A 52,767-nucleotide genomic window follows, 5' to 3' on the forward strand; every position below is an offset into this window, starting at 1 on the left:
ATATAGAAAGTCAAGCAAACTTTGTAATGGTCGATTTAAAGGCTGATGATAAGGTGGTATTCAATGAACTCTTAAAAAGAGGCGTGATAGTAAGGCCAGGACATTTATTCGAGATGCCAGGGTGGATAAGAGTTTCAACTGGAAGGATGGAGCAAAATGAAAGATTTATATCAGCATTAAAAGAAGTTTTAAAAGGGATGCACTAAGCATCCTTTTTTCATGGTTTTGACATATATTGCTATGTTATGTATAATTAGCATATGATGTGAACTACCCCACTTATAGAAGTGGTGGCTTCGTGGTCAATACTCAAAGCGGAGTAAGTTATCCCACGCTCAAAGGGCTGTTCCTTCCCCATATATACCAATCACATGGCTAATTTTAGCAAATTCTTACTTGCATTTATATCTCTATCATGAACTGCACCACACTTTGGACATTTCCATTCTCTCAATGCTAAATTCTTTACATCAGGATTTTTATATCCACATTCACTACATGTTTGACTTGATGCATAATTTTGTGGTGCTATTATTATTTCTCTGCCATACCATCTTGCTTTATATTCTAACATCCTTCTAAATTCTGCCCATGATACTTCTGTTATTGCTTTGGCTAATTTATGATTTTGTTGCATATTCTTTACCTGTAAATCTTCTAAAACTATCACTTGGTTTTCGTGTATAATTTTAGAAGATAATTTGTGAAGAAAATCTTTTCTTTGATTTGATATTTTTTCGTGTAGTTTTGCAAGTTTTTGTCTTGTCCTTTCATAGTTTTTACTTTGCTTTTGCTTTCTTGATAATGATTTTTGTATAATTTTAATTCTTTTTTCTGTTTTTCTTAACCATTTTGGATTTTCTACCTTTGTTCCATCAGATAAAATAGCAAATTCTTTAATTCCTAAATCTATACCTACTTTTTTATCTATTTTAGGTAATTCTTTAATTTCTTCTTCTACAAGTATAGAAGCATAATATTTGCCTGTTGGCGTTTTTGATATAGTTACGGATTTAATTTTTCCTTCAAATTGTCTGTGTTGTTTTATTTTTATTTTTGTCTTTAACTTTGGAACTTTTAGATAACTACCTTCAAGTGTTACTGTCCCATTTTGATTATTTGTAGTATAAGACTGGTAACCTTTCTTTTTCTTGAACTTTGGAAAGGCTGTTTTTTTATCTCTAAAGAATTTTTTATATGCTTTTTCTAAATTAAGTTGTGCGTTGGAAAGTGCAAGACTATCTACTTCTTTTAGAAAAGAATATTCTTTTTTATATTGTGCAGGTGTATTGTTTAGCATTTCTCCTGTTTTTTTATAGTATTCTATTTTGTCATGTAGCATTTTGTTGTATATAAATCTTACACAACCAAATACTTTAGCAAAATATTCTTCTTGTTCTTTTGTTGGATATATCCTGTATTTATAAGCCTTTAGCAAAATTACACCTCCTTCCTGTAATACTGATTATATCATAAAAAAGAATTTATCAATCAACATTCATCACCCACTTATAGAAGTGGGCGACTTCTGTTACTCTTTAGTTAAATAAAAAACTTAGGGTAAAGCCCCTAAGTTTTCACCTTGCAAACTGGCTGTTATATAATTCAGCATAGAATCCACCCTTTGCTAGGAGTTCTTGGTGAGTTCCCTGCTCTATTATGGTTCCATGATTCATAACAAGTATAAGATCTGCATCCCTTATTGTTGATAATCTATGGGCTATTACAAAGCTTGTTCTACCCTTCATAAGATTTGCCATTGCCCTTTGAATTAAGACCTCCGTTCTTGTATCTACGTTGCTAGTAGCCTCATCAAGTATTAAAATTTCAGGATCAGCTAAAAACGCCCTTGCAATAGTTAAAAGTTGTTTTTGTCCTTGAGAGATATTTGACGCTTCTTCATTAATAACTGTATTGTAACCATCAGGCAACGTCCTTATAAAGTGGTCCGCATGGGCTGCCTTTGCTGCTCTAATTATTTCTTCATCCGTAGCTCCTTCCTTACCGTAGGCTATATTATCCTTTATTGTCCCACTAAACAGCCATGTATCCTGTAAAACCATGCCAAACATTTTCCTTAAATCTTCACGTTTCATGTCTCTTATATCTACTCCATCAACAGTTATCCTTCCGCCCTTTACATCATAAAATCTCATTAGAAGGTTTACAAGAGTAGTTTTCCCTGCACCAGTTGGTCCTACTATCGCAATCATTTGTCCTGGTTTTACATGAATATTAATATCTTCCATTAAAGGCTGGTCATCCTTGTAGCTGAACTTTACATGTTCAAATTTAACCTCTCCCTTTGGATTTTCAATAACCATTGGATTTTCCTTGTCTGGCACTTCTTCAGGCTCATCTAATACTTCAAAAACGCGTTCTGCAGATGCTACAGTTGATTGAATAATATTAGCTATGTTTGCAGTTTGAACTATCGGTTGAGTAAACTGTCTCATATATTGGATAAAAGCCTGAATATCTCCAATTTGAATCTTTCTTTTTGCAACAAAAACTCCACCTACAACACAGATTAAAACATAACCAACATTATTTACAAAGTTAAGGGCAGGCATTATAAAACCTGACATAAACTGCGCCTTCCAACCAACCTCATAAAGCCTTTCGTTTATTTCCTTAAATGTTTCTATGGAATCTTCTTCTCGTCCAAAGGCCTTAACAATCTTATGCCCTGTAAACATCTCCTCAACATGCCCATTAAGTTCACCTATTATCTTTTGCTGCTGTGCAAAATACTTTTGTGATTTCTTTGCGATTACAGCAGTCAATATCCCAGATGCTGGCAAAGTAAAGAGGGCAATTAAAGTCATTATAGGACTTATAGAAATCATCATTACTAATATTCCAATTATAGTTACAACTGAAGTTATAAGCTGGGTTAAACTCTGTTGAAGAGTTGTCGCTATATTATCCATATCATTTGTAACGCGGCTTAAAATCTCACCATGGGTTCGTGAGTCAAAATATTTTAAAGGCAACCGATCAAGTTTATCCTTAACCTCAGAGCGCATCTTAAAAACCATTTCCTGCGATACGCTTGACATTATATAGGCCATTAAAAAGTTAAAACTTGCACTTATTATATAAAGTCCTATCAAAAGAAGCAGAATTCTTCCAATATAATCATAATCTATACTTGGAATTGGTGAATTTTTGAGCTTTGCTATAACCTGTGGCGGCATCTTTTTTTGGATAGCCATCTGTATTTGAATTATTCGCATATATTTTGCAAGTATTCCCTCACCAAGCTTTGTCGTTGCCTTCCCCATTATCTTAGGTCCAACTATGTTAAAAACTGTGCTTAGGATAGCAAGGATAAATACAGCAATAAACTTAAACTTTTGGGGCTTCATATATTCAACAAGCCTTTTTACTGTTCCTTTGAAGTCCTTTGCCTTTTCAACCGGTCTTCCCATGGCCGGTCCCATAGGTCCCCTGGGGCCAGCAGGTCTATTGATACCTCTTCTCTCGCTCATGCTATCTCCTCCTCACTTAGCTGGGAAGACACAATTTCACGATATACTTCACAGGTTTTTAAAAGTTCCCTATGTTTTCCTATCCCAACTATCCTTCCTTCATCTAAAACTATAATCTTATCTGCGTCCATAATCGTTGCGACTCTTTGTGCTACAATAAGAACAGTTGAATTTGTAGTTTCCTTTTTAAGGGCTAATCTTAATTTAGCATCTGTTTTAAAGTCTAAAGCAGAAAAACTATCATCAAAAATATATATCTTAGGCTTTTTAACTATGGCCCTTGCTATTGAAAGACGCTGCTTTTGACCTCCTGATAAATTCGTTCCACCTTGTGAAACTAAAGAATTAAAGCCATCCTTCATGTCATTGATAAATTCTATAGCTTGGGCAATTTCTGCTGCATGTCTTATTTCTTCATCTGTAGCATCTTCCTTACCGTATCTTATATTATCAGCGATAGTTCCAGAAAATAAAACTGCATTTTGTGGGACGTAGCCTATAAATGATCTTAATTCTTTTTGCTCTAATTCCCTTATATCCACTCCGTCAATTAAAATGTTACCTCTATCTACATCATAAAAACGCATAATAAGATTCAATATTGTAGATTTACCTGATCCTGTTCCCCCTATTATTGCAGTAACCTCCCCTGGCTTTGCTTCAAAGGAGATATCTTCGATAGCCGGGGTTTCAGCTCCTGGATAACTGAAGGTAACATTTTTAAATTCTATATGCCCTTTAAATCCATCGACTTTTTTAGGATCCTTAGGATCAATTATTTCAGGTTCGATCTCAAAAATTTCATTAATTCTTTCTGCAGAAGCTTGAGCCCTTGGAATCATAACAAACATAATGGATACCATTATTATTGAAAATAAAATCTGCATTGCATATTGTAAAAAGGCCATCATATCGCCTATTTGAAGTCTATTTTCGCCTATCCTTTTGCTAGCAAACCAAATTATGGATATGCTTGTAAAGTTCATAAGAAGGATCATAATAGGCTGCATTACAGCCATTATTTTATTTACCTTTATTGCAGTATCAGTAAGGTCCCTATTTGCGTCATAAAATCTTTTTCTTTCTGTATCAATCCTATTAAATGCTCTTATTACTCTAATACCAATTAAATTTTCCCTTAGTATCTGATTTACTTTATCGAGTTTCTTTTGAAGGGATTTAAAAAGAGGAATAACTTTAGCTGCAATCAAGACGATTGTTGCAACAAATAGCGGCAAAATGCCTCCTAATACTAATGTCAAATACCTATCCTTTGAATAAGCCATTATTATTCCACCTATACACATTATAGGTGCATAAATAATAAATCTCATCATCATTACAAGAACCATTTGAACTTGATTTATATCATTGGTTGTCCTTGTTATCATGGAGGCTGTTCCTATTTTGTCAAATTCGTGAAGTGAAAACCTTTCTGCTCTGGTAAAAATATTGTTACGGAGAATCTTTCCAAATCCAACTGCAGCCCTTGCAGAAAGAAAGGCCCCAACTATTGAACTTAATGAACTTAATCCTGCAACTAAAAGCATGTAGCCTCCACGCCTCCATATATAGGCGGTATCACCCTTCATCATTCCATTATTAACAATGTCAGACATTAACGTTGGAAGATAAAGTTCAGCTATTGCCTGAACAAACATAAAGCCAATAACAGCAATAACAAGCCACCTAAATTTTTTAAGAAACCTAAAAAGTTTAATCATGTGCATCAACTCCAATTGAGTAAATTATTTTACGTTAACAACTGCATTGTCGAACAGGTTATTTACATTTGATATTGCCACCTTTTCATTTTCATTTAATCCTTCTATGATTTCAACTTCCTTGTCATTTAATAATCCAGTTTCAACATATCTCTTCTTGGCTGTGTTGTTTTCAATAACATATACATAGGATTTTCCATCATTTTTAACAACAGCTGAAGCAGGGATTACTACCGCATCCTTTGATGTAATCTTTATTCTTCCATAGGCAGATAGGCCAGGTTTTAAGTTATCTATATTCTTTATGCTAATTTCAATTGGGAAATACATTCCTGTTCCAATAGCCATTGGCCCTATGCTTGTTATTACTCCTTTATATACCTTGTTAGGATATATATCAACAACCACATCTATTGTCTGATTAATTTTTATATATGGCAAATACCTCTGTGAAATTGTTCCTTTTAACTTTAAAGTAGAAACATCAGCAATTGTAAAAAGCGGTGCAGTCGGAGCTGCTAGCTCACCAGGATTAATATTCCTATTTGTAACTACCCCATTTATTGGACTTGTAATCTTAGCATTTGATATTTGAAACTTTATATTTTTAATATTTGCCTGTGCAGCACTCACAGCTGCCTTTGCTTGATTTAATGTTCCATTCAAAGCTGTTTCATATTGCTTTTTTGCAATTTCATATTTTGTTTCAATTTCATTTAGCTGAGCCTTAGAAGCTATTCCTTTGTCATAAAGGTTCTTCGTTTCTTCGTAGACCCTTTGCATACTATCAAGATTAATCTTAGCCTGAGCAACTTGCCCTTTGGCTAGTTCTTCAGATGCCTTTGCTGAGTTTAGTGATGCTTGAAGTTGTTCAAGCTGAAGGTTTAAAGCATTTGTTTCTATAACTGCAAGTAAATCCTTTTCTTTTACTTCACTTCCAACTTCAACATTTACCTTTTCTACTTGACCAGATAATTTACTGTAAACATTTACAGTTTTTTGTGGAACTAAAGTTCCACTTATATTAAGTTCAGCATCTATGTTCTGTTTTTGGGCAGTTGCAACTTGAACATCAATAGCATTTGAAGTATTTGAACTTTTGACAGCACATCCTGTTATCGATATGAATAATATAAATGCACCTATTAAAACACCTAAAATTCTCTTTTTCATACTAAGCACTCCCTTCCTACTTAATGTAAATTTTTATTGTCGCATTCATTCCAGGCATTAAGCTTAAATTTTCATCATTTTGTATGCTTATTTTAACAGGGATATATTGGGTTTGTTTTGAAAAATTTCCGCTTGTATTTAATGTAGGAAAGGCTGAGAAGGCTGATTCTGTTGCTTGACCTATGCTTTTTACATAGCCTACAAACTTCTTACCTGGATATGCATCTATCGTTATATCAACTCTTTGTCCTTCCTTAATCTTCATTATATTTGTTTCTTCTATGTTTGCCTTTATATAAATATTTGTCGTATCCATAATCTGTGCTATCTCCATACCCGGTGATATAACTTGGCCCTCAACTACGTTTGATAATACGACTTTACCATCTATTGGTGATTTAATGTAAGATTTTGATGCTATAACATCAGCAGAAGTATTTAAGGATTGTGCATTAATCATGCTGCTTTGAACAATAGCACTTATATCCTGATGTCCAAGAATTTCTCCTTTTTTAACATAATCTCCTTCCTTTACATTCCATGTTTCAACCTTTCCTGTGAGTTCTGGTGTAATAGCTATCATATTTGCAGAAACTTGAGCATTTTCAGTTATTATATAGTGGCTGGAATTGTAAAAATAAATATAAAGTCCACCTCCCACACCAAGGACAATCAATAAGAGTAAAACTGTTAAAAATACCTTCATCTTTTTCATTAAAATTCCCCCTTTATTGTTCTAATTTTTTAAATATGTTTTTCATCTCTTCGAATATCTCATTTAATCTATCAACGTCTTTATCATCAAGGTTTTCTAATTTTTGAAAAATAGCTTTTTTAGTTTTTTCTCTACAATCATTTATAAAAAGCTTACCCTTATCGGTAATTTTAAGTAAAATTATTCTTCTATCCTTTGGATCATATGCCCTTTCAATAAGTCCATCTTCAATCAATTTATCAGCAATAGAAGTTAAATTAGACTTTGGAATCATCATTTTTTCACTATAAAAGCTCATCGGCTTTTCATCATGATTTTCTATTAAATATAATAGCCATAGTTGTTGCTTTGTTACTCCTGGCAAGGTAATGCCCTTCATAAGCTTTTTATAAAACATCGGCAAAAATGTTTGCAAATACTCAGCAAGCCTTTCCCTACTCACCATGCCACCTCCTTTGTAGGATTAATTCATCTTTAAATAGTTATATTTTATAACTATTATAAAGTGTAACATAACAAGTAAAAAAAGCAAGAAAAAAATATTCGGAAAAACGAATCAAAAAAGGCCTAAAGTTTAGGCCTTTTTTGAAAATCCATCAGGATGGTTTTTATGCCAATTATATGCCGTTTTTATTATTTCCTTTATATCAGTATATTTTGGTTTCCAGCCAAGTTCTTTTTTAATCTTTTCTGAGCTTGCAATAAGAACAGCAGGATCCCCAGGACGGCGACCTACTATTTCTCTTTTAATCGGATGCCCTACCACTTCTTCTGCTGCATCGATTATCTCTTTAACCGAAAAACCTACGCCATTTCCTAGGTTAAAAACATCTGATTCATGACCTTCATATAATGCCTTTAGGGCTAAGTAATGGGCATAGGCAAGATCATTAACATGGATATAGTCTCTGATGCAAGTTCCATCCTTTGTCGGATAATCATCGCCAAATACCTTTATGCTATCCCTCTTTCCTAATGCAGCCTGCAATACCAATGGGATTAGATGGCTCTCTGGATTATGGTCTTCTCCAATATCTCCTTCTTCATCTGCGCCACATGCGTTAAAATATCTTAAGGCGATATATTTAAGGCCATAACTTCTTGAATAATCCTCCATTGCCCCTTCCATAATAAGTTTTGTCCTTCCATAAACGTTGGTTGGATTTTTAGGAAGGTCCTCAGTTATCGGAACCCTTTCAGGCTCACCATAAACTGCTGCAGTTGAAGAAAATACAAGCCTTTTAACATTACAATCCAGCATAACTTCAAGAAGATTTAATGTCCCTTCAACATTGTTTTTGTAATACATCATGGGCTTTTCCATTGATTCACCTACAAGGCTATAAGCTGCAAAATGAATGACAGAGTCTATATTGTATCTTTTTATAGTATCCCTTAAAAGTTCGCTATCAAAGATGTCTCCCTTTACAAAAATATCACATTTTACAGCTTCTTCATGCCCTTTTACAAGATTATCATAGGCAACAACATTAATCCCCATCCTATGGAGCATCTTTACGGTGTGGGAACCTATATATCCTGCTCCACCAGTAACTAAAATGTTCATTTAAACTCCCCCTATCATAGAAAACCTTTTCTATTTGTATTATACTAAAAAAAATAAACAAATAAAAGATAAAATCTCACTACAATAATTATAATAATAACAAATTAAATATTTAAAGACCTTTCTTAAAAAGCAAATCATCTAAATAGCACCATTGCAGAAATGGGTGCAGCCTTTACCTTGTCTCCATATATTTTATATAAAGCATCAACTCCTGCAAGCCTTCCATCAACAGCAACATTCCATACACCATTTGGAATTTTTATATCTACCGCACTTTTATTGGAATTATATATTACAATTATTTCCTTCCATGCATCCCTAGGATAGTCTATTTTAAAGGCAACTGTCCTTGATGGGCAGTCTAAAAATTTTAAATATTTTTTTATGTCTTCACAGGAATTTAATCTAAAGGCAGGATGTTCCTTTCTAAGTCTTATAAGCCCCTTTACGTATTCAAATACATCCCTAAACTCATATTTTCTATCCCAATCAACAGAATTTATTATATCGGGAAGGTTATAGCTGTTTTCATGCCCCTGTTTTGTTCTACAAAAATCACATCCTAAGTGGATAAAGGGAACACCTTGGCTTGTTAAAACTATCGCCTGAGATAATTTTTGAATTCTAACCCTCTCTTCAACAGAATCCTCTTTATTTGTTATGCTAATTTTATCCCAAAGGGTATGATTGTCATGACAGGAGGCATAATTTATGGATTGATCAGGAGAAATAAAAGGTCCCTTTAAACTCTCGTCATAGTTTATTGCTGCTACAACGCCCCTTTTTATATCGTGTTCTTTACTTTCTCCTCCTGCAAATCCCTTTTTCTCCGCTTCAAAGGTATGTCCCCTTATGGCATCCCTTATTATATCATTAAAGTATCCAATATTTGGAGTTTTATATGCATTCATCTGAATAGCCTTTTTATCATGTTCTAAATAAGTATTAAGGTCCCAACCTTCGCCATAGATGATTACGTTTGGATTTATTTGCTTTAGTTCATCATATATATCATTAATTGTATCTACATCTAATAGCCCTAAAAGGTCGAATCTAAATCCATCAATATGATACTCCTTAGCCCAAAATATAACCGAATCCTTAATAAACCTTCTTACCATTTTATTTTCTGATGCAACATCGTTTCCACAGCCACTGCCATTTGAAATATTTCCAAATTTATCGCATCTAAAGTAGTAGCCTGGAAATATCTTTTCAAAGTTGCTTTTTTTATAATCATAAACATGATTATATACAACATCCATAATAACCCCAATGTTGTTTTGGTGAAGTTTTTGAATCATTGTCTTTAATTCTCTAATCCTTTCTTTAGGTTCATAGGGATTTAAAGAAAAACTTCCCTCTGGGGCGTTATAATTCTGAGGATCGTATCCCCAATTATATCTTTTAAGCGGATCCCTTTCGTCAACGCTCTCAAAGTGAAAATCATAAAAGGGAAGTATTTGAACATGACTTACACCAAGCTCCTTTATATGCTCAAGGCCGGTTGTAACTCCCTTTTTAGAAAAAGTTCCTTCTTCAACAAGCCCTAGAAACTTACCCCTTTTTTTGATGTTACTGTTTTCATTTGAGGATATATCTCTTATGCTAATCTCATATATTACTGCATCTACATAGTTTTCAAGTTTAACATATTTGTCCTCTTGCCAATTATAAGGATTTGTTTCCTCTAAATCTATTATAGCAGCCCTTAGGCCGTTTATTCCCACCGCCTTTGCATAAGGGTCCACAACTTCTTCAATTTTGTCATAAATCTGAACTTTATATGTATAAAAATATCCTTTATATTTTAAATCTACTTCCCCTGAGAAAACCCCATTTTTCTCCTTCATGTTAAATATGATGGGTTCTTCTTGAAGGCTCTGATCCCCATTCTTATATAAAACAAGGTCTATACTTGTCGCTACAGGGGACCAAACTCTAAATTCAATCTTATCATCTAAAATCCTGCAGCCTAAAAATCCATCATAATAATATTTTTCATTGAATTCTTCTGTTTTAAAAAGATTGCTATAAGGGACTTCAAAGCATTTGTCTTTTATACTAATATAAGTTTTTCTTTTAATGTCAACGGGTTCGGACAAAATAATCTCACAATGATCTTTTTTCTTGTTTATAATACTAATTTCTATGGGTTCACTTTCTTGATAAACTTTAATATTTTCCCATTCTATCTTTTCAGCATCTTCACAGTATATTTCAATTTTATAAAACGTCACAAAAGCTGCCTTCATATTAATCCCCCCATTACTTAAAATATTTCCCCTGCCATGTATCCCTTTCTTCAAATCTTTTATCTATCGCATTTAAAACCTCCCACTTTTTAAGGCTCCAAAGAGGCTCTATAATAAGGCTTCTTGGGCTATCTCCGGTTAACCTATGAACAACAATATCCTCCGGGAGCCTTTCAATGCAGTCTACTATTAAATCGACGTATTCATCCATGGATAAAAACTTTAACTCCCCTCGTTTATAAAGTTCAACAAGCCTTGTTCCCTTCATAAGATGGAGAAGATGTAGTTTTATCCCTTGAGTATTAGTGTGGGCAACAAAGTCAACGGTTTCAAGGATTCTTTTTTTATCCTCACCAGGAAGTCCTAAAATAACATGGGTTACTACATCTATATTCCTTTTTTTAAGTTCCTCTATTGCTTTTATATATGTTTCTAAGGGATAACCTCTATTTATAAGTTTTGCTGTGTCCTCATGAATGGTCTGAAGACCAAGTTCCACCCAAAGATAAGTTTTTTTGTTTATCTCATCTAAAAGATCTAATACATCCTCAGGAAGGCAATCTGGCCTTGTTGCAATTGCAAGGCCAACAACACCATCTATATTTAAAACCGTCTCATACTTTTCCCTCAGCACTTCAACAGGAGCATAAGTATTTGTATAGGCCTGAAAATAGGCTATATATTTTCCTTCCTTCCACTTTTTATGCATCATTTCCTTAACTTCAAAAAATTGTTCTACTAAATTTTCCTTTGTTCCTGCAAAATCTCCAGAGCCCCTTGCACTGCAGAAAATACATCCTCCATGCCCTGCTGTTCCATCTCTATTAGGGCATGTAAATCCTGCATCTAAGGATATTTTAAAGACCTTCTCACCAAACTTTTGCCTTAAAAAATAGTTCAATGAGTAGTATCTTTTACCTCCCCAAAGTTTCAATCCATCACCTTCTTTACACATAAGTCATTCATGTTTAATTTTATTTCTAAATTATAAATTTTGCAATAAAATTAAGCTACCCCAAAATAGAGGTAGCTTAATTTATATAAAAAAAGGGGGGGATCAAAACTCAACAGATTGATAAGTTTCAACTATAAAGTCAAATTCCTCTTCATCCTTTATCTCTCCAAATCTATCTTCGTCAATATCTGGATAATAATACAAAACATATTTTTCTTTTGATAATAATCCCTCAATGATTATATAGTGCCTGTTTAATATTGCATCCATTAATGTTGCCAAAACCTTAAACTTTTCCCTTTTACCTGTTTTCTCATTTGTAAGGTCAAGATAAAAATCATCATGGAATCTTACGTTAATCCTGTCATGGTCACATGAGACAACATTAGAACCTTCCCTGCAGCCTAAGCATCCATCAAATTTACACCCAACAGAACAATTCAGGCATTTACAACTTGAACATTTTTGAAGCTGCTTAAATTCCTTGTTAAATTCAAACTTATATTTTTCTAATTCATCTATTACCTTTCCATTTGAAAAGATTGAAAATATCCCAGCTTTATTTAATTTTGTTTCAGCTTCTTCTAATTTTTCTATATATCTTTTTAAAACAGGGAGCTTAGTATAATACCTCCTTGTCTTAAGCTCCCTTGTATCTATAAAGGGGGAAACATTATCAATAGCAAAGGATAAATCAGAATACATTTTGCCGTATTTTTCTTTTTCTTTGTCTAAAAACTCTCTATCCCTCATATAATCACCCTAAATTTTCTTTGTATTTTCTAAGTTCTTCATCTAAATCTATCTTTTCAAGTTCTTCAAACTCTTTATCTAAACTATCGTTTCTTAAATCTTCCAAACCTTCTGCTATCGCTTCTTTTCTTTGGATCTTTCTTTCTATTTCGTCAAGGCTTATGCTGTTTGTTTTGGATTTTATATCAAGAAGTATCTCATTAACCTTTTCTGCTGCCTTTGCATTGTTGTATCTCGCTGCTGCTTCATCCCTATATCTTCTTGTTTTTTCTAACTCTTCTTCAAGTTCCTTTAGTTTACTTTTTATGATCTCAGCCTTTTTAAAAGCTTCTTCGTAGCTTTTTTGTAAATCCTTAAAAACTTTTTCTTCATAAAGTTTTCTCTCAAGGGCCTTTTTAGCAAGTTCTTCATTCCCCTTTGAAAGGGCAAGTTTTACCTTTTCATCAAATTCTTTGATGTTTAGTTTTGAATTGTCGATCTTTTTCTCGATTTCATGAACATTTCCTAAAATTTCTGCAGCAGAAATTCTTGCCTCATTTAGTGCTTCTTCCATATCCCTTATCTTTTGATCTAAAATTTCAATAGGATTTTCAATTTCGTCCATAGCCTTGTTCACCTTTGCTTTAAAAATGTTTGACATTCTTTGTAGGATACCCACATTAACCACTCCTTATCTTCTAAATATTTTAAATATGATATATAAGACTAATAGAAAGACTATAATTTTAAAGATAAAGTTAATTAACGACACTAAAACAAAACCAGTATATACAGACCTAAATGGGCTTCCCCAAAATCCTCCCCAAGGGACAGGAATTGGGATGTAATTTTTTGGTGTATAGCTTTTTCTTTGATAGCTCTTTGGAAGGGGCAAAGTATATTTTGGTGTAGATTTAAATGTTCCTGATTTAAAACCTCCACTGTTAAAGGGACTGGATTTAAAGCTCCCTGATTTAAAACCACCCCCACCTGCCTTAGGCGCAGCATTAACCAATTCTAAAAAAGGTGTTAGGAAGGATGTCAAAAGCAATGTAACCGCAAGCCAAAAACCCAATAGCTTTTTCCTCATCTTCAAATCCTCCTTAATCAATCATCACAACTTTATTATATGGTATTTTATACTATATATCAAAGGTATTTTCACTTTATTTTATTTATTTTGTCACCATTTATAGTTTGTTTATTTCCAAATCTCAAAATTTCTCTAATTTGCTTTCGATTTCTTTGATTTTTAAAAAACTTGTCTTTTAATATTATTATATTATATCGATTATCTAATCTTGTTTTATGGTATATTATACTGTATAATATAATTAGATCTTTATAGGAGGGAAAAATTATGAGTATAAACCTTTCTGATAAATTAGTTAAGCTCGCTGAAGATATTTCAAAAAAGTCCATAATTGGCCTTGATGATCTCCCACCCTATGACCTTTTTTTATCCCAGGTTACGGATTTTTTAAACAATAAATTAAATGAAGAATACACCAGCAATATTATCCAAAACTATATAAAGGCTGAAGTTATTTCAAAACCTGAAGATGGTAAAAAAAGAGGCTACACAAAGGACCATCTAATCCAATTAATCCTTTTAAATTATATGCGTCCAATACTTACTACAGAAGAAATCAAAGAAGTGTTCAATCTTGCCTTCAATAAGATAAACGAAAAAACCGACGACCTTATAACCTGGGAATTTGCATATGAAATATTTGTCGATCTTCAAAAAGAAACATTAAAAAACTTCATTTCAACAAGTCAAGAAACAGAAAAGAAATTGAAAAAGATAATTGATAATAAGCATCTTAATGAAAGCGATAGTCAAAAACTTTTGATGTTCTTAACAGTTATATCCCTCATCGCCCAAGCTACTGCATATAAAAAGCTTGCCCATAGCCTATTGGAAGAATTTGAAGAAAAATAAATTCAGGGCATAGTTTTATGAATAACTATGCCCTATATAAATAATGTCAAGCAGAAAACACTTAAATTATATTTTTATATCAATTATTATATATCCTTATTATATATTCTAAAAAGATAGCGAAAAAATATCTGAAATTACAAGTGCAATAGCTCCAATAGCACATGCATCAGTTCCAAATCTTGATACCTCAATTTTTACTTTTGAATGTTTTGTAGTAAAGCAATTATCATTAACTATCCTTTTTACTTCATCAATTATCAAATCATAGGCTAGCGAAATCGTATTACCAATAATAATTAGTTCAGGATCAAAAGTATTGATTAAATTTACAATTCCTAAACCTAGAAATTTTGCAACGCTTTTAAAAGAATTAATAGCTTCGATAGATCCATTTCTTGCTTGTTCAATTATATCAATTAATTTCTTATTTTTACTATAATTAATATCGTTTTGTGGAGACATTAATCTTATTAAAGCCTTTTCTGATGCATATAATTCCCAGCATCCAATATTCCCACATGAACATTTCATGCCATTTACATCAATAGTCATATGTCCCAGTTCTCCTGCGAGTCCATTTGCCCCTCTAAATAATTTATCATTAATAATTATTCCTGCTCCAACACCAATTCCCGCACTTACATAAATTAAATTTTTAAATTTTTGTCCAGTTCCAAACCATTTCTCACCTATAGCAGCTACATTTGCTTCATTATCTATGAAAATTTTTGTATCATATTTTTCTCCAATAATTTCTTTTATATTAACATTTTCCCAGTTTAAATTAGGTGCTTTTAAAATAATTCCTTCTTTATGATTAGTTATACCTGGAACTCCCATTCCAATTCCTAAAATTCCTTTTATTGTTTTTGGTGCGTTAATCAATGCTTCATCAACTAAAGTAAATATCTTATCAATGATTTCTTCTTGACTTTCACCTATATTAAGCATTAGTTTTTTACTCCATAAAGTCTTTGCATTAAAGTTTGCTAATAAAACAGATACATAATTGACTCCTAAATCAATTCCAATTATACAAGCATAATTTTCATTAATTCTAAGAATAATGGGTTTTCTCCCGCCTTTTGATTCTCCTAACCCCTCTTCTATAACAATTCCTTCATATATTAATTCATCAACAATAGCAGAAACAGTAGCCCTGTTCAAACCGGTAATTTTAGATATCTGAGCTCTTGAAATGTTACGTTTTTCTCTAATTATATTCATAACTAATGATTTATTAATTTGTTTAATTAATACTTGATCTCCAGTTATCATTTTAACTCTCCTTAAATTAATTTTTATTCTTCGATTCCATATCAATCCAAACAGCAATTAATAGAATTAATCCTTTAACCACGTATTGCCAAAACGGTTGTGTATTTAACATACTCATCCCATTATCTATACTAGCCATAACCAATGCCCCAATAAGAGCTCCACTAACTGTTCCAACTCCCCCCATCAAGCTTGCTCCACCTATTACACAAGATGCTATAGCATCCAATTCTGCGTTTTGCCCAGCAGCAACGGATGCAGCATTTAATCTTGATGTTAATAATATTCCTCCTATTGCTGCTAAAAGTCCATTTATTGCAAATAATATCATTGTTAATTTATCTACATTAATTCCTGATAATCTTGCTGCTTCACTATTCCCTCCTAAAGCATACACCCTTCTACCAAATACTGTTTTTTTAGCAATAAAATTAAAAATAATAGCTATTATGAACATTATAAATACAGGAACTGGAATACCTTGATATTTATTCAAAACTAAAACCAAAATAGCAATAAATACTATTAAGAAGAGCATATTCATAATTTCTGTAGTCATTTTTGGTACAGGAATATTATTTTGTATTTTTTCTTTCCTTTCTTTTAATGTTTGCAATATCAATAACAAAGCAAATAATATTCCAATTATTATTCCAACACTTTTCGTTAAATAGGCTTGCCCAATAAACTTAAACTCAGAAGTTAAAGGTGCTATTGTAGAACCTTTAGTAATACCAATTAATGCACCTCTAAATATCAGCATACCTGCTAAAGTCACTATGAAGGCAGGAACTTTTTTATATGCAACCCAAAAACCATTCCATATACCAAGTAGTATTCCAATTACTAATGTTATTAATATAGTTAATATTCCATTAATATTATGCCAAACATTTAATATAGCCGCAATTCCTCCTAATAAGCCTAGCATTGAACCAACAGATAAATCAATTTGCCCGGCAATAATAACAAAAACCATACCTGTAGCTAATATTCCAGTAACTGCCATCTGCCTTAAAAGATTAGAAATATTTCTAGCAGTTAAAAAATCCCCTTTTGTTGTTAAAGTAAAAATAGCCCATATGCAAATTAATGCTATTATTAACATATAAGTTTTTATATTAATTTGATGCTTTTTAATTTGTATATTTTTAGTATTTTTAAGTTCGATTCTCATTATTATTTACCTCCTATTGCACATTCCATTATCATCTCTTGAGTTAAATTTTTATTATTAAATTCCCCCTTAAGTTTACCTTCATGCATTACTATAATTCTATCACTCATTCCTAAAATCTCTGGTAACTCAGAAGAAATTAAAATTATTGATACCCCTTGTTTTACAAGCTTATTTATTAATTTATAAATTTCATATTTAGCTGAAACATCTATTCCTCTTGTTGGCTCATCTAATATTAAAATATTAGGCTTTCTTAATAGAAATCTTGCTAGTATTGCTTTTTGTTGATTACCACCACTTAAATTCTTAATTTTTAATTCTAAATTCGCTGCTTTTATGTTAAATTCTTTAACATATTTATTAACATCAACTAACTCTAAGCTTTCATTTATTATTCCTAACATTTGTTTGTATTTATTAATATTTGAAATTGATATATTTTCTTTGACTGACATACTTCCAATTATTCCATCTTTTTTTCTGTCTTCAGGCACCATTGCTATTCCTAAATTAAGTGCATCAATTGGATTTCTAATATAAACTTTATTATTATTTATATAAATTTCACCTTCTTTTCTCCCTTTATAAAAGCCACATATACTTGATACCAATTCCGTTCTTCCAGAACCTACCAAGCCTGCTATTCCCAAAATTTCTCCTTTTTTTAATGTAAAGCTTATATTATCTACGATTTTTTTATTTTTATTATTATTATCATAAACTGAAAATTTTTTAACTGCAAAAAATTCATTACCTGTTTCATGTTCCTCTTTAGGATATAGATCTTTTATTTCCCTACCAACCATCATATTTATAATTTTATCCTGATTTAAATTTTTTGTTTCCTCTGTTCCTATTGTTTTGCCATCTCTAATAATTGTTACTCTATCACATAATTCTAATACTTCATTTAGTTTATGAGATATGTATATACACGTAACACCTCTTGCTTTTAAATCTCTTAATATTTTCATTAATGTTTCAACTTCATTATCAGTAAGCGAAGCAGTAGGTTCATCTAAAATTAATAAGTTTGCATTTTGTGATAAAGCTTTTGCTATCTCTATAAGTTGTTGTTGTCCTAAGCCTAAATTTTTAACTAAAGTAAACGGATTAATATCCATTTTTAATTCCTCTAATAATTCTTCTGTTTTTTTATACATTAAATTAAAATCTACAATACCATTTTTATTAGGTTCATTTCCCAAGAAAATATTTTCACATATTGATAGTTCTTTTATTAATTGAAGCTCTTGATGTATAATTGATATGCCTTTCTTTTTTGAATCATTTACATTATTTAATTTTAATTGCTTATCATTATAAATAATTTCTCCGGTATATGTTCCGTATGGATAAACTCCACTTAATATTTTCATTAAAGTAGACTTTCCAGCTCCATTTTCTCCACATAAACCATGTATTTCTCCTTTTTTTACTTCCAAACAAACATTGTCTAAAGCCTTTACACCATAAAACTCTTTAGTTATATTAATCATTTTTAATATTAAATCACCCATATTTATCCCTACCTTTAAAATATTATACATACAAGGGAAATTAAATTCCCTTGTATGTATAGACATATTTTTCTTTTTCTTATACATTTTTCTTTAATTTACTTTAGGCCATTTATCTTTTGGAATATTTTTGAACACATCTTCTAACTTATGGAACCCATCCTTAATAACTGTATCGACAATATTTTCTTTTGTTACAGCTATTGGTTCCAATAAAATAGATTTTACATCAATTTTTCCATTATTGACCGTTCCATTTGTTTGTATTTCTTCATTTTTAGCCATTGCAATTGCGACCTCAGCTGCTTTAGTTGCCAAATTTTTAATTGGTTTATATACTGTCATTGTCTGAGTGCCCTCAACTATTCTTTGACAAGCTGCTAAATCTGCATCTTGCCCAGATATAGCGACTTTTCCAGCTAAATTTTGAGCAGCTAAAGCCTGTATCGCACCACCTGCTGTGCTATCATTAGAAGCTACAACCGCATCAATATTATTCTTATTTGCAGTTAAAGCATTTTCCATTATTTTTAATGCTTCATCAGGTAACCAATCTTTTACCCATTGATCTCCTACAATTTTTATATCGCCTTTATCAATTAAAGGTTGCAAAATATTCATTTGTCCTTGCCTAAATAATTTCGCATTATTATCTGTTGGTGATCCACCCATTAAAAAATATCTTCCTTTTGGAACTTGTTTTACAAGTGCTGTAGCTTGCAATTCCCCTACCTTTACATTATCAAAAGATATATAATAATCAACATCCGAATTAGTAATTAATCTATCATATGCTAAAACCTTAATGCCTGCTTTATGAGCTTCTTCAACAACAGGTGCTATAGCTTCACCATTATGTGGAATTACAACTAGCACATCTACTCCTTGAGTTATCAAATTTTCGCATTGTGCTATTTGTGTCTGGTCATCACCATTTGCTGATTGAACTAAGACTTCCGCTCCAAGTTCTTGTGCACGAGCCACAAAGAAATCTCTATCATGTTGCCATCTTTCTAATCGCAAGTCATCCATCGAAAGTCCAATTTTAATCTTTTTAGCTTCGGTGTCATTAGTTTTTGATGTAGCTTCATTTGAGGATGTTGTAGCACATGATGTCAATGATAAAACCATAAATAAGACTGTGAGTAATAGAGCTAATAGTTTCGGACTTTTAAAGCCACTTTTTTTAAACATTTTTATCCCCCCAAAAATTTATTTTTATAGACTATAGCTCAACTATAGCCTTATAAGCATAAATCAGCCAAACCATCAAAAGTATCTTTTAAGGTTTTATATAGATTTACATACACCTCATATAGTCTCCTATATTTCTTAACATTATTTTCAGAAGGATAAATCTCATCTACAACCTTTATAAGACTTTCGCAGGCTTCATTTACATCTTTGTAATAGCCATATCCTACAGCTGCAAGGATAGCAGCCCCTAAAGCAGGCCCTTCTGTAGAATTAATTATTTCTATTTTTTTATTAAACACATCGGCAATTATATGCCTCCATAACCTGCTTTTTGCGCCACCACCATTTAACCTTACTGTATTTATATTTATTCCCATATTCTCAATAAGTCTTAAGGAATCTTTCAATCCAAAAGCTACCCCTTCTAATATAGATCTTGTCATATGATACTTATTATGAATCATGTTAAGACCTATAAATGCTCCTTTAGCATTTGGATCACTATAAGGAGTTCTTTCTCCCATTAAATAAGGCAAGAATAATAAATTGTCGCTTCCAACTTCTACTCTTTCTGCACCTTCTAGCAGCTCATCATAATTGTTATTATTAACATTTTCAACCCACCATTTTAAACATGATGCGGCTGAAAGCATAACTCCCATTACATGCCATTTTCCATTAGCATGACAAAAGGAATGCAATCTGTTTTCCTCTTCTAAATAAAAATCATTTAAAGATGCAAAAACTACACCTGAAGTTCCAAGTGATACAGTTACATCCCCATTTTTAACAACACCAGTTCCAACAGCTGCTGCTGCCTGATCACCAGCTCCTCCAACAACCATAGTTCCTTCCTTTAATCCTGTTTCTAAAGCTGCTTCTTTTGATACATATCCAGTGCATTCATAGGACTCATATACTTTTGGCAATAATTCAATTGGAATATTTAGTTTTTCTAAAATAAAATTTGACCATCTTCTATTTTTAACATCAAATAACAATGTTCCTGATGCATCGGCAACATCTATCGCTAATTCTCCGGTTAATTTAAATCGTATGTAATCCTTTGGTAAAAGAATATAGGCTATTTTATCATAAATATCTTTTCTGTTATTTCTTATCCATAGTATTTTAGGTGCCGTAAAACCTGTTAACGCTTTATTTCCAGTGTTTAAAGATAAATCTTTTTTATTAATAAATGTATTAATATAATCACATTCCTTTTGCGTTCTTTGATCGCACCAAAGAATAGCTGGATATAAAACATTAAAATTTTTATCAAGCATTACTAACCCGTGCATCTGTCCACTTAATCCTATAGATTTTATATCATTAGAATCTATGTTATATTTTTCAATAAGTTCTCGTATTCCTTCCTTAGTTGCATCCCACCATTCTTTTGGATTTTGCTCTGCCCAATTAGGGAAAGGAAAATATATATCATATTCTTTAGACATACTTGCAACAATATCACCGTTTTCATCGACAAGTATTATTTTTACCGAAGAAGTTCCAAGATCTATTCCTAAAAAATACATAAATATCCCCCTTAACAATTCGCCCCAAGTGCTTTATAAACTTCTCTTATTGCTTTTACTGCGTCTTTACAATCTTTAGCCTTCTTTAACTCTAAATTATCAATTTTATTAGCAACTTCATATATAAACTCCCAATTAATTACACTCTGCTTTACTGCTTCAATTTGATTTTCCGTATATGGGAAAAGATCGTAACCAATTCTTTCACCATTTTTCCCATATCCAATTTCTTGTAATTCTTTTGCAAGTTCTAATGTTTCCATAAAGCATAAGGCACCAACCATATTATCATCATCAAATAATCCCCATCCACTATTTGCATGATGATGTCCTAATTTATTTTCCATTGCTAAAAGCCTTGCATATTCTGCTAAATTTTCTCCGTTCATTATCAAATGTTGCCAATCCATATTAACTTTAAGATTTGATGTATCTACACCCCTTTCTTTGATTTTATTAATAACATACAACGTCATTCCTATATTTCTCATTGCAATTTTCATTGCTGGTTCACTATTTTTATGTTCTAAAAATATTGTAACTTTCATCTTATTAGCATGCTCTGTTAACTCTGCAATAGCATTAATAAAGTTATTCCACATCTCTTCGTAATTTGTTTGAAAAGGATAATTATATCCCTCTCCTCCGGGCCATATAATAAAATTAGCTCCAATAGATCCCGCCATATCGATACCAGCTTTAGCAATATCTATAGCCTCTCTTCTTATTTTAGGATTAGGATTTATAAAAGATCCTAATGCATAATTAGGATTTACATGGTGTCCTAAAGCTAAACAATATATATCTTTACCTGCCGAATCTAATATTTTTTTAATTGGTTCTATATTTTTTTCATTTATTTCATTTGGATAATGATATTCGAACCCGTCGATATAATCCATTAATCCATTTACAACCCTCTCTGTTTTTTCTTCCATTGTTTCATTAATAACTTCTACATGATATCCTCCTGGAACAAATCTCGTTGCAGTTGGTCCAAAGGCCCAAATACCTACGCTATTTTTTATTTTTCTTTTCATTTTATCACCCCTATTAACTTTGTTTGTTTGATAAACAAACTTTCTATATTATTTTATTCTCCAAAAAAATAAAATATCCTTCTTAAAATTAAAAATTTTTTGAAATTTTAATTATTAAACTAATAAAAATGTTTTATGTTAATTTAAGCTTCTATACTTAAAAAATAAAATACCTCCCTTGTTATTTAAGGGAGATATTTTATTAAAATCTTATAGCCCAAATATTATCGAATTCAATATATTTTCCAAATACTCTTGTCTTCCGCTACCAATGTTTTTAACTTCTCCAATTGAAAGGGCATATTGTTCTAAGTCTTCTAATGTAACTTTTCCGTCAAGTATGTCCTTTCCTATACCCTCTTTGTAGCTTGAGTATCTTTCTTGGATGAATTTATCTATTCTACCGTCTTCAATAATCTTATATGCTATTCTAAGCCCTAACGCAAAGGCATCCATTCCTGCAATATAACCAATAAACATATCCTCAAATGTATTTGATCCTCTTCTTGTTTTTGCATCAAAGTTTAATCCACCCTTTGAAAATCCTCCTGCCTTTAAAACCTCATACATACAAAGTGCTGTTTCATATACATTAGTTGGGAACTGATCCGTATCCCATCCAAGTAAAAGATCCCCCTGGTTAGCATCAATTGAACCAAATACACCGTTTACCCTTGCTATTCTAAGTTCATGCTGGAAGGTATGTCCTGCTAAAGTTGCATGATTTGCTTCGATATTCATCTTAAATTGTTTATCAAGTCCATATTTTCTTAAAAAGCTCAAAACAGTTGCAACATCAAAATCATATTGATGCTTTGTTGGTTCTTTGGGTTTTGGTTCTATGTAAAAATCCCCTTCAAATCCTATTTTTTTCGCATAATCTACTGCCAAATTTAAAAATCTTGCAAGGTTGTCCATTTCAAGTTCAAGATTTGTGTTTAATAGGGTTTCATAGCCTTCTCTGCCTCCCCAAAAAACATACCCTTGTCCATCAAGCTCCTTTGTTATATCAAGGGCTTTTTTAACCTGGGCACCTGCAAAGGCAAATACATCGGCATAAGGCGATGTTGCAGCTCCGTGGGCGTATCTTGGATGGCTAAATAGGTTGGCTGTTCCCCATAAAAGCTTTTTATTATACTGTTTCATAAGCTCCTTAATAAATTCAACTATCTCGTCTAATGCCCTGTTGGTTTCCCTTAAAGAATCATATTCTGGCGCTATATCTCTATCATGAAAGCAGAAATAATCAAGATTTAATTTTTCCATAAATTCAAAGGCTGCCAATGCCTTGTTTTTATATATTTCTATTTTGTCATTGCCTCCAAAACTTTTGTCTAAAGTCCCTCTACCAAACATATCAGAGCCTTCTCCACACATTGTATGCCAATAGCTCATAGAAAACCTTAAATGTTCCTTCATAGTCTTCCCGCCAATAACCTCGTCAGGATTGTAAAATTTAAATGCAAGCGGATTATCAGATTTTGGCCCTTCATATTTTATCTTATTAATTCCCTTAAAAAACTCCATATTAATCCCCCTATCATATTGTTCTTCTATTGATTATTTCTTTGTATTTATAAAAGCTTTCTTTTTTGATCCTCATTTGATTTTTAAAATCTACATAAACAAGTCCAAATCTTTTTGAGTAACCATAACCCCATTCAAAATTATCAAGCAATGACCAGTAAAAATATCCTTTTATATTCAGTCCCATTTCATTCATCTTTTCAACAGCCTTTAAATGTTCAATTAAATATTCTATTCTGTCAGCATCATTTATTTGCCCATCCACTAAATTATCGTCCCATGCTGAACCATTTTCAGTTATATATATTGGTAAATCAGTATATTTTTCTCTGACCATTTTGATTAAATCTATAAATTCATCTGGTGACACATCCCACCCCATGCTTGTCTTTTTATATTCAGAATATGCTCCCCTATATAAAAGGATTGACATAGGATCAAATTCAACAAGGGATCTGTTGTAATAATTTATACCTAAAAAGTCACACCTTTCCCCTATGATATTAAAATCTTCTTCCTTAATAAAGCTAAAATCAGATACTCTATTAGAATATAAATTAACCATATCTATTGGATAGCTTCCTTTAAAAAGAGGTTCTAAGAACCACCTGTTAAAGAATCCATCACAATTGTTTGCTGCAATTTTATCCTTAAACTCTCTGCTTGCTGGATAACTTGGACTTAAATTTAAAGTAATTCCAATTGGCTTTCTCAAACCAAGCCTTCTATATAAATTTACTACCATTCCGTGGGACAATAAAATATGGTGGGCAACCTTTAAGGCGACTTGAAGATCTCTTTTTCCTGGTGCATGTTCTCCTAATGCGTTGGATAAAAATGAAACGCACCAAGGCTCATTATGGGTTATCCACATATCTATATATTCATCTAATTCTTCAAAACACTTTTTTGCATATTCTACGAAATACTCTATATTTTCTCTTTTTTCCCATCCACCTTTATCCTGAATCCATTGAGGCAAATCCCAGTGGTATAATGTCGCAACAGCCTTAATTCCCTTTCCTTTAAGCTCCTTAAGTAGATTTTTATAAAATTCCATTCCCTGTGGATTGTATTCTCCTTCTTTAGGAAAAATTCTTGGCCAAGCTATTGAAAATCTATAGGCATCAACGCCAAGCTCTTTTATGAGCTCAACATCCTCTTTATATCTATGGTAATGATCGCAGGCTACATCACCATTATCCATATTTAAAACCTTTCCCTTTGTCTTAGAAAATGTATCCCAAATAGAAGAAGTCCTACCATCCTCATCAAAGGCTCCTTCTATTTGATAGGATGAAGTTGCAACTCCAAATAAAAAATCCTTAGAAAAAGCCATATTATCCCTCCATTAATCGCTGATCCGCATGCAGCTATTTCTCATTATTAGTCTTGTAGGTATTCTAATTTCATAGGACTCATCGATAGGTTTATCTTCAATTAGGCTCACTAAAACATCTGCAGCTTTTTGACCAATAAGCATTCTATTTTGTTCTATTGTAGTAAGGGGCGGAGTCATAAAGGATGAAAGTTTAATATTATCAAATCCTATTATCGAAATATCCTCTGGAATTCTTACTCCCTTTTCCTGAAAAGTTGTCATAGTAACATAGGCAATATCGTCATATGCTACAAAAACAGCAGTTGGAAGATCATCAATTGTTTTTTGTAGAAATTCGAGGGCAGCTACCTTCCCAGCCTCATGAGTATAATCCTGAGCTTCAACTACATATTTGGAATTATATTCTAATCCCTTCATCTCTAAAAATTCCTTATATGCTTCAAATCTTTCTCTTCCTGCAACACTATCGAGGGGGCAGGCAATATGACCGATTTTTCTATGCCCTAAAAAGTAAAGATACTCTAATGCCTGAAGGCTTCCCATCCTGTTATCCGAAATAACTGTATATACATTAGGGTATAAGCCTTCCACTGAAACGCATTTTAAATCACTATCTAACAGACATTGAATTTCCTCTCTAAATTTTGCACCAACTGCAAGCAAGACTCCATCTACACCCCTATAAAGGCAATGTTCAAGGTATGAGGAGGCTTTATCCCCAAATCTTTTACTTATAAATACAATGTCATAGCCATATTCGCTAACTCTTAAGTTAAAGCTTTGAAGTATTTCACTAAAATGTGGGTGCGTAATTCCTGCGTGAAGTTCCTGAGATAAGACAACACCAATGAGCCATGTCTTTTTAGTTGCAAGAGCCCTTGCGCTATTGTTTGGCGTATATCCTAATCTATCTGCAACCTCCATTATTTTTTTGTATGTCTTTTCGCTTACTGATTTATAGTTATTAAAAGCTTTTGAAACCGTCGCTGGTGAACATCCTGCTTCCTTTGCAACATCATAAATTGTTACCATAGGCACTCCCTCTATTTCTAAATTATTCTAATGATTCATATTTAAAATAATAATAATCTGCGTAGGCACTGTAATCCTGCATATCAATGCAACACATGCCAACAAATGCACCAGTAAATCCAAGCGGATTTGCATATTCGTCTGACAATATAGTCACATCAATGTCATAAGGAATTTCATTCCAATTTAATCCATCCTTTGAGTAAAAGAACTTACCCTTTTCAAATTCAACCTTTAGCTTAAGATAAATCTTCCCATCACCGACTGGTATCTCTTCTATTGGCATTGAAAATTCACCATTGTTTATAACCAAGATTCCAAGGCATTTTTCCCCTTTATTTTCATCATAGGATATTCTTAGAAAATATTGATTTAATTCGTCATATCTATATAAAAGTCCTGCCATCTTTTGAAAATGATTAAAATTAAATTCCAAACAGGTTTCTGCTTCAAATTTAAAATCCGTTTGTCTTCTAACTAAAATATTTTGATGATGATTCGACATCAAGGATTGTCTACCATAAAGCCTTAAAGCTCCATTTTCCAAAATTTCATATTCAGCAGGCCTTCTTAAAGACATGAAATCATATTTAAACTTTTCATCGTCAAATCTATATTCATATAATTTGTTTTCAAGCTTATCACCATAGCCTTCAAATTCTAATGGAGGTTCTAAACCTTTATCCTTTAAATATGGCCAATCATCGATCCACACTACCTCTGCTATTGATGTTTCCCTGCCAAGAGGGCACCTTCTCTTATCGCTAATTGGCCTACCGCACAAAAAAGCAATCCACCATCTGCCATCCGGCCCTTCACATAAACTTCCATGTCCTGCCTTTTGAATGTATAAATCCTTATTAAATCTCGAAGTTACTAAATGGTCATTAGGATGCAATTCATATGGTCCATAGATATTTTTTGAACGTGCGACCGTTACAGCATGGTCATATACAGTTCCACCTTCTGCTGTAATTAAATAATAATAGCCATTTCTTTTGTAAATATGTGGCCCCTCAACAAGACCAAGTTCCGTTCCTTTAAAAATTTTAACAGGTTCCGATATTGGCTTTAGCGTTTCAGGGTCAAGTTCGGTTAATAATATACCTGAAAATTGTTCTTTACCTTCTTTTCTATAATCCCATTCCATATTGACTAAATATTTTCTTCCATCATCATCATGAAATAAAGATGGGTCAAAGCCAGAGCAGTTTATAAAAATCGGATCACTCCATGGCCCTTCGATTGTCGGAGCCTTTATAATATAATTTGGAACATCCTTAAAAGGTCCAAAGGCCCAATTTTTAACATCCGTAAATACTAAATAAAAATACTTTCCATCATAAGATAGGCATGGAGCCCAAATACCTCCTGATTTAGGGTTTCCTATCATATTTAATTTATTTAAATCATCAAGGGGAGATTTAACCCTTTCCCAGTTGGCAAGATCCTTTGATTTTGATATTACAACTCCAGGAAAATATTCAAAAGTAGAATTTGCAATATAAAAGGTTCCATCAACACAGATTATACTTGGATCAGGATGAAATCCAGTTAAAACAGGATTTTTTATCATTCAAAACACCTACCTTTACGTCATTCTTTAACCGATCCCATTGCAATTCCATTAACAATATATCTTGAGAATAAAATGTATACAATTAGTATTGGGATAATCGATACTGCAAGTCCTAAATATATGCTTCCATACTCTGTTCTGTAAACGTCTCCTCTTAATGTTTGCACAAGCATTGGGAGCGTATACTTTTCCATCTTTGATATTAATACAAAGGGTGTAAAGAAATTATTCCATGAACCTACAAAGGCAAAAATTCCCATAGTAACTGCCCCAGGTTTTGCAATTGGAAGCATTATCTTATGAAATATAGTAAGCTCGCTACATCCATCTATTCTTGCAGCTTCAATAAGTTCTTTAACTATTGTTGATTCTAAATATTGAATTGCAAAAAATATCGAACTTGGTGCAGCAATCGCTGGGACAATCAAAGGAATATAACTATTTAATAGGTTTAAGATAGACATATATTTATAAAAACCAATTATAGCAACTTGAGTTGGAACCATAACCAATAGAATAATAAAGGAATATAAAAATTTTTTTGAAGCAAAATCATAAACATGAATTGCATATGCAAACATCATTGAAAAATAAACTGTTAGAACAGTAACTGAAACTGAAATCAAGGCACTGTTGAAAAATCCCCTCCAAATATTAAAACCTCTATTAGTTAAATTTCTCCAGTTAACAAGTAGGTTTTTACTCGGCAATAAACTTACTCCCTGTTGTATTTCAGGAGTAGATCTAGTTGCATTAACAAGTAGTATCCACAAAGGAACTACACATATCAATAACAATATAACCAAGATAAAATATATAAAAGCTCTCATAATCTTTGTTTTAACCGTGTAATTCATAACCTTTTACACCTCTATTTATACTTTTTATTTCCCTTTTAATCTCCTTTTCTTTTAAGAGCTTAATAATAATTAGCGCTGAAATACATGTTACCAAAAATATCATAACCCCAACACTTGCAGCAGCACCAATGTGCCCTTTATTGCTTGAAAATTTCATATACATTAATATATTCATCGTCATTATAGAACCATTTGGAGAACCTCTACCATCTGTTAACATATAAGGAATATCAAACATCTGCATTCCACCAACCAACGAAGTTACAAGTATATAAACCAAGACTGGTCTTAACAAAGGGAGTGTTATTTTCGTAAACATTTGCCATGAATTTGCACCATCCACCATTGCAGATTCATAAAATGAAGGTGAAATAGAAGTCATTCCCGCCATTATAATAATCAGTGTTGTTCCAAACCACATCCACCACTGAATAAAGGCAACTATGCCAACAGTCCAGGTGCTGCTTCTAAAAAAGTCTATTGCATCTTTAAAAAGTCCTATTCTTACTCCAATTTGATTAACTGGGCCATAATATGAAAACAAATTAAAAAACAAAACCGCAATAGTTGCTGGCATTAATATGTTTGGAAGATAAAAAATTGTTCTCCAAAATCCTACAAATCTTATCTTAAGTCTTGTGCTTGTAAACCAAACCGCAAGAAGCATAGCAATTCCAATTTGCGGAATAAAATTTATAAGCCAAATTTTCCATGTATTTAAAAATGATTGAATGAAAAACCTATCTTCAAATAACTTCTTAAAGTTTCCTAATCCAATAAATTTATAACTTTTACTCATAAGAGTCATATCAGTTAAGCTTAAATAAAAAGTATATACCAATGGATAAAGACTAAAAAGTAAAAATCCTATAATAAAAGGCGCTGTAAATATATATCCATAATAGTTTTTATTAATTTTTGAATGTTTCCTCTTTTTTAAAACCTGTTCCAAGTCCTACCCCCCTTTTTTAGTTTGATGAGAACTGCGCAAGGCAGTTCTCATCAAAAATTCTTATTCAACTATTAAATCAGGCAATGTATTTTTAACAGCCTCTTTAAATTGTTTTATCGCCTGTTCCTTTGTCGCTTTACCAGACACATAATTGTTAAGAGGGTCATTTAGTGCACGTTGAATTGCATCATCTGTTCCTTGTAAAAGTTTTAAACTAATGTATGGAGCTGCTTCTGCAAAACTTCTATAGGAGTTTTGTCCTGCGAGGAATTTTGATGTTGAAGCATCGTCAAACTTATCAACTATCTCTTCTACGACCTTTTGACTTGATACAAAGTCTCCAGGGCCTTGGGATAGTTTATCTCCTATAGTTGGATCAATCTTTTTAAGATATTCATTTGTATATACGCCAAGAGCCCAATTCTTTAAGTTTTCCTCATCTAATGTAGCAAACTTTACAAAATCCTTAGCAAGTTCTAAATTCTTTGTTCCTTTTACAACCGCAATCCAAGTTCCACCCCATTGATATGGCATTGGCCCTCTAATGCACGCCCAGTCACCTGAAGTGTCCTTTCCTACCTTCTTAGTCTTGTCCGATCCTTCGATCTTGACTTCCTTTGGTGAGGAGTTTGGCATCAAAACATAAGGAAGTCCCCAAGTTGGAAGGAAATATGAAAATACCTGTTTTGGATTACCCTTTGCGTCAACTAATGAATCGTTCATTCCAGCAAACCAACCCTCTTGCCATTGATTTGCTTGGGCTTCATAACCGTTTTGTCTAAAGGATTTTGCTATCTCAAACAATTCGTCTACCTTTGGATCAATATATAATTTCCCATCAACCACCCAGGGCTTTTCTCTATTAGCAAAAAATAAATTTGTAAAATCCCCAACTGACGCAACCATATAAGTATTTCCTTTGGACTTTTCCTTAACTATTTTAGCTGCCTCTTCAAATTTTTTCATATCAGATACTAACTCTTGAATCTTTTCTGGATCATCAGTTCCAAAATATTTCTTTGCAAGGCTTCTTCTGTAGAACATTGCACCTGGAGTTGCTTGGTATGAATAGGCTTTAACTTGTCCATCATAAGTTGCCATGTCGATTGTAAATTGATATGTTCTTAGCTCTTGGGCTAATGGAAGTAAATCTGAAAGATCTTCCAAATAGTCGCTTTCAATAAACTCTCTAACAAAGGACGCCTCAAGGGCTATAATGTCAGGTGCTTCACCCGATTGAAGTGCTGATTTTAACTTAGTTTGATATTCCCCATTAGTCATTGGTATCATGGTGTATTCGATTTTTACATCTGGATGTTTCCCCCTATAAGCTACTGCCATCGTCTTGATTTCATCAGTAAAGGACCATATCTTTAAAACCTTTTCACCAGTTTGATTAGAATTTGCTTGTTCTTCTGTCTTACCACAACCACTAAACACACTAACTGTAAGCAAAAGAACAAGAAGCATTGAAATTAGTTTTTTCATTAACACCCTCTCCCCCTTATTTTTTTATAAACACAGAAAAAGAAACCGGTTTCTTTTCCAAAATAATCTTATCATACTTTTCTAAATATTTCAATAACTTTTTTAACTTTATTATTAGGAAACATTGTTTCCAAGCTAATAAGATAGTTGCATTGATTTCGATTTATTTAGGAAATCGGTTTCTAATTTTTGTCGTTTTATAGGGAATATTGTAATTTTATACCTAATAAAGGTATACTTTTTTAACTTTTTCCGTTATAATTGTTTAAAAGGAGGCGATACCATGCATAAATTTGACCCTAAAAACTTAAAAAAACTTGATAATCCCACAAGAAGAAAATATATGCCACCATATAAAACCCTTGAAAAATTTGGCCTTAAGTCAAAGGGAACAGGAACATTTTTAGATATAGGATGTGGAATAGGGTATTTTACAATTCCTGCGGCAAAAATATTATCAAACGGAAGAGCAATTGGAATCGATATTTTGCCTGAAATGCTAGAACATGCTAAAGAAAGGGCTGAAGGTTTAAATAATATAGAATTTAAACTTTGCGAGGAATATAAATTTCCTATAGAATCCGAATCAATAGATTATGCAATGCTATCAAACGTATTACACGAAATAGAAGATAAAAACAAATATATTAAGGAAATAAAAAGAACATTAAACAATGATGGACAGATTTTTATCATAGAGTGGAAAAAAGTCGAAACCAATTATGGACCACCTATAGATCATAGGATATCTCAAGAAGAAGTTATAGAATTATTTCAGTCAAATGGTTTTAAACTACTAGAATATGTTGAAGTTTCTAAGCATCATTATGGTCTAAAATTTATTAAATAAATTGTCGAATTATGCAAATTAACATTTTCTTAACAATTTTTCAATAGCTTTTTAATATAGTTTTGTTACTATTAAATTGTCTTGATTCCCCCCTTTAACATAGATTTACTTTTAAAAAAAGCCGGCATTTGCCGGCTAAATTACTTTTTTGTAAGTATTTCTTTTTGAAGTTTTATTACCCCTTGGTTTAATTTATATTGCTTAGAATTAACAACTACATTTCCGTTATAATTGTTAACTATAAGCTCAAGCTCTTCATAATCATCATATCCTTCATGTTCTTTTTCGATATTTATTTCCAAAGTATCCTTTAATCTCATTGAGATTTTATATAAATTATATTTTCCTTCCTTATATTCAAAGCTCTCACCGTCATCTTTATAGTGGTAATATGCCCCATCTCCTGGATAAATATCTAAAATCAATTTATTCATTTTCTTTTGCCCAACATAATTTTGTTCTTCAAAATTAGGAATTATGCTTCCTTTTTTAATAAAAATTGGACAAATATCTAATGGTGCTTCCTTTAATATGTATTTTCCACCCTCATATTCTTCCTTAGTCCAGTAATCTATCCAAGTGCCTTCTGGCAGATAAACCGCCCTTATATTTTTACCCTGTTCAAGGATCGGAGCAACTAAAATATTCTCGCCAAACAAGAATTCATCATTTAATTCATATGTGTTTTTGTCATCTTGATAGTGTAAGAACAAAGGCCTCATTAGCGGTAGACCAGTTAATTCACATTGATACATTAAATCATAAACATATGGTAAAAGCTTATACCTTAACTTAATATACTTTCTATTAATCTCCTCTGTCTTCTCATCAAAGGCCCATGGCTCTTGATCCCTTGTATGAATACAGGAATGATTTCTAAAAAGAGGGGTAAAACATCCAAGCTGCACCCATCTTGATAAAAGTTCACCTGTTGCATCAAATTGGAAACCTCCAACATCAGTTCCACAAAAGGCAATCCCTGATAAACCTAAATTTAAAAGCATAGGAACTGCCATCCTAAGATGTTCCCAAAAACTATGATTATCTCCAGTCCAAACCGTTGAATACTTTTGTGTTCCTGCGTAGCATGCCCTTGTTATTACAAAAGGTCTTTTATTTGTATAGTCCTTTATACCTTCATATGTAGCCTTTGACATAAGGTGACCATAAACATTATGGATTTCAAGGTGATTTGTTGGCCTTCCATCGTTTTTAAATTGAACATCCTCAGGTAATGGTCCCTTAAATGAAGCAGGCTCATTCATATCATTCCAAATACCAGCAACTCCATCCTGAAGCATTATCTTTTGTTTTTCTGCCCACCATCTTCTTACAGATTCATCTGAAAAATCAGGATACAGGGCTTCTCCTGGCCAAACCTCATTTACATAGGGAATGCCATCCTTATCCGTTGCAAAATAACCATTTTTTAGTCCCTCTTCATACACAAAATAACCCTTGTCTTTTTTTACCCCTGGATCTATAATTGTAACTACTTTAAATCCCATATTCTTTAATTCTTTAATCATTTCTTTATGATTACTAAATGCTACTTTATCCCAAGTAAATACCCTATAACCATCCATGTAATCAATATCAAGATGAATAACGTCGCATGGGATGTCCTTTTCCCTAAAGGTTTTGGCAATTTCTAATACCCTTTCCTTAGGAGAATAACTCCATCTTGACTGTTGATATCCTAATGTCCAAAGCTGTGGAAGGGGAGTTTTTCCTGTAAGATATGTATATCCTTCTACTACATCAGTTACCTTAGGTCCATTAATAAAGTAATAGTCTAAATTCCCATCATCTGCTGCAAAATAATAATAGCTTCCGTTTTCCTTGCCCATGTCAAAATAAGTTTTAAAGGTATTATCAAAAAATATTCCAAAGGATGCATTCTCCCTTAAGGTTATAAAAAATGGGATGGATTTATATAAACTTACATAGCTTTCAACATGTGGCCTTGGATCATCAGTATTCCACATCTCATAATAATAACCCCTTTTATTTAAGTATCCTGTTTTTTCACCCAAGCCATAAAAGTATTCATCGCCTTGCATTTTCTTTACAATTTCTATTTTATATTTTCTAAAGTTTTCTTCTATTTTAATACCCTCACCCTCAGCAATTTTGCCATTTCCCCTTCTTATGAATGGCTTTCTGTCTTCCCTATAGTCTTCGCAAAGAATTTTCCCATCCTTATCAAAGAAATCTACCTTAAAATCATCATGGATTTTAACAATTAGCTTGTCTGTTTTTAGGATTAGGCAATCATTATTATAATTCACATGAAAATCAGTCTTTACTATCTTTAGGCCCTCTATAGCCCTTGAAAAATGATCTTCATATTTAAGGGGAGAAAAGACATTTATAATATCATCCTTTATTACTTCAATAAAACCTTTACCATTTTCAAATTGTATTTCCAATTTATTATCCTTTACAAAATAAAACATAATTTTACCAAACATTGTCCCAACCCTCCTAAATTAACATTTTATTCACAATCTCTAAATACTTTTTTAATATTATCCTGTTATTATGGAAATGTAGGATGAAACAAGCATCATACATAAGATACCCCCCCTCTTTAATATAGATTCATAAAACCCCTAATATTACCTCGCCAAACGGCGAGGTTTTTACTTTTTTGTTTCACTTTTAAAATTTTCACAGATTAATTTATCCAATATTTGATAAATATTTGACGCAAGAAGTATTCCAAAGGCAATGGCTCCTGCCGTTGCTGCTGTTTCTATTCCTTTGTTTATCCCTTTCTCCAGTTTTCCAAATACAAGCAAAGTTATAGTATCAAAGGCCATGATTCCTGGAACTAAAGGATACATCCCTGGAATTGAAAAAACATAGGCTGGGGTTTTAAGCCTTCTTGCCATTATTTCACTATAAAGTCCTACAAAGATAGCAGCCAAAAATGTAGCATATATTCCCCTTGAGGAATATTCAAATAAAGCTTTATATATTATCCATGCAAACCCACCACAAAGACCAGCCCAAAATAGATTATATCTTTCTATGTTAAATAATATAGCACCTGTAAAACTTCCGATAAAGGCTAGTAAAAATTCCTTCATAGCATCACCCATCCTAATCCTAATGTTAGTGCAAATCCTACTCCAGCTCCTACTGATGCAGCAATAAAAAGGGCTTCTCCAAATCTTGCAAAACTCGATATAAGATCTCCGTATAAAGCATCCTTTATTGCATTTGTCATAGCAATCCCTGGAACTAAAATCATTATAGAACCAATAATTACTTTATCTAAATTTACAGCATTTATTAAATTTTTAAATATCAATGTTAATATAGCTGCCAAGAAACCCGATAAAAAATATTCAAAAAACTGAAAAAATCCCAATCTTGAGATCTTTTCTTTTACTACATAAACTATACAGGTTATTATAAAGGCTATAAGTGCATCCAATAATTTACCATTAAAAAGCTGCGTAAATGAAAAGGCCACAATTCCGGCACTAAAAACCCTTAAAGGATACTTAAAATAAGGTAATTTTCTTATCTTTTCAACCTCACCTATTATCTCATCATAATTTAGGTCTTCGTTTTCAATTCGTCTTGAAAGATCATTTAAAAGATCTATTCTGTGAAGGTCAACGGTTCTATCCTTTATTCTTTTAACACATGTAATAATCCTTCCATCATGTGTTTTACCTGTTGCCGAAAATCCAGTTGGCATAACAAAACTGTCAAGTTCAACTTCATAAGATTTTGCTATTCTTTTCATCGTGTCTTCTACTCTATAAATTTCCGCACCGGAACTTAATAACATTTCACCTATCTTTGTTGTTATTTCCATAACCTGTTTTAATTCCATCTCTATCACCACCTTTTTAATTGTATCATAATTTTTTTATTATTATAACAAAGTAAACACTAAATTAACAAAATCTTATCAAAAAACAAAAGCCGCAAGAGCGGCTATTTTAAGTTATTAATAATTGAAATTATAGTTTCTTTAACATGCTTTGCTATTTCATTTAATCCTTCACTTTCAAAATCTTTTAATATGTATTCAGGATCCATAAATCCTACTTTTACCTTATCATCTTGCTCATACACAGCTATTTTACAAGGTAAAAAATATCCAACCTTTATGTCCTTTTCAAGGACTTCCTTAGCCTTGTAAGGGTTGCATACCTCTAAAATAGTAAAGTTACCATCATATGCAACTCCCTTTTCCTTTAACTTATCTTGAAAATTTAATCTCCAAATTACACCAAACTTTGCTTTTTCGAGCTTTTCAGCAATTTCGTCCAGAACATCTTCATACCTCTTATTAACTTCAATTTCATAAATAAATTTATCCATAGCATCACTCCTTAATATTAATTTTTGGATGCTACTTAATATTTTGTTTATCTATAGTATAATTATACAATAATTAGCAGCTTAAGTGTATAATAAAATTTTAAGACTGTCCAAAACAAGATAGTCTCAGATTGTAGACAAACCTTCTTTGGTTTTCAGACTTTGCAAGAGCCCTGGAAGGATTAGAAAAGGCATCTCTCATGAGCTTTAGCAATTCTTGCTTTTCGACTTTTCAAAAGTTCGTAATTCTGCACATGGACGTGCAGAGCCGAGTGGCCGACACGGATGTCGGCTCACGAGGGTAGGACTTTTGAAAACAAAGAAAAGCTTAGAATTGCTTAGCGAAATGAGCGAATGCCAGGGGAATCCTTCACAGGGCTTATCAAAAATAACTTTTTCAACAGTCTGAGACTATCCAAAACTGGACAGCCTTTTTTATTAAATTCGCTTTCTAAATTAATTCATTTATGAAATTTAATATATATTCTTTATCTAACATGCAACCTTTTTTACGATCTCTCCATTTTCACGCAGGCAAAAGCGCACCTTTTATACAAACAAATATGAAATTGCGTTAAATAAATATCCAATTATAATTATCCCTAATGTTACTATTGTTATAAAAATTCCAAGTAGTTTTGGTTTTACTACCTTACTTAACATAATCATGGAAGGTAAGGAGAGCGCTGTTACCGCCATCATGAAGGAAAGGATTGTTCCAACCCCTATCCCCTTCATGAATAATGCTTCTGCAATTGGTAATGTTCCAAAAATATCAGCATACATTGGAACGCCGACTATAGTTGCTAAAATTACAGCAAAGGGATTATCTGAACCTATTATCTTTTCAATTACATTTTGTGGAATCCAGTTATGAATTGTAGCACCAATTCCAACACCAATTAAAATATAAAGCCAGACTCTACCTATTATTTCTTTTACCTGATCCTTTGCATAATCTATTCTTTCTTTTCTTGTCATCTCTGGAACTTCAATATCAACATTTTCGATTTCCCTAACATAACCTTCAACATATTTTTCAAGATTCATTTTATCTATCAAAGTTCCACCTATTACTGCAAGAACTAAACCAAATATAACATAAGCAATTGCTATTTTAGGACCAAAAAAGGACATTAAAAGAAGAAAGGAAGCTAAATCAACTAATGGTGATGATATTAAAAAGGAAAAAGTTACGCCTATTGGTAGTCCTGCTGAAGTAAACCCTATAAATAAAGGTATGCTAGAACAGCTGCAAAAAGGTGTTATCGTTCCAAGCATAGCCCCAAAAATATTTCCCTTTATCCCCTTTATGTGTCCTAAAATTTTCTTAGTTCGCTCGGGAGGAAAATAGCTTTGAATATATGAAACTATAAAAATTAAGATTGAAAGCAGTATAAAAATCTTTATAGTGTCATAAATAAAGAAGTGGATACTTCCTCCAATTCTCTCCTTCACAGATAATCCTAAAACTTTTTCAACAAAATATCTTACCAAATTTGAAAGCCATACCATTTTTAATAACTGATCGTTTATAAAATTAAATATTCCCATATACTTTCCTCCTTAATTTGACATAAGTTAAGCATGCATATCGCATGCTTATCCTTTTAATATATTTTTAACTTCTTCTGCAGTTAAAACCTTACCAAAGGATTTTACCTTTTCATCAACAACAAGTGCAGGTGTTCTCATAACACCATACTTCATGATTTCCTTAAAATCTTCAACCTTTTGGATTTCTGCTTGAATTCCAAGCTCTTCAACTGCTTTTTTTGTGTTTTCCTCAAGTTTTTTACAGTTTGCACAACCAGAACCTAAGATTTTGATTATCATAGTTAGCCCTCCTAATCCTTAAGTTTTTGAAATTTATTATCAATGATTTGACGAGCGATAGATATTAAGTCCTTTATTTCTTCGTCCGCAAGACTATAATGTATATTTAATCCAACCTTTTCACTCTTTACAATTCCTGCATCCTTTAATATTCTAAGATGCTGCGAAAGATTTGATTGGCTAAATTCTATATCTTGGTTTAATACGCAAACACATTTAGGACCATCAAGAAGATAATTTATTATCTTGTATCTAATTGGATGGCCTAAAGCTTTAAAAATCTTTACAACAAGTTCATCCTTTGTCATTCTAAGCCTCCTTTTAAAAATGTAAAGTTGAAATAAATTATTATTTTAGTATTTGCTTATATTCTAAAACTTTTGGTTTTAAATGTCAATAAAAACTAAATAAATTTCTTTTATATATTGAAAAATTCTATTATAATGAATAATATAATACATAATTTCAATACTAATAAAAGGGAGGGACTAATGTGGATATAAAAATTTCTAAGGAAATAGCGGAACAAATAAAAGATATTCTTGCAAAGGAAGGTAAATCTGCAATAAGATTTGAAGTTGTTGATTTTGGTTGAGCTGGTCCTGTTTTTGATGTTGTTCTGGATGAACAACGCAATTTAGACGAAGTTGTTGAAATAGAAGGAATAAAATTCGTCGCTGAAAATAGTATAAAGCCATTTATAAGAAACATTGAAATTACAATATCTGATGGAAAACCAGCAATAGTTCAAACTGGTTGCTGCTGCTAAAAAAACTTAAACTTAAGTGCCTGGCACTTAAGTTTAAGTTTTTTGCGTTTTTATGAAAAATAACTCCTTGTAGCATTAGCAATTCTAACTAATGTTAACATGATTGGAACTTCTGTTAAAACACCTACAACCGTCGCAAGGGCTGCTCCAGATGTAAGTCCGAATAAGGATATTGCAACTGCAACTGCAAGCTCAAAGAAGTTGCTTGCTCCAATCATAGCTGCTGGTGCTGCAATATCGTGTGGAAGCTTCCAAACCTTTGACCAGCCATAAGCTATGAAGAATATTAAAAAGGTTTGAATTGTAAGTGGAACAGCTATTAAAAGTATGTGGAATGGATTATTTACAATTATTTCACCTTGGAATGAGAATATAATCACTAGTGTCAATAAAAGTCCGATTATAGTTATATTATCAAATTTCTTTAAAAATACATTTTCAAAATAATCTATTCCCTTACTAGCAATAACCCTCTTTCGTGTAAAATATCCAAAGGTAAGTGGAATTACAACAAATAGAATAGTTGATAAAATCAAAGTATCATATGGAACTCTAACATTCGAAACACCAAGTAAAAATGCTACAATTGGAGTAAAAGCAAATAAAATTATAAGGTCGTTTGTTGCAACTTGAACAAGCGTATAGGCTGGATCTCCGTTTGTTAAATAGCTCCATACGAACACCATTGCTGTGCATGGTGCCGCACCAAGCAATACTGCACCTGCAAGGTATTCTGTCGATAGGTTTTCAGGAATATACGCTTTAAATACTATTTTTAAAAAGAAATATGCAATTAAATACATTGTAAAGGGTTTTATAAGCCAGTTTGTAACCCAAGTTACAATAAGTCCCTTTGGTTTTTGCCCTATCTTTTTAACGCTTGAAAAGTCAATTTTAAGCATCATAGGATAAATCATAAGCCAAATTAATACTGCAACTGGAATTGATACATGGGCATATTCCATTCTACTTAAGAATTTAGGAATGGATGGAATATACTGCCCAATTAAGACTCCAGCGACGATACAAAGTGCAACCCATATACTTAAATATCTTTCGAATAAACTTAAACCCTTTTTAGCCATAAAAACTCCCCCTTAATTATGCTTTTCCTGTTCTTATATTTTCAGCGAACTTTTCTGGAAGTCCATTTTTTAAAATTTCTTCTGCAACAGTTTCATAATCATAAGGAACAGAATGGATTTCAACATCTAACTCTTCCCCTACGTTTATTATAATATAGTTAGCATTTGGACTCCCATTTTTGGGCTTTCCAACACTACCTGCATTTATAAGATATTTATCTTTATATTTCTTAACATAAGGAATATGTGTATGTCCACAAACTAAAGCATCATATTTAAACTCGCCCATAACCTCTTCTGCTTCCTTAGAATTCTCCTTTAAATATTCGTTAATTCTTCTTGGGCTTCCATGAACAAACATAATATTCTTACCCTCAAATTTTAAAACCATTTCTAATGGAAGTTCCCTTAAAAATCTTTTATTTTCTTCAGTTACCGTTTCAATTGTATAATTTAACGAAATAGAGGCATTCTCCATATCCTTTGGATCTGGATAGTCACAACCACAAATAAACTTTTCATAGCCAACTGCATCATCGTAATTTCCCATAATCGTTAGAATATTTTTTTCCCTTAAAAGTTCAATTACCTCATTAGGATAAGTGCAGTATCCAACTAAATCCCCTGTGCAAACTGTAATGTCAACCCCCCTTTCCTTTATATCTTCTAATACAGCCTTTAGGGCTAATAAATTGCTGTGAATGTCAGAAATAACTGCAATTCTCATAAAAATCCTCCTTAATCTAAATTATCGCAGCCTTTACCTTGGGCTTTAAATTTTAAAAGGTTTTCATATTCTTCCTTCAGCTTTTTAACCTTTTCTGTTTCATGGAATAGTAATTCCTTTAAAAATGGATATTTATTTAATATTTCTTCATTTAACCTATAGTAAACATATTGCTGTTTTTTGGTTCCAGTTATCATCTTGCTTCTACTCAATCTTGTAAGATGTCTTGATGCATTCGATTGAGTTAGATTAAGTAATTTTTCAATTTCACAGACGCAAAGCTCTTCACCTTTTAAAAGGTTTAATATTCTAAGTCGCGTTTCATCTGCAACTTCTTTTAATATCTCTACAAGTTCCATAAAAGCACCTCTTTGTTATATGATTATATAATCATATTCAGACTGTTGAAAAAGTTGTTTTTTGATAAGCCCCGTGAAGGATTTCCTTGGCATTCGCTCATTTCGCTAAGCAATTCTAAGCTTTTCTTTGTTTTCAAAAGTCCTACCCTCGTGAGCCGACATCCGTGTCGGCCACTCGGCTCTGCACGTCCGTGTGCAGAATTACGGACTTTTGAAAAGTCGAAAAGCAAGAATTGCTAGAGCTTATGAGAGATGCCTTTTTGAAATCCATTCACGGGGCTCTTGCAAAGTCTAAACACCAATGAGAGTTTGTCTACAATCTGATATGATTATATAATCATATTATCATATTGTAATAGTAAAGTAAATATTCCATGTAGAAGTTTGTTATAATTTTTTTCTTTATTTAATTTTAAAGCTGGTATAAAATATCAAAAAGGCTAAAAATGGGAGGAATGAATATGCCGGATAAATATATTCCAGAAATAAAGGGTATATTGCGCAATAACATTATTGAAGTTCCCCAGGTTATAAGGGAAGCAAGTGGAATTATAGTATTTGGTAGAAGAATTAAGTCTTTAATATTTTCAACCGATGTCGCAATCATAAGAAACACAAACGCAGATGCAGTAATTGCCGTTTATCCCTTTACTCCACAGCCGGTTATTGCAGAGGCTATACTTAACGTTTCAGAAGTTCCAGTATTTTGTGGTGTAGGCGGAGGCATAACTACTGGAAAAAGGGCAATAAGAATTGCAAGACATGTTGAATTCCAAGGTGCAATTGGCGTTGTAGTAAACGCACCAACACCTAATGAATTAATAAAAGCTATGAGGGAAGAAATAGATATACCTATAGTAGTCACGGTGGTTTCTGAAAAGGAAGACTTTAGAGGGAGGATAGAGGCTGGTGCAAGCATTTTTAATGTTTCAGGAGCTGCTAATACACCTAACATCGTAAGAAGGATAAGGGAGGAGTTCCCCCATGTGCCCATTATAGCAACAGGAGGCCCGAATGACGAAACAATAAGGGAAACAATAAAGGCTGGTGCAAACGCAATAACCTATACTCCTCCAACTACTGGTGAAATATTTGGAAAAATCATGGATAAATACAGAACTACATTTTAAAAGGCACAATTTCCTTCATCGCTATTGAAAAAGGTTTTCTAATTATTATAGTTGCCATAGAATCAAAAGGTGTTGGACTTGTGTTTATAAAAATAGCCTCATCTCCATTAAAATAATCTAAAAGAGAATTTGCTGGATAAACGGTTAAACTTGTTCCTGCAACTATTAGAACATCCGCCCTCTTAATATGATGGACAGCCCTTGATATTTTGTCTGGATCTAGGACTTCACCATATAGGATTATATTAGGCCTTACTATCCCTCCACAGTCACATATAAAAAATTTATCATCCTCCCTGCCGCATCCCATACAGTAATATTCTCTTAAACTGCCATGAAGTTCTACAACTTCCTTAGAACCAGCCTTCTGGTGTAGTCCATCTATGTTTTGAGTAATTATAGCTTTTAATTTACCTAATTTTTCAAGCTCAACTAATACCCTATGTCCATCATTAGGTTCAACATCAAAGGATAGTTTCTCCTGTAAAAAGGAATAAAATATTTTAGGATGCTTAAGGACAAAATCTATATGCAATATTTCTTCCGGATTATATCCCATAAATGTTTTTTTGTATAAGCCCTTGTCACCTCTAAAGTCTGGTATTCCTGATTCTGTAGATGTTCCAGCCCCACCAAAGAAAACAATATATTGGGCATTTTTGATAGCTTCCCTTGCTTTATCAATTTCTTTCACTATAATCACCCCTTACAGTTATATTTATAACCAAAAACAAAACTAAAATTACAAAAGGTGCCCTTTGGCACCTTTATAGTTTAAACTGTTTTACATCTTCAACTAAAGCATCCATCATGTTGCTTAAGTTTTGTGCAGAATCTGCAACCTTTGAAGATAATGATGACATCTCCTCAGACGTTGCTGATATTTCCTCAACTGAAGCTGAAGTTTCTTGAATTATAGCACTTAAATTCTCAACGCTTGAAAGAACGCCATCTTTATCGCTTACTGTTTCATTTAAAAAGACATATGCATCTTCAATTAAAGGAACTGTATTTTGTATTGAATGTATTATTCCTTCGAACTTCTCAGCCGTTCTATCAACAGTTGTGATTTGTTCATTAATAAATTTATCAACTTCTTCAGCTGCAGAGTAAACATCCTTTGCTTCTTCACCTAACCCTCTTATAATATTTCTTATTTCATCTGAAAACTTTTTAGATTCTTCAGCAAGTTTTCTTACTTCATCGGCTACAACTGCAAAGCCCCTTCCAGCTTCACCAGCCCTTGCGGCTTCAATTGCTGCATTTAGCGCTAAAAGATTTGTTTGTTCAGATATATTATTTATTATATCAACTATATTTTCAATCTGATTAAAGGAGCTTGATAGGGTCTGTAACTTAGTTGTAACAACTTCAAAGGATTGCTTAATTCCATTTATCGCCCTTAATAGTCCATCCAATTCATCCTTACCTTCATTTGCCTTATAGGATGTATCCTCTGCTCCTTCTTTTACTTCCTTTAGCTTAGAATACATTTTGTCTATCTTTTCTCCAAATGATTCAAAAAGCCTTACAACTTGTGCAACTTCTAAGTTTTCATTTTCCGTAGCGGTTGCAACCTGAGAAATTGAGGAAGAAACCTGTTCTGAAGACACAGCCATTTCTTCAGCTACTGAAACAAGTTCCCTTGAGGAAGTCTTTACTGAATTTGCATTTTCATTTATCTTGCTTATAATACCCACTAAAGATTGTTTTAAAGAGGCTATAGCCTTTGATATTTCTCCTATTTCATCACGTCTTTTTAAATACCTTTCCTCTATGTTTACAGTTAAGTCACCCTTTGCAATTACATCTAATATTTGCTTGGTAGACTGCAGTGGATTAATTATTATTCTGTCCATAAATATCATAATAAGAATCGATAAAACAACAACCAAAGCCAAAGTAAACAACACAAGAGCTTTAACAACAGGCATAACTAATTTATCTATTTTTTCCTTGTCAAGCCCCACAAAGAACATACCAATGGGAGTTTGACTTGTATCCTTTATAGGAATATATATACCTTGGTATGTTTTTTGCTTTAACTTTACTTCCCCAACGTAATCTTTACCTTTTTTAACCACTTCTTCTATAACTTTGTTATCGACTTTGCTTCCAACAATCCTCATACCGTTTTCTTCAATTGTTGTCGTAACTCTAGTGTCATATAGAAATATTGCACATTCAATATCTGCCTTTTTCTTTAAGTTATCAACTGAAGAAAAATCATAATTTATCTTATGGCTTCCCTTGTAAAGCTCCCCATAGGAAACCCTCCAGGAACCTGGGTATTGAAAATCAAAAATCTCAAGAGCAAGATTAGCCGTTTGCCTTAGCATTCCTCGAGTTAATGCTCTAGTAAACTCTACATAAACAATTCCATTAATGACAATACTAAACAGCACTATTATTGAAATTACTAAAAACCATATCTTTGCTTTTGTAGTTGTTTTTTTCATAGTCTGCCCCCCGTATCCATTTTAATCATTCTATAATTTTCAAAATTATTTATGTTTATATTATCGTCTTTCTTTTCTAAATTTTTATATGCATTTGACAACATTAATTTAATTCTGTTGATTTGATTTACTTCACTTGCACCTGGGTCATAGTCTATTGCTACAATATTGGACTGTGGATATCTTCTTCTTAATTCTTTTATCATGCCTTTTCCTACGATATGATTGGGCAAACATCCAAAGGGCTGAAGGCATACGATATTGGGCACATCATTTTCAATCAGCTCCATCATCTCACCAGTTAAAAACCATCCCTCTCCAGTCATATTACCAAGGGAAAGTAGAGTTTTTGCAAGGTTTGCCTTTTCCTCTATAGTGGATGGAGGAGTAAATCTTTTACTTTCATTAAGTGCCTTCCTTATTTCTCTTCTATAAAGTTCAATAACTTTTATTGATAATAAACCTCCTAATCTTGCTTTAAGATCCCCAGTAAGATTATGATATTTAAATTCTTCATCATAAGCAGAATAAAGAAGAAAATCTGCAAGGTCAGGTAAAACTACCTCTGCTCCTTCTTCTTCTAATAGCTCAACTATTTGATTATTTGCTGTAGGATGATACTTTACTAGAATTTCTCCTACAACTCCAACCTTTGGCTTTTTTATCTTAGCAATTTCTATATTATCAAATTCCTCAATAACTTCCCAAACATTCTTTTTAAAATCTTTTAAGCTACAGGATTTTATATTCGCAATTATTTTTTCCTTCCATTTTCCATATAAAAGTTCTGTAGAACCCTTAATTTTTTCATAGGGCCTTGTTCTTAATATGAGTCTCATTAATAAATCTCCATAGCAAACTGCCATAAGTCCCCTATGAAGTAAGATAGGTGTTATTTTGAATCCTGGATGCTTTTCTAACCCCTTCGCATTTAAAGATAAAACAGGAATATTAGAAAGACCTGCATCCTTTAAAGCTTTTTTCAGTAAGCTTATATAATTTGTAGCTCTGCATCCTCCTCCCGTCTGACTCATTATAACTGCAGTAGAATTTAAATCATATTTTCCTGACTTTAAGGCATTTATAATCTGCCCTATAACGACGATTGCAGGATAGCATGCATCGTTATTTACATATCTTAATCCTTCATCAATTGCGTTTGCATCAACAGATGGCAATACTTCAAGTTTATAACCACTAAATTCAAAGGCCTTTTCAAGAATTTCAAAGTGAACAGGTGACATTTGTGGAGCTAAAATAGTATATTTCTTTTTCATTTCCTTGGTAAATACCACTTTGCTTTCCTCATTATATTGTATTTCCCTTTTTTGCTTTTTCCTTTTTCTTTCCTCTAGTGCTGCAAAAAGGCTTCTAATTCTTATTTTAATTGCTCCTACGTTTGTTCCTTCATCGATTTTAATTGAAGTATATATCTTTCCTCTATTTTCCAATATTTCTTTAACCTGATCAGTTACAATTGCATCGAGACCACATCCGAAGGAATTTAATTCAATAAGATCTATATTATCATGTTTTGAAACAAAATACGCTGCTCTATATAGCCTTGAATGATATGTCCATTGGTCAACAACCCTAAGCCTATTTTTAACTTCACCTAAGTGGCACACAGAATCCTCTGTTAAAACCGCAGCATTAAATGAAGTTATTATGTTAGCTATCCCATGATTGATTTCAGGATCTATATGATAAGGTCTTCCTGCAAGAACTATAGCCCTAATCCCCTCTTTTTTGATGTATTCTAAGGTTTCCTCTCCTTTTTTTATAATATCATTTTTAAAATTTTCAAGTTCTTTTAAACCTAATGCTAATGCGTTGTCAAGTTCAGCTAAAGAAATATTAAATTCTTCAAAAGTCTCAAACAAAACCTTCCTTAACATTTTGTAATTATCTAAACTTATAAAGGGATTTAAAAACTTAATGTTTTTCTCCTTTAATACATCCATATTATTTTTTATAACCTCAGAATATGAAGTAACTATAGGGCAGTTATAGTGATTATCCGCTTCATTAAATTCTTTTTTCTCATAAACAACAGATGGATAAAATATAACGTCAACTCCCTTTTTAACTAAGTTCATAATATGACCGTGAACAACCTTTGCAGGATAACATATAGTATCTGATGGTATTGTTTCCATCCCATCCTCATAAAGCTTTTTAGTAGTCTTGTCGGATAACACTACTTCAAAGCCTAAAGCAGTGAAAAAAGTATGCCAAAGAGGATAATTTTCATAAATATTTAATACCCTTGGTATTCCGATTTTACCCCTTGGTGCATTTTTTAAGGCTTTATAATCAAATAGTCTGTTATACTTATATTCATAAAGATTAGGCACCACTTTTTTTGCAATAAAGTTTCCAGCTCCTCTTTCGCATCTATTCCCTGTTACAAATTTTCTACCATCTTTAAAAGTGCTAATAGTTAAAAAACAGTTATTGCTGCACAATTTACATCTTGTAAAGGATTGTTCTACTTGAAATCTATTTAATTCTTCTAAATTTAATATCTTTGACCTTTCACCTTCTTTATATCTTTCCTTTGCAATCAATGCAGCTCCAAAGGCTCCCATAAGCCCTGCTATATCAGGCCTTACTACATCTTTTCCTGATATTATTTCAAAGGCCCTTAATACCGCATCATTATAAAATGTTCCCCCTTGAAGTATTATTTTTTCACCAAGATCATCTATGTTCCTTATCTTTATTACCTTCATAAGAGCATTTTTAATAACCGAATAGGATAACCCAGCAGAAATATCCCCAATTGTCGCTCCCTCTTTTTGTGCCTGTTTTACTTTAGAATTCATGAATACTGTGCATCTTGAGCCTAAGTCAACTGGATTTTTAGCAAAGAAGGCTTCCTTTGAAAATGTTTCAACATCCATCCCTAAAGATTTAGCAAAGGATTCAATAAATGAGCCACATCCTGAAGAACATGCCTCATTTAAAATGATGCCTTCAATTACCCCATCCTTAACTTTTATGCACTTCATATCTTGTCCACCAATATCCAGGATAAAATCTACCCCATTTAAGAAATTTTCTGCCGCCTTATAGTGGGCAATAGTTTCAACTTCACCTTCATCTATTGATAGGGCTGTTTTAATGAGTCCCTCTCCATAACCAGTTATGCAGGAGTTTGCTATATAAGCATCCTTTGGTAATTTACTATAAATATCTTTTAAAACATTTATCACAGATTTTAAAGGATTTCCTTCATTGCTTGAATAATAGTTATATAATAAATTGTTTTCTTCATCTATTAAAACCGCCTTTGTAGTAGTCGAACCAGCATCTATACCTAAAAAACATCCTCCCGAAAAATCATTTAAGTCCTTTCGTTTTATTCTATGCTTATCATGCCTTCTTTTAAAATCATGATACTCTTTTTCAGTTATAAAAAGAGGTCTAAGAAGGCCTACTTCCTTTGAACCAAAACTACCATTATTAATCTTATATATTACGTTCTCTAAATTAACCGGTGCCTTTTCCTTAGAAAGTATAGCAGCACCAAGTGCTACAAAAAGATGCGAATTCTCCGGAATTATAACTTCATCTTCTATTAAATTAAGGGTTTCTATAAATCTTTTTCTAAGTTCACTTAAAAAAAACAAAGGTCCTCCTAAAAAAGCAACTTTTCCTTTTATTTTTCTACCTGCTGCTAGGCCTGCAATAGTTTGATTTACAACAGCCTGAAAAATCGATGCTGCAATATCCTCCTTTTTTGCGCCTTCATTTATAAGAGCTTGAATATCTGTTTTAGCAAACACTCCACATCTTGATGCTATAGGATAAATTATTTTATGCATTTTTGACAATTCATTAAGCCCCATAGCATCAGTTTTTAAAAGAGCGGCCATCTGATCTATAAATGCACCTGTCCCACCTGCACAACTTCCGTTCATCCTTTGTTCTAAATTACCATCGAAATATGTAATTTTAGCATCCTCTCCGCCTAGTTCAATAGCAACACTCGTTTTAGGAATAAATTTTTCAACTGCCTTTGTTGATGCTATAACCTCCTGCTCAAAGGGAATATTGAGCCAATTCGCTATTCCAATTCCTGCTGAGCCTGTTATAACTATTCTTGCTGTAGCCTTATCTAACATCTTTTCTAATTCATAAAAAATTTCCTTTATCGTGTTTAAAACGTCAGCAAAATGTCGTTTATATCTGCTAAAAACAATATTATCTTTGTCATTTAAAACCACTACCTTTACTGTTGTTGAGCCCACATCAACCCCTATCCAATAATTCTTTGACATCTTATCCCTTCCTTCTACCTTTTCAAAAGTCATCTGAAATCTATTCTATACCTCCTTAAAAAAAGCAACAAACTTAATAATTCTGTTTTTTATTCCTGTTTTTTTAATATTGACTAAAAAAAGCCATATATTAATATATATCTTTCGTTTACACCTATTATCTATAAAAATTAAGCTCTAAGGCTAAAATTTTCCTTAGAGCTTAATTTATATTTCTATTTCATAAAATCTTTTATCTGCATAGCTTAAAAGTTTTTGATACAAAATCACTGATATAATAAGCGGTATAACTATCAAAGCTATAAAAAGTCCATTGCTTTTAATATTAAATTTTACAATAAGAGCACCAAATAATCCTACAATTCCCATGGTTCCAAAAATTCCCACAACCTCATTTATGTTTTGCTTTATTGCCTTTTGTGGATTATCCCAATTTAGCTTAGGCCATTTTAATTCGGCAAAAACTTCTAAAATAAAAATCATCGTAAGAATTATGATAGAGGTTATTAAAATTATTAATAAGCTTATTGTATCAATTTTAAAGAAGGCTAAGTCCATTATCAAAATAATAGCTGCAGCTAAAATTCCAAATATTAAACCGTGGATAATCTTTGCAGTTATATATAATTTAGGATTTATCGGAAGGGATTTTATAAATTCAAAGGCTCTTCCTTCCCTTGATATACATGTTGCAGCTATACTTGTTGAAGCCCCTAGAAAAACTATAATTCCTATCGAGATTAAATTCAAATAGTATGAAAAATCAGGATGATTCATCAACTTTTTAATATCGAATAAAATAGAATTATTTTGAAAGAACAGGGATGCACCCATAATTATCGGCAATAGAAATATTACCATCGGCCCATTTATAAAATACACTGGCTCTCTATTCATCAGTTTCAATTCTCTGTCAATTAATGTTATAAGTAAATTTCTCTTTATTGTCGTTTTCTTTAGTTCCTTTTCGTCCATTCTTTTAATATTTTTTTGGACTTCTGTGCTTCCAATTAAAGTATCATAATAAATATTAGACATAGTAGTTAACAATAAAAATAAAGCACCAACAGCAATTGCAATAAAAATCAATAAATAAACAAAACTTTCTAATGTTCCATTATTTATGATAGCCTTTGCTGCTATTGCAGCTGGATAATATAACTTGCTTGTTAAATCGATCAAACCATTTGGTGCAGTTAATTTTTGCATAATAAGCTCTGGATTTTTATCAAAATTAGTCATTTGATTAGTTAAATACTGAAAAAGAACTCCAAGACCTAATGCCAAAAATCCAGATATATACATTATAAAATCCTTCTTTTTTAAAAGTTTACCAAACTTCATAATAGGAGTTATTATAAAATATCCTATTACAAGAGGAATCATTGGGATAGTTAAAGTTATTAATAAAGAATTTATATAATATAAAACCCCTTCACCATTTTTAATGCCATAGACTATTATTCCCGTTGCCATTATAACAAACGCAAATAAAGCTTCTGAAAGAAAGCTAATTGTAAATTTAGCAAGAAATAAATTCCAAGGTTTTAATGGCAAGGATAGTATTATGTCACCCTCTTGATTGAGAAAATAAGTTGCAATTACAGTTAATATCCCTATAAAAAATGTAAAGGCAGTTGAAATAATAATGGTATTTAATACCACAAGCCCCTGTTGGTTAATAGGTTTAAGAAGATCATACATTTTTAAATTGAAGGCTGTAAACATGGTTATCAATCCTGAAAAAGAAAACAATATTAGTCCCAACAATCCTAAAGTCTTAACCGCTTTCTTCTTATTATATTTTAAATCCCTAACTAACCCACTAAATCCAAAAACCGAATTAATATAAAATTTTACTGTTGAAATTGCTTTATTCATTATCTACCAACTCCAAGAATAAATTTTCAAGACTATCATTTTCTTCTCTTATTTGTCTTAACTCATCAATCGTTCCAGTAAATATTATCTCACCCTTTTTTATTATACCTATCCTATCACAAAGCCTTTCTGCAACTTCCATAATATGAGTTGAAAAGAATACGGTATTACCATTATCTGCATGTTTTCTCATCATTTCCTTTAACAAAAAAGCAGCCTTGGGATCTAGTCCTACTAGAGGTTCATCTAAAATCCATACAGGTGGATTATGGACTAAAGCACCTATGATTATTAATTTTTGCTTCATACCATGGGAGTAACTACCAATACTTGAGTTTAAAGCATCTTTTATTTCAAAAATCTCCGCAAGTTCATTTATTTTTTCATATCTTTGCTTACCGTCTACCTCATAAATATCTGCAATAAAATTTAAATACTCAATACCTGTTAGTCTATTAAAAATTTCAGGATTATCAGGAACAAATCCTATCTGCTTTTTTGCCTTAATTGGCTCACTTACTACATTAATCCCATTTACTAATATTTGCCCTTCATCAGGTTTTAGGATTCCTGTTATCATTTTTATTGTCGTTGTTTTACCAGCACCGTTAGGTCCTAAAAATCCAAATATTTCTCCCTTTTTTACCTCAAGATTAATGCTGTTAACAGCCTTTACCCTTCCCCTCGCATAGGTCTTTGAAACATTGTTAATTATAATCATAAATACACCTTCCTTTATAATATGAATCAGAAGGAAAATCTCCTTCTGATTTTATAATAACATAGCTAATATATTAGCTAAAACACTTACATAATTGTAATCTTCAAATTTATATTCCTTGTCATTTGATGGTGCCAAAATGTATATGATCCCCCTTAAAACCTTATCCTTCACAATCGGAACTAACATTACTGAATACAACAAATGAACATTCTTAACAACATCATACTCGAATACTTCATCCCAGTCAATACCATATAAACCTTTTTGTTCCTTTAAAACTTTATTCAACAATCTATTATTAATGTTGTTAAATTTAATCCAGTTATCGTCATTAGCCTTCCTCCAAAGTTGATTATATATCTTTCCACCCTCAATAAAAAGTATACCTGCATATCTACCCTCAGAAGAGTCTAAAAGTCTTCCTAAAAACTTAAAAACAATCTCCTCTTTGCTTAAATTTTCTTTTATTAGTTCCGTTAGTTCAATCATAGTCAATATTTTAGTGGTATCCCTAAGGTCGTTTCCTGTTAAAAACCCGCTTAATTTATCAGTAACTCTTCCCTTCTGCTCAAAGGTTTCATCCCATAGTTCACATCTATTCTTCCCTCTTTCTTTTGCTACATATAATGCCTTATCAGCCTTTTCTAAAAGTTCCTCCTTCCACTCAGCATCATCCGGAAAGGATGCTATACCAAAACTTGCAGTTACTGCCCTTCCATCTACAAATAAACTTGTTTCCATCTTTTTTCTAATCCTCTCCGCTAAATTCAGGGCATCATGTTTATTGGTATCAGGCAATAGTATCAAAAACTCTTCACCGCCATATCTAAAAAACAAATCGTTTTTTCTTATATTGGATTTTACAACTTCACCTAGTTTTTTTAATATTTTATCTCCAAGTAAATGTCCGTATGTAATCGGCAAGTACTTTTGGAGAAATTTCGGAAATTTTTTATCCCGAAATTTTTCCATCTAATCATTAAATAGCGACTTCCTGTTTTCCAACCTGTAGCTTTTGCCTGTCATATTAAAAATCTCACATCGGTAGGTTAGCCTGTCCAATATAGCTGTGGTTAATGCTACATCCTGCAAAAGCTCACTCCACTCTTCAAACCCTTTATTAGATGTGATAATTATTGACGTTTGTTCATGTAGATTTGATATTAATTGAAAAAACATATTTGCTTCTTCATGTGAAATCGGTAAATATCCAAT

46 protein-coding genes are annotated in these 52,767 nt (G+C 32.3%); 4 read left to right on the plus strand and 42 right to left on the minus strand.

All coding sequences use genetic code 11. The features are described from left to right. The coding region (locus tag Q3V94_RS06430; protein WP_303526098.1) for an aminotransferase class I/II-fold pyridoxal phosphate-dependent enzyme at positions 1-206 on the plus strand (206 nt) is incomplete at its 5' end. Between the two features lie 161 nt (positions 207-367). Here Q3V94_RS06430 and tnpB read toward each other — a convergent pair. The 12 genes from tnpB to Q3V94_RS06490 form a co-directional block, all read right to left on the minus strand. Continuing rightward, positions 368-1,438, minus strand: coding sequence for an IS200/IS605 family element RNA-guided endonuclease TnpB (gene tnpB / locus Q3V94_RS06435; protein WP_303526100.1), 1,071 nt, complete (start codon positions 1,436-1,438; stop codon positions 368-370). A gap of 139 nt (positions 1,439-1,577) precedes the next feature. Further along, entirely contained in the window at positions 1,578-3,494 is a 1,917-nt protein-coding gene (locus tag Q3V94_RS06440; RefSeq protein WP_303526104.1) for an ABC transporter ATP-binding protein, read from the minus strand. Next, complete coding sequence (locus Q3V94_RS06445; protein WP_303526107.1) at positions 3,491-5,218, minus strand: ABC transporter ATP-binding protein; 1,728 nt, start codon at positions 5,216-5,218, stop codon at positions 3,491-3,493. Before Q3V94_RS06445 ends, Q3V94_RS06440 begins: the two co-directional genes overlap by 4 nt. 24 nt (positions 5,219-5,242) lie before the next feature. Continuing rightward, complete coding sequence (locus Q3V94_RS06450) at positions 5,243-6,391, minus strand: efflux RND transporter periplasmic adaptor subunit (RefSeq protein ID WP_303526110.1); 1,149 nt, start codon at positions 6,389-6,391, stop codon at positions 5,243-5,245. A 16-nt stretch (positions 6,392-6,407) separates the two neighbouring features. Continuing rightward, positions 6,408-7,106 (minus strand): HlyD family secretion protein, encoded by a 699-nt coding sequence (locus Q3V94_RS06455; protein ID WP_303526112.1) that lies wholly within the window; start codon positions 7,104-7,106, stop codon positions 6,408-6,410. A gap of 13 nt (positions 7,107-7,119) precedes the next feature. After that, entirely contained in the window at positions 7,120-7,548 is a 429-nt protein-coding gene (locus Q3V94_RS06460; protein WP_274767199.1) for a MarR family winged helix-turn-helix transcriptional regulator, read from the minus strand. A 132-nt stretch (positions 7,549-7,680) separates the two neighbouring features. Then, positions 7,681-8,673, minus strand: a complete 993-nt coding sequence (galE, locus tag Q3V94_RS06465) for a UDP-glucose 4-epimerase GalE (protein ID WP_303526118.1) — start codon at positions 8,671-8,673, stop codon at positions 7,681-7,683. A 137-nt stretch (positions 8,674-8,810) separates the two neighbouring features. After that, positions 8,811-10,931 carry a type I pullulanase gene (gene pulA, locus Q3V94_RS06470; protein WP_303526121.1) on the minus strand — a complete coding sequence of 707 codons (2,121 nt, stop codon included), beginning with the start codon at positions 10,929-10,931 and terminating at the stop codon, positions 8,811-8,813. A gap of 13 nt (positions 10,932-10,944) precedes the next feature. Further along, a complete protein-coding gene (locus tag Q3V94_RS06475) occupies positions 10,945-11,865 on the minus strand; it encodes a TIGR01212 family radical SAM protein (protein ID WP_303526123.1) in 921 nt (306 codons plus the stop codon). Positions 11,866-11,988: 123 nt separating this feature from the next. Further along, positions 11,989-12,639, minus strand: coding sequence for a DUF1292 domain-containing protein (locus tag Q3V94_RS06480; RefSeq protein ID WP_303526125.1), 651 nt, complete (start codon positions 12,637-12,639; stop codon positions 11,989-11,991). Between the two features lie 4 nt (positions 12,640-12,643). Beyond that, a complete protein-coding gene (locus Q3V94_RS06485) occupies positions 12,644-13,297 on the minus strand; it encodes a PspA/IM30 family protein (RefSeq protein ID WP_303526127.1) in 654 nt (217 codons plus the stop codon). A 12-nt stretch (positions 13,298-13,309) separates the two neighbouring features. Beyond that, complete coding sequence (locus Q3V94_RS06490) at positions 13,310-13,708, minus strand: hypothetical protein (RefSeq protein ID WP_303526129.1); 399 nt, start codon at positions 13,706-13,708, stop codon at positions 13,310-13,312. A gap of 270 nt (positions 13,709-13,978) precedes the next feature. Between Q3V94_RS06490 and Q3V94_RS06495 the strand changes: the two genes are divergently transcribed. Next, a complete protein-coding gene (locus Q3V94_RS06495; protein WP_303526132.1) occupies positions 13,979-14,563 on the plus strand; it encodes a DUF1836 domain-containing protein in 585 nt (194 codons plus the stop codon). A gap of 108 nt (positions 14,564-14,671) precedes the next feature. Here Q3V94_RS06495 and Q3V94_RS06500 read toward each other — a convergent pair whose 3' ends face one another. The 13 genes from Q3V94_RS06500 to Q3V94_RS06560 form a co-directional block, all read right to left on the minus strand. Further along, complete coding sequence (locus Q3V94_RS06500) at positions 14,672-15,844, minus strand: ROK family protein (RefSeq protein ID WP_303526134.1); 1,173 nt, start codon at positions 15,842-15,844, stop codon at positions 14,672-14,674. 16 nt (positions 15,845-15,860) lie between these two features. Next, a complete protein-coding gene (locus Q3V94_RS06505) occupies positions 15,861-17,021 on the minus strand; it encodes a sugar ABC transporter permease (protein ID WP_303526136.1) in 1,161 nt (386 codons plus the stop codon). Positions 17,022-17,023: 2 nt separating this feature from the next. Next, positions 17,024-18,544: a xylose ABC transporter ATP-binding protein gene (locus Q3V94_RS06510; protein ID WP_303526139.1), complete on the minus strand. Its 1,521-nt coding sequence runs from the start codon at positions 18,542-18,544 to the stop codon at positions 17,024-17,026. Positions 18,545-18,637: 93 nt separating this feature from the next. Beyond that, complete coding sequence (xylF, locus tag Q3V94_RS06515) at positions 18,638-19,738, minus strand: D-xylose ABC transporter substrate-binding protein (RefSeq protein WP_303526140.1); 1,101 nt, start codon at positions 19,736-19,738, stop codon at positions 18,638-18,640. A 50-nt stretch (positions 19,739-19,788) separates the two neighbouring features. Beyond that, entirely contained in the window at positions 19,789-21,279 is a 1,491-nt protein-coding gene (gene xylB / locus Q3V94_RS06520) for a xylulokinase (protein WP_303526143.1), read from the minus strand. Between the two features lie 11 nt (positions 21,280-21,290). After that, entirely contained in the window at positions 21,291-22,319 is a 1,029-nt protein-coding gene (locus Q3V94_RS06525; protein ID WP_303526146.1) for a sugar phosphate isomerase/epimerase, read from the minus strand. Between the two features lie 210 nt (positions 22,320-22,529). Beyond that, complete coding sequence (gene xylA, locus Q3V94_RS06530; protein WP_303526149.1) at positions 22,530-23,846, minus strand: xylose isomerase; 1,317 nt, start codon at positions 23,844-23,846, stop codon at positions 22,530-22,532. 13 nt (positions 23,847-23,859) lie between these two features. Next, positions 23,860-25,185, minus strand: a complete 1,326-nt coding sequence (locus tag Q3V94_RS06535; RefSeq protein WP_303526152.1) for a GH1 family beta-glucosidase — start codon at positions 25,183-25,185, stop codon at positions 23,860-23,862. Between the two features lie 12 nt (positions 25,186-25,197). Beyond that, the gene (locus tag Q3V94_RS06540) at positions 25,198-26,220 is read right to left on the minus strand and encodes a LacI family DNA-binding transcriptional regulator (RefSeq protein ID WP_303526155.1); all 1,023 of its coding nucleotides are present in this window, start codon (positions 26,218-26,220) and stop codon (positions 25,198-25,200) included. Between the two features lie 22 nt (positions 26,221-26,242). Beyond that, positions 26,243-27,796, minus strand: a complete 1,554-nt coding sequence (locus tag Q3V94_RS06545; protein WP_303526157.1) for a glycoside hydrolase family 43 protein — start codon at positions 27,794-27,796, stop codon at positions 26,243-26,245. Positions 27,797-27,816: 20 nt separating this feature from the next. Next, a complete protein-coding gene (locus Q3V94_RS06550) occupies positions 27,817-28,656 on the minus strand; it encodes a carbohydrate ABC transporter permease (RefSeq protein WP_303526159.1) in 840 nt (279 codons plus the stop codon). Continuing rightward, complete coding sequence (locus Q3V94_RS06555) at positions 28,640-29,611, minus strand: carbohydrate ABC transporter permease (protein ID WP_303526160.1); 972 nt, start codon at positions 29,609-29,611, stop codon at positions 28,640-28,642. Before Q3V94_RS06555 ends, Q3V94_RS06550 begins: the two co-directional genes overlap by 17 nt. A gap of 60 nt (positions 29,612-29,671) precedes the next feature. After that, entirely contained in the window at positions 29,672-31,099 is a 1,428-nt protein-coding gene (locus tag Q3V94_RS06560) for an ABC transporter substrate-binding protein (RefSeq protein WP_303526162.1), read from the minus strand. 283 nt (positions 31,100-31,382) lie between these two features. Between Q3V94_RS06560 and Q3V94_RS06565 the strand changes: the two genes are divergently transcribed. Next, entirely contained in the window at positions 31,383-31,949 is a 567-nt protein-coding gene (locus Q3V94_RS06565) for a class I SAM-dependent methyltransferase (RefSeq protein WP_303526163.1), read from the plus strand. Between the two features lie 140 nt (positions 31,950-32,089). Here Q3V94_RS06565 and Q3V94_RS06570 read toward each other — a convergent pair whose 3' ends face one another. The 10 genes from Q3V94_RS06570 to Q3V94_RS06615 form a co-directional block, all read right to left on the minus strand. Beyond that, a complete protein-coding gene (locus Q3V94_RS06570) occupies positions 32,090-34,423 on the minus strand; it encodes a glycoside hydrolase family 31 protein (protein ID WP_303526164.1) in 2,334 nt (777 codons plus the stop codon). 171 nt (positions 34,424-34,594) lie between these two features. After that, positions 34,595-35,044 (minus strand): threonine/serine exporter family protein, encoded by a 450-nt coding sequence (locus tag Q3V94_RS06575; protein ID WP_008907526.1) that lies wholly within the window; start codon positions 35,042-35,044, stop codon positions 34,595-34,597. Further along, positions 35,041-35,802 (minus strand): threonine/serine exporter ThrE family protein, encoded by a 762-nt coding sequence (locus Q3V94_RS06580; RefSeq protein ID WP_303526168.1) that lies wholly within the window; start codon positions 35,800-35,802, stop codon positions 35,041-35,043. The genes Q3V94_RS06575 and Q3V94_RS06580 overlap by 4 nt, the downstream gene beginning before the upstream one ends. A gap of 104 nt (positions 35,803-35,906) precedes the next feature. Continuing rightward, the gene (locus Q3V94_RS06585; RefSeq protein ID WP_303526170.1) at positions 35,907-36,296 is read right to left on the minus strand and encodes a DUF302 domain-containing protein; all 390 of its coding nucleotides are present in this window, start codon (positions 36,294-36,296) and stop codon (positions 35,907-35,909) included. Positions 36,297-36,845: 549 nt separating this feature from the next. Next, entirely contained in the window at positions 36,846-37,850 is a 1,005-nt protein-coding gene (locus Q3V94_RS06590) for a permease (protein WP_008907529.1), read from the minus strand. A gap of 48 nt (positions 37,851-37,898) precedes the next feature. Next, on the minus strand, positions 37,899-38,132 hold the full coding sequence (locus tag Q3V94_RS06595) for a thioredoxin family protein (protein ID WP_008907530.1): 234 nt from the start codon (positions 38,130-38,132) through the stop codon (positions 37,899-37,901). 11 nt (positions 38,133-38,143) lie between these two features. Beyond that, positions 38,144-38,440: a metalloregulator ArsR/SmtB family transcription factor gene (locus Q3V94_RS06600; protein WP_008907531.1), complete on the minus strand. Its 297-nt coding sequence runs from the start codon at positions 38,438-38,440 to the stop codon at positions 38,144-38,146. Between the two features lie 511 nt (positions 38,441-38,951). Further along, entirely contained in the window at positions 38,952-39,986 is a 1,035-nt protein-coding gene (gene arsB / locus Q3V94_RS06605; protein ID WP_303526172.1) for an ACR3 family arsenite efflux transporter, read from the minus strand. A 16-nt stretch (positions 39,987-40,002) separates the two neighbouring features. Next, positions 40,003-40,713 carry a metallophosphoesterase gene (locus Q3V94_RS06610; RefSeq protein WP_303526175.1) on the minus strand — a complete coding sequence of 237 codons (711 nt, stop codon included), beginning with the start codon at positions 40,711-40,713 and terminating at the stop codon, positions 40,003-40,005. An 11-nt stretch (positions 40,714-40,724) separates the two neighbouring features. Continuing rightward, entirely contained in the window at positions 40,725-41,072 is a 348-nt protein-coding gene (locus tag Q3V94_RS06615) for a helix-turn-helix transcriptional regulator (RefSeq protein ID WP_008908531.1), read from the minus strand. Between the two features lie 461 nt (positions 41,073-41,533). Between Q3V94_RS06615 and Q3V94_RS06620 the strand changes: the two genes are divergently transcribed. Next, positions 41,534-42,202 (plus strand): hydrolase, encoded by a 669-nt coding sequence (locus tag Q3V94_RS06620; protein WP_274767159.1) that lies wholly within the window; start codon positions 41,534-41,536, stop codon positions 42,200-42,202. Here the strand turns inward: Q3V94_RS06620 and Q3V94_RS06625 are convergent. From Q3V94_RS06625 to Q3V94_RS06655, 7 genes are all read right to left on the minus strand, one after another. Further along, positions 42,192-42,896 (minus strand): NAD-dependent protein deacylase, encoded by a 705-nt coding sequence (locus Q3V94_RS06625; protein ID WP_303526178.1) that lies wholly within the window; start codon positions 42,894-42,896, stop codon positions 42,192-42,194. The two genes, Q3V94_RS06620 and Q3V94_RS06625, sit on opposite strands and share 11 nt — an antisense overlap. 73 nt (positions 42,897-42,969) lie before the next feature. Continuing rightward, a complete protein-coding gene (locus Q3V94_RS06630) occupies positions 42,970-44,661 on the minus strand; it encodes a methyl-accepting chemotaxis protein (protein ID WP_303526181.1) in 1,692 nt (563 codons plus the stop codon). Then, complete coding sequence (locus tag Q3V94_RS06635; protein WP_303526190.1) at positions 44,658-48,947, minus strand: 2-hydroxyacyl-CoA dehydratase; 4,290 nt, start codon at positions 48,945-48,947, stop codon at positions 44,658-44,660. The genes Q3V94_RS06630 and Q3V94_RS06635 overlap by 4 nt, the downstream gene beginning before the upstream one ends. A gap of 207 nt (positions 48,948-49,154) precedes the next feature. Then, entirely contained in the window at positions 49,155-50,828 is a 1,674-nt protein-coding gene (locus tag Q3V94_RS06640) for a hypothetical protein (RefSeq protein ID WP_303526184.1), read from the minus strand. After that, on the minus strand, positions 50,821-51,549 hold the full coding sequence (locus Q3V94_RS06645; protein WP_303526187.1) for an ABC transporter ATP-binding protein: 729 nt from the start codon (positions 51,547-51,549) through the stop codon (positions 50,821-50,823). The genes Q3V94_RS06640 and Q3V94_RS06645 overlap by 8 nt, the downstream gene beginning before the upstream one ends. Positions 51,550-51,600: 51 nt before the next feature. Beyond that, the gene (locus tag Q3V94_RS06650) at positions 51,601-52,476 is read right to left on the minus strand and encodes a GGDEF domain-containing protein (protein WP_303526188.1); all 876 of its coding nucleotides are present in this window, start codon (positions 52,474-52,476) and stop codon (positions 51,601-51,603) included. A gap of 48 nt (positions 52,477-52,524) precedes the next feature. After that, on the minus strand, positions 52,525-52,767 hold a 243-nt coding region (locus tag Q3V94_RS06655), incomplete at its 5' end, for an ATP-binding protein (protein ID WP_303526189.1).

The sequence above is a fragment of the Caloramator sp. CAR-1 genome, from assembly GCF_030546345.1.
GTDB classification, from domain to species: Bacteria; Bacillota; Clostridia; order Clostridiales; family Caloramatoraceae; genus Caloramator; species Caloramator australicus.

Coding starts and splice junctions, on each gene's coding strand:
- Q3V94_RS06440 (WP_303526104.1), bottom strand. CDS start 3,494: ATGAGCGAGAGAAGAGGTATCAATAGACCTGCTGGCCCCAGGGGACCT.
- Q3V94_RS06445 (WP_303526107.1), bottom strand. CDS start 5,218: ATGATTAAACTTTTTAGGTTTCTTAAAAAATTTAGGTGGCTTGTTATT.
- Q3V94_RS06450 (WP_303526110.1), bottom strand. CDS start 6,391: ATGAAAAAGAGAATTTTAGGTGTTTTAATAGGTGCATTTATATTATTC.
- Q3V94_RS06455 (WP_303526112.1), bottom strand. CDS start 7,106: ATGAAAAAGATGAAGGTATTTTTAACAGTTTTACTCTTATTGATTGTC.
- galE (WP_303526118.1), bottom strand. CDS start 8,673: ATGAACATTTTAGTTACTGGTGGAGCAGGATATATAGGTTCCCACACC.
- pulA (WP_303526121.1), bottom strand. CDS start 10,931: ATGAAGGCAGCTTTTGTGACGTTTTATAAAATTGAAATATACTGTGAA.
- Q3V94_RS06480 (WP_303526125.1), bottom strand. CDS start 12,639: ATGAGGGATAGAGAGTTTTTAGACAAAGAAAAAGAAAAATACGGCAAA.
- Q3V94_RS06490 (WP_303526129.1), bottom strand. CDS start 13,708: ATGAGGAAAAAGCTATTGGGTTTTTGGCTTGCGGTTACATTGCTTTTG.
- Q3V94_RS06495 (WP_303526132.1), top strand. CDS start 13,979: ATGAGTATAAACCTTTCTGATAAATTAGTTAAGCTCGCTGAAGATATT.
- Q3V94_RS06500 (WP_303526134.1), bottom strand. CDS start 15,844: ATGATAACTGGAGATCAAGTATTAATTAAACAAATTAATAAATCATTA.
- Q3V94_RS06505 (WP_303526136.1), bottom strand. CDS start 17,021: ATGAGAATCGAACTTAAAAATACTAAAAATATACAAATTAAAAAGCAT.
- Q3V94_RS06510 (WP_303526139.1), bottom strand. CDS start 18,544: ATGGGTGATTTAATATTAAAAATGATTAATATAACTAAAGAGTTTTAT.
- xylF (WP_303526140.1), bottom strand. CDS start 19,738: ATGTTTAAAAAAAGTGGCTTTAAAAGTCCGAAACTATTAGCTCTATTA.
- xylB (WP_303526143.1), bottom strand. CDS start 21,279: ATGTATTTTTTAGGAATAGATCTTGGAACTTCTTCGGTAAAAATAATA.
- Q3V94_RS06525 (WP_303526146.1), bottom strand. CDS start 22,319: ATGAAAAGAAAAATAAAAAATAGCGTAGGTATTTGGGCCTTTGGACCA.
- xylA (WP_303526149.1), bottom strand. CDS start 23,846: ATGGAGTTTTTTAAGGGAATTAATAAGATAAAATATGAAGGGCCAAAA.
- Q3V94_RS06535 (WP_303526152.1), bottom strand. CDS start 25,185: ATGGCTTTTTCTAAGGATTTTTTATTTGGAGTTGCAACTTCATCCTAT.
- Q3V94_RS06540 (WP_303526155.1), bottom strand. CDS start 26,220: ATGGTAACAATTTATGATGTTGCAAAGGAAGCAGGATGTTCACCAGCG.
- Q3V94_RS06545 (WP_303526157.1), bottom strand. CDS start 27,796: ATGATAAAAAATCCTGTTTTAACTGGATTTCATCCTGATCCAAGTATA.
- Q3V94_RS06550 (WP_303526159.1), bottom strand. CDS start 28,656: ATGAATTACACGGTTAAAACAAAGATTATGAGAGCTTTTATATATTTT.
- Q3V94_RS06560 (WP_303526162.1), bottom strand. CDS start 31,099: ATGAAAAAACTAATTTCAATGCTTCTTGTTCTTTTGCTTACAGTTAGT.
- Q3V94_RS06565 (WP_303526163.1), top strand. CDS start 31,383: ATGCATAAATTTGACCCTAAAAACTTAAAAAAACTTGATAATCCCACA.
- Q3V94_RS06570 (WP_303526164.1), bottom strand. CDS start 34,423: ATGTTTGGTAAAATTATGTTTTATTTTGTAAAGGATAATAAATTGGAA.
- Q3V94_RS06575 (WP_008907526.1), bottom strand. CDS start 35,044: ATGAAGGAATTTTTACTAGCCTTTATCGGAAGTTTTACAGGTGCTATA.
- Q3V94_RS06580 (WP_303526168.1), bottom strand. CDS start 35,802: ATGGAATTAAAACAGGTTATGGAAATAACAACAAAGATAGGTGAAATG.
- Q3V94_RS06585 (WP_303526170.1), bottom strand. CDS start 36,296: ATGGATAAATTTATTTATGAAATTGAAGTTAATAAGAGGTATGAAGAT.
- Q3V94_RS06590 (WP_008907529.1), bottom strand. CDS start 37,850: ATGGGAATATTTAATTTTATAAACGATCAGTTATTAAAAATGGTATGG.
- Q3V94_RS06595 (WP_008907530.1), bottom strand. CDS start 38,132: ATGATAATCAAAATCTTAGGTTCTGGTTGTGCAAACTGTAAAAAACTT.
- Q3V94_RS06600 (WP_008907531.1), bottom strand. CDS start 38,440: ATGACAAAGGATGAACTTGTTGTAAAGATTTTTAAAGCTTTAGGCCAT.
- arsB (WP_303526172.1), bottom strand. CDS start 39,986: ATGGCTAAAAAGGGTTTAAGTTTATTCGAAAGATATTTAAGTATATGG.
- Q3V94_RS06610 (WP_303526175.1), bottom strand. CDS start 40,713: ATGAGAATTGCAGTTATTTCTGACATTCACAGCAATTTATTAGCCCTA.
- Q3V94_RS06615 (WP_008908531.1), bottom strand. CDS start 41,072: ATGGAACTTGTAGAGATATTAAAAGAAGTTGCAGATGAAACGCGACTT.
- Q3V94_RS06620 (WP_274767159.1), top strand. CDS start 41,534: ATGCCGGATAAATATATTCCAGAAATAAAGGGTATATTGCGCAATAAC.
- Q3V94_RS06630 (WP_303526181.1), bottom strand. CDS start 44,661: ATGAAAAAAACAACTACAAAAGCAAAGATATGGTTTTTAGTAATTTCA.
- Q3V94_RS06635 (WP_303526190.1), bottom strand. CDS start 48,947: ATGTCAAAGAATTATTGGATAGGGGTTGATGTGGGCTCAACAACAGTA.
- Q3V94_RS06640 (WP_303526184.1), bottom strand. CDS start 50,828: ATGAATAAAGCAATTTCAACAGTAAAATTTTATATTAATTCGGTTTTT.
- Q3V94_RS06645 (WP_303526187.1), bottom strand. CDS start 51,549: ATGATTATAATTAACAATGTTTCAAAGACCTATGCGAGGGGAAGGGTA.